This window comes from Paenibacillus sp. Y859 (assembly GCF_056786405.1).
Map to the genome: position 1 here is coordinate 115,344 of NZ_JBXCIZ010000004.1, position 57,671 is coordinate 173,014.

Consider the following 57,671-nt stretch of genomic DNA (forward strand, 5'->3'; position numbering starts at 1 on the left):
ATTCTGTACGCAGTGATGTTAATCCGCCGGAAGGAATGCCAACGATCGATACGCTAAAGCTTGTTAATTACGACCGCGAGAAGGCAACTGAAATCAAAGAAGCAGCACTCGCGAAATTTAGCGAGGTTAGTGGCGGAAAATAAATCTTGGTATAAAACGATTTGGAAAATAGTTTCTATCTGAAACGGATATGCCAAACATATTGTTTCAGATAGAAACGTTCTTATGGAAAGGTGTGAACATCATTGCTTTCAGTAGGCTTAAAGGATGTCTGGTTAGGAGTTAGAAAGCTTAAGAATGAGCCGATTCTGGCTTTCGTTATTGCAGCAGTTGCCATCTTTACAGGGTTCTTCGTACTATGGCCTATTATCAAAGTAATCAGTGCACCAACCTTTGCGGATTATGCGCAGCTGTTCACGAATTCACGTTGGACGAGGGCGGCAATTAACAGCTTGACGATGACATTTTTATCGACTATTTCATGTACAGTCGTTGCTTTTATTTTTGCTTATTCAATTTCACGATTGAACATGCCGTTCAAGGGATTGTTCAAATTCATCACGATTTTACCTATCGTTTCTCCACCATTTATCGTTGCATTATCATATATTCTATTATTCGGAAGACAAGGTATTATCTCTAAGCATGTACTGGGTATCAGCATTGATGTATATGGCTGGCACGGATTGTGGCTGGTGCAGACCATTAACTTCTTCCCATTCGCTTATGCTGTTATCTACGGGGTGATGAGGTCCAATTCAACGAACTTGGAATATGCCGCCTACAATCTAGGAGCCACTAGATGGCAGGTATTTAAGGATGTATTTCTTCCTCTATGCCGTCCAGGCTTAGCTGGAGGAGCTTTAATCGCAGCTATGAATATACTAGCTGACTTCGGTAATCCTCTGATCATTGGTGGTAGCTATTCTTTGCTACCAACAGAAGCTTACATGCAGATGTCCGGCTGGTTCAATCTCCCTGCTGCCGCCATGCTGTCAACGACGTTGCTCGTTCCTGCGCTGGCCTTATTCTTAATTAATCGTAAATGGGTAGGCAAACGTTCATATGTCACGGTTACAGGGAAAGAGACATCGCTTGAGCCCTATCCGGTGAGAGGCTATGTGAAGTGGGGGCTGTTCAGCTTCTGTATGTTTGTTACCATCGTTATTCTAGCCATTTATGGTGTGTTGTTCTACGGGGCTTTTACCAAGACATGGGGCTATGATTGGACGCTGACTTTGGAAAATATGAGCTATGTATGGTTTAAAAAGAAAGAAGTCATCAATAGCATTACGTTTGCTTTCTTAGCCGCTATTGGAGCAGCAACGCTGTCTATTATTTTGGCCTATATTGTTCAGCGCAAACAGATTGGTATTAATCGCTTGCTTGATTTTCTAGCGATATTGCCGGGGGCAGTACCTGGCGTGTTCCTTAGTTTAGGATTTGCGATGGGGTTTAGTGAATCTCCATTTATTTTGTCAGGTACGTCCATTATTATGGTTCTGGCTCTGATGTTCTGGAATTTACCGAACTGTTATAGCGCGAACCTAGCATCACTGCAGCAGATTGGCAGCTCATTGGAGGAGGCATCAACGAATTTAGGTGCAAGCAGCTTTAAGAGCTTTCGTCATGTGCTACTGCCACTTCTGAAGGGGCCTTTCATATCCTCTATCGTCCTGTCTTTCTTACGATCTATTACCTGCTTAAGCGTTATTATATTCATTTATTCATCCCACACCGCGGTTGGCACTGTGTCTATTCTAGGACTGGTGAGTAACGGAGAGTGGGGCAGTGCCTCAGCATTTACAGTCGTGTTAATCACAATTGCCTTTAGTGTCCTAGGAATTGCCAAGCTGTTGTTCAAACGACAGGGCAAGTCGCTAGAGATCTAGTCGGGGGGGACTTATGACTACAGCAGAAACGATTATAACTATACAGAATGTAACCAAAACCTTTGGAGCCTATAAAGCGATTGATGATATATCACTTGAGGTTCCTAAAGGGAGTTTTACAACGCTTCTCGGTCCGAGCGGATGTGGGAAAACGACGTTAATGCGTATGATTGCGGGCTTCCATGAGCCTGATTCAGGACATATTTTTATAGATGGCACAAGAGTTAACAATACGCCAGCTTATAAAAGAAAGACACCGCTTGTCTTTCAGGAATATGCACTATTTCCTCATATGACGGTTTACGAGAACATTTCCTATGGGTTAAAAATCAAGAAAATGCCAAAGCAAGAAATCAAGCAAAAGGTAGACGAAATGCTAGAGATGTTCGGTCTTAAAGGGTTGGAGCAACGTTTTCCCAAAGAAATGAGCGGTGGACAGCAGCAGCGTGTTGCTTTTGCAAGAGCGCTTATTACGGGACAAAATATTCTACTGATGGATGAGCCGTTAAGTAATCTGGATGCCAAAATGAGGGTCGAGGTTAGAGATGAGCTTCGTGATTTACAGCAGCGAACAGGCGTTACAGCCATATTTGTTACTCATGATCAGGATGAAGCTTTATCCATATCGGATCGGATCGCTGTCTTTAATAAAGGTGTCATTTGTCAGGTGGGTACACCTTGGGATATTTATTTTAAGCCTGAGAGCAGGTTTGTTGCTGATTTTGTAGGCGTAACTAACTTTTTTGACGGAGAGGTAGTCGGCTTAGAGGGTGAAGATTTGGTTATGAAGTGCAGTGATCATTTACTTAAGATTAATAGATCGAATTATAGCTTCAAGAGTGGAGATAAGGTAATGATGATGATTCGTCCAGAATGCATCACTATTGATTCGAACAGCAATGAACCAGACGAGGATAGTTATACGTGGACTGGGACGGTTAGAAAGAGTAGCTTTCTCGGTAGAATGGTTCGTTACTGGGTCGATTGCGGTTCACTGGAATGGATCGTCGATGATTCGAGCCCAGTGGATCTACTGGAAGGCAATGTGCGTATTACATTGGATAAAACAAGAATTCATTTGCTGAAGACGGAGTGATGATTGCGATGGAGCCCATATGGTATGCGCTAAATGTGGGAAGAGGAGACAGCTTTATTATTGAAGTACCACGCCTAGACCAGCATCCCTATATTATCCTCATCGATGGTGGGGATCGTACCGTGGATAAGTGTCGCACGCCTCTCCAATTCATCCTTGACAAGGGCTGGGAGCGGATCGATCTACTGGTGTTGACCCACCTTCATCCGGATCATCTATATGGCCTGCTCGATGTAGCTTCGCAGCTTCCGATTATAGAAGCGCTGCTGCCTTATCCAGAGCTTCATGTTCAGCTTGGGGAGTTGGCACATCCGAAAGCGCTCCAAAGTGCAGAGCTTCTGGAGGGGTATCGGACGTTGCAGCAGCTGCTGATGAAGCAGCAGTCAGTGATAACGTTACGCTATCCATTTGGAGAAAGAACAAAGTGGACATTCGGTGAGTATGAACTGCAGCAGATCGCTCCCGTCGCCATTAGTGAAATGACCGCCTATCAAACCTTGCACAGCCTAGCTCATATTTCACCCCAAGGACATGATGCGCTTCTAGCGACCTTCGATGGTCAGTCTAATGAGGATAGCACAGTCATGATGCTGTCGCATCGGGATGGAGTGCAATTGTTGCTGTTAGCGGGAGATGCAATTTTGACCAATTGGGAGTCGATTCTGAAGCGTGTGAAGCTTAATCCGCAGGTGTTCAAGGTCGGGCACCACGGCCTGTTAGACGCTTGGAACACTAGTCTACTCAATGAGCTTAAGCCTGATTGGGTTCTGATTACGAATAATGATCATGAATATGAGATATACCGCGATGAATGGGAGCAGCTTGCACAGTCAGCGGGAAGCGGGCTGTCTGTTACAGGAGCTAAGAAAGAGACACGTTATCTAGCATCTCGTTTACCACAGCGGCCGGAGAGGATGGAGTAAATATGACACCGATAGTACGGCCTTTTCGAATGGTAGTGACCGATATTGACGGAACCTTAGTCGATGCTCGGCAGGAAATCAGTGAACAGAATAGGGAGACAATACGTGCTTTTCAGCAGCAGGGAGGCATTGTAACGCTGGCAACTGGACGGATGGAGGAAGCAGCCTATCGCTTTGTTGAGGAGCTGGATATCCGTTATCCAGTGATTCTTTATAATGGTGGGAAGATTGTTGATTTCTGTACAAAAGAGACCCATTATGAAGCACTCCTCACACCGGATGTCATAAGAACAGCGTTAGAGCTTCAGGAGAAGCATACGCTTAATATGATTTTCTACTCCGAGCAACAGCTATTTGTTCGGGAAATCAATCCTGCTATCACCGAATATATGAAGAAGGATCGTGTTGGTTGTCAAGTATGGGAAAGTTCTGAATTTCTGCTACGAAATCCCGTCAATAAAATATTGATCATTAAAGAGGATCGGAATTTCTCGGCTGTACGAGAGTCCTTTGAGCTGATAGTCGGCGAAGGATGCGAGCTGGTCACCTCCGAAGCGACCTATTTGGAAATATTGCCACATGCTGTATCGAAGGGAAAAGCTTTGAAGCTGCTGGCTACTCATATAGGTGTTGACATGGAAGAGGTTATTGCGATTGGCGACCATTTGAATGATCTGGATATGCTGAAGGAGGCTGGCCTCGGAGTAGCTGTCAGCAATGCACACCCGGATTTGCTGAAGCATGCTCAATATATTGCCCCTTCGAATTTGGAGCATGCCGTTGCCTATGTGATTGATAAATATTGCTTAATATAGATTAGTGTAAATGGGCAGGAGCACATCAACAATAATCATTGGAAAGATAATCAAATGCCGAAAGACACAACTAAAAACGTATACTGGGGTTATGAGCAAGCTGAATTCGGCAATCAGTACTCTGAGCAGTTCAGTACCATTTATATCGCTGAGCCCCCGAATACTTTAGTTACTATAGAGGTACTTGATAAGGACGGCACATCTGGAGATGATACCATGGGAGTGCTGCAAACAACACCTGCACCTGGAGATACTATAACATGGACAAATGCACTTACATCGACAGGTGAAGCCGATGTAACAGCGACAATTGTGGCGAATTAACTATAATGCTATAGCGAGAGAATCAGAGGAATTTCGCTAGCTCTATGAACCATATCCGCGAATGCCTCCTCAATAAATCGAGGGGGCATTTCTGCTTAGCAAGCTTATTTCCTGGATGAAATCCTCTTAAGTGACCGCGGCTCTCGTCCAGTGACACGCAGCACAGTGGATCATCTGATCCTTCCACACGGATACAGTGACGATCAGTAACGTAGTTAGCTCCTGAAGTAAGCATGTCCATTTACTTAGAATTGTTCTGGGATTTCTCATTCGTTCTCTTTAGAGAAGGATGATGATACATGACATAATAAATAACACTACAAGCTAAGGCTGCAATCCCTGCAATGAAATACATATCTTGATAGCTTGTCATACTTGCAATCCATCCTAGTACAAATGACCCTACACCAAAGCCTAAATCAAAAAATAAAAAAAAGGTTGAAGTAGCAACGCTACGGCGTTCTTGAGTAACAGATTGAATAGCTAATAACTGAAAACATGGAAATAGTGCCCCATAACCTAATCCAATAATGGCTGCTGAAAATAATAACATAAATCCTGTATCTGATTGACTGAGTAATATCACTCCGATTACGAAAATGATAATTCCCGGATACACAATATAATGTTCTCGCAAATGATCTAACATCAACCCGACAAATGGTCTTGAAACGATAATGATAAGTGCAAAAACAACAAAAAATAACCCTGAGAAAAAGCTTGAATTCATCTCTTTTGTGTAAGTGAAGATAAAAGAGGTTAACGAGCTGTAGGAAAAGGATAGAACAAATCCTACGAGTGAAATGGGAATCCCCTTTTTTTTATAGCTAGACCTCCGTAAACGACCTTAGCATCTGTCGTGTAGTAAATGGTCGCCCCTAGAGTGACTTAATTAAAGAATATAACAGCATTTTATAGTAAAATATAAGCTATGTTCTTATCTGATTCCCAAATTAATCGCGAATTATTTAGTGCATATGCACAACAATATTCATTAGAATATCAATTGTTATAAGTTCATAATGCAAATATAATGAAAACGTATTCAAGTTAGTGGAGCAGGACGACCTTAAAGGAGTAATAGAAAGATTCACCACAATACATGTAGATATATGCAAATCAAAAAAAAGCTACTATGTGAATAAATTTACAAGATCTGTGGTGATTACTCATATTGGCTCAATGGGGTCTACAAAATTCAAAAAGTCAAAATCACCCTGAGGAGGATTTAAGATGACAGCAGCAATGGATATTACTTGGATTGGCGCTTTAGCAGGCCTAGCACTGGCCATTATATTGATTTTGTTTAAATTGGCACCCACTTATGCATTGATTCTGGGAGCCATTATTGGAGGTTTTATTGGTGGGGCGAATTTCTCAGAAGTAATCAGCATCCTGATTTCTGGAACACAAAGTGTTCAAGGTACAGTTATTCGTATTATCGCTGCAGGTGTTTTTGCTGGCGTGATGATGGAGTCTGGATCAGCGGGAACCATTGCGAAAGTGATTGTTGATAAACTCGGTGGAACGAAAGCCATGTTGTCGCTTGCATTGGCTACCATGGTTATTACTGCAGTAGGAGTATTCATTCCTGTTGCCGTATTGATTGTTGCACCAATCGCGTTGTCTGTTGGCCACAAAATGGGATATTCCAAGATTGCTTTGCTAGTGGCTCTATCTGGCGGAGGTAAAGCGGGTAACATTATTTCACCTAACCCGAATACCATTGCAGCAGCAGGGGGATTCAATCTCGATGTTAACCAGGTCATGCTTGGAGGATTAGTACCTGCTCTGTTCGGGTTAGCAGTTGCGGTTATAATCGCATCCTTAATTAAGTATAAAGGCACTAAAGTAACGGATTTGGAAGCCACTGAATTGGAAAAGACCAGCTCCATGAATCTACCACCTTTATCTAAAGCTCTAGTAGCTCCAATCATCGCTATTGTTCTTTTGATGATTAGCCCGATTGGTTCGATCTTAGGTGTTGATTTCCTTGAAGCACTTAAAATTGACTCCTTATTTATCCTACCATTTGCCGGTGTAGTTGGCTCCTTGGCATTAGGTAAAGCAAAAGAAATAGTGAATTATTGTACGGCTGGTTTAAATCGAATGACACCAACGATTTTGATCATTATTGGCGCAGGTGCCATTGGCGGATTGATTACAGCATCAACCCTGCCTGCAGAAGTTGTTGCTCTTGTACAATCATCGGGTATTTCTGGAATTTTCCTTGCACCAATAGCAGGCATATTAATGGCAGGAGCAACAGCATCCACTTCAACAGGTGCCATTTTGGCCACGGGTTCATTCTCAAGTGCGATATTAAATACAGGTGTGGCTCCTCTATCAGCTGCAGTTATGACCCATGCCGGTGCTACGGTAATCGACCACTTGCCACACGGAACCTACTTCCACGTTTCTCGTAATGCCATGGGCATGAACATGAAGGATAGAATGAAGGTTGTCTTGTTTGAAAGTATGGTCGGCATAACGATGACTATAGTAGCAGTAGTTCTATTCGGATTTATCTTATAAAAGGAATGGGGAATCATTTATGGGTAAAATATTTATGTTAGCACCTGATTCGTTCAAAGAAAGCATGACGGCAAAAGAAGTATGCGAAGCCATGGAAATTGGTATAAAAAGGGCTATTCCAGATGCAGAATGCATTCATGTACCTATGGCTGATGGCGGTGAAGGCACGGTTCAGTCATTGGTAGATGCAACAGGCGGCACCTTGATACAAAAAGAAGTGACCGGGCCTCTTGGTACACCGGTTCTCGCTCATTATGGAATACTTGGAGACGGCAAAACAGGCGTGATTGAAATGGCATCTGCCAGTGGAATTCATCATGTTACGAAGGAAACCAAAAACCCTTTAATTACGACGACCATAGGAACAGGTGAATTAATTAAGGAGTGTATTGAAAAGGGCATTACGGATATCATTCTAGGCATTGGCGGAAGTGCTACGAATGATGGTGGGGCCGGAATGGCAACAGCATTGGGGTTTAAATTCCTCGATAAACAAGGGAATGAGTTGCAGCTTGGCGGCGGATACCTGGGTGAGTTGGATAAGATCGATGTTACTGATGTGCTTCCGCAATTAAAAAATATTAACATCTTGGTAGCATCGGATGTAACCAATCCATTGTGCGGGGAACGAGGCGCATCTGTTGTGTTTGGTCCGCAAAAGGGTGCTACACCTGAGATGGTTACATTCTTAGATGAGAATCTAAGGCACTACAGCAATGTTATTAAACAACAACTTGGACTCGATATTGTAGATGTACCCGGTGCAGGTGGTGCAGGTGGCCTTGGTGGCGGACTGATCGCTTTCACCAACTCTACAATGAAAAAGGGAATTGAAATTGTTATCGAGTATACAGGTTTGAAAGAAAAACTGCAACATGTGGATTACTGCTTTACAGGAGAAGGGGGTATCGACTTTCAGACGAAGTTCGGTAAAGCACCTTTCGGAGTTGCTCAGGCAGCTAAGAGTATTAACAGCAGTATGAAAGTGATTGCTATTGCGGGATATGTGGGCGTGGATGTGGAAACATTGTATGATGAAGGGTTTGATGCTATCTTCGGGATTGTTCCGGGAGCAGCAGATATTGATACCCTCCTTACGCAAGGCAAAGAGAATGTTGCCCGTACATCTGAAAGCATTGCCAGATTGTTAAAATAACATCAAAGAGGGTGGCCTACAGTTGTGGACACCCTCGTTATTTTATCCGATGAATCAGCATAAAGGTGAGTTCCATGAGCTCCAAAATATTTTTGGGATCTTTGCCTGTAAGGGTATAAATCTTGTTTATCCTATAGTTTAATGTATTCCTGTGGATCATAAGTCTGCTGGCAGTTTCATTGGCGTTAAGGTTACAGTTCAGGTAAATCTGGAGTGTTTTTATCAATTCATCATTTTTTTCAAGTGAATGCGCTAGTAGTTCCAATCTGGTATCATTTTTTAGTAGTTTCGACATATCGACGATGAACTCACATTTCCCATAGGAGATGGATTTTTCATTGGGATAGACCCCCTTCAAAACATGCATAGCCGCTTTGGCCTGCGAAAGTCCGTCAGAAATAGTGTCGTTCATATTACTGGTGGAAATGAAAGCATCCGGATACTGACTTCCAATGGCTTGGTGCAAAGCTTCAATCTTATCCGCTTCCTGAATGACTAAGCACAGCGAATATTTGGATATTTTAAAGAAGGATAAGCTTTCAGTTATATTCTCAGCAATCTCATTCGAAGATTCCACATAAATGATTTGCGAGGGCTTAGTTAACTGAATGCCATAGGTCAATGCCTGATGCATTAATTCTTTCGTATAGGTGGTGTCCGGGTTGATAATTAAGCCGAAAAATTCTTGCTTTAGGTTATTTTTCAGATTCTCCTTTTCCATTGGATACTATGATCGATTAACAAAATAACAGCAGACTTTACAAGGTTTCCGAAGGGCCTCGTTTCCTTTACTTCACCGCTGATTCCTACCACTCCAACAATACTACCATTCCATTCGATCGGTAAGTTGATACCCTTCTTTACGAATTCCTCATCTTTGTTAATTTCCACGACTCTTCTTTGTTTTATGGCTTTCACTGCACCATGATGCAGCGTACCAATCCTTCCTTTATTTCCACTCCCGATGATCAATCCTGTGTGATCCATAATATTAATATTATAGGGGATATCCTTCATCATTCTATCAACAATGTTTTGGGCTTGATTATGCGTCAACTCATACATAGTTGGTTCTCCTTCATAATCGATTCTCTAAAGTGTAAGCATCAATCGACACAGCGGTTCTGGTTTAATAATTTTGTGCAAAGGAACAAAGAATTATTCGCTTGTAGCACTTACAAGCTTTATTATAAATGGATAACACAATAGAATAGCTCCTTGTAAAATTATATCAATAACTATTTTTGGGGTCTATATAATAGTAAATTGATATTTTAATCTTTAAATAATAGTGATAGACTATGATCAGGTTATAATTGATCCAGAAAAGATATATGACTATGCCGCGTGTTGGCTTAATGAGGCGCTTACATTCTTTCTGCAAAGGACGGTAAACATGAGTAACAGACAAATGAAAACAGACGTTATCTTAATTGGTGCCGGAATTATGAGTGCTACTTTGGGGTCATTGCTGAAAGAATTAGCACCGGACTGGGACATTACAGTACTAGAGAGACGTGGAAGCGCAGGCGAGGAAAGCTCTAACGAATGGAATAATGCGGGAACGGGGCATTCTTCACTGTGCGAGCTTAACTACACCGTCGAACAACCAGATGGATCCATCAATATTAGCAAAGCTATAAAAGTGAATGAAGAGTATCAGGTTTCAAAGCAGTTTTGGTCTTATCTTGTAAGCAGTAATCTGATCCGTAATCCGCGAGACTTTATCGTGCCAGTGCCTCATATGAGTTTTGTGCAAGGGGAACGAGATGTAACATTTCTACAAAGTCGTTTTGAAGCACTGTCTGATAATCCACTGTTTCAAGGGATGGAATTTTCCGATGATCCGGGTAAATTGATGGAATGGATTCCGCTTATGATGAAAGACCGGACATTGAATAAACCTATAGCAGCAACTAGAATCGAATCTGGTACGGATGTCAACTTTGGTGCCTTAACGCGTATAATGTTTGATCACTTAAAGAGTAATAACGTCGATATCAAATTCAAACAGAATGTTGACGATATTAAACGTGCTAGCGATGGCTCGTGGGAATTGAAAGTGCGGAATGTTGATAGCGGTACCATTGAGCGCCATACGGCAAAATTTGTCTTTATCGGCGGCGGGGGAGGAAGCCTACATTTGCTGCAGAAATCCGGTATCCCTGAAGGCAAAGGGGTTGGAGGCTTTCCGGTTAGCGGATTATTTATGGTATGTAAGAACCCGGATATTGTAGCGAAGCATCGTGCCAAAGTATATGGTCAGGCTGCCATTGGTGCACCTCCGATGTCTGTTCCGCATCTTGATACAAGAGTTATCGACAACAAAGAGTTGTTGTTCTTTGGACCGTTTGCCGGTTTTTCACCCAAGTTTCTAAAATACGGTTCAATGCTTGATTTGTTAACTTCCGTGAAATCGCATAATCTCGTAACGATGCTGGCGGCAGGTGTGAAGAACATTCCATTGACAACATACCTGATCAAGGAAGTGATGTTATCGAAGGAAAAGCGCATGGAAGCTTTACGGGAATTCGTCCCGAACGCGAAAAGCGAGGATTGGGAGCTAGTGCTAGCAGGTCAGCGTGTGCAAATTATTAAAGATACTGCTGCCGGCAAAGGAACGCTTCAATTTGGTACAGAAGTGATTAGTGCGGCTGATGGCTCGATCGCTGCATTACTTGGCGCTTCTCCGGGTGCTTCTACCGCCGTTTCTGTCATGCTTGAGATTATAAAAAAATGCTTTCCGCAACATATCAAAGCGTGGGAGCCAAAAATAAAAGAAATGATTCCATCTTATGGTGAGTCACTATTGGACAACCCAGAGCTTATCCGCGAAATTCATACTTCAACAGCGCAGATGCTTGGCTTAGCGGGTAAAGAAACAAGCACATCTGAATAGCCTGTATATTATAAGGAAGCATAAATTGCCGTTGTGGCAAATGTATGCTTCCTTTCGTTTCTTCAAGTACCTTTATTGGCTGACTGAAGCTATTCATTTCCTAATGTGCGCTGATGTCCAATTACTTTACTCTAAATGTACGCTGACCGAACTTCTGAACGAGAATCAGTGCAGTCGGTAAGTACACAAGGGTTAGAATCAATACGATTAACGTAAAAGTAAGAGCAGGTGCCTGTACGATAATACATAATCCGGTGGCGGCCGACACCACCATAGTAACAATGAAGAAGAAAGGATTTTTCATATTCAATTCGGTTGAATAAGGCTGAAATATATAGTACATCAACAGGTGATGGACTGAGAAAAAGACGGCTAGTGTCAGTACGCATACCCAAATCAGAAGTAACTCAAGGACAGGTGCTCCGCCTCCCACTAGCACAATGAGCGTCAACGCTGTTCCAAGCGCAGCGGAGATTGTTAGGTTAAGCCCTGTGATGCGGTATAGCCGGATGCGAAAGTGACTATTCACTGCGTTTCGATAAAAGCTATAACGTAACAGGCTGAGATCGCAATTGAAGAAGATGACGCGGCACATTGCCTCTCCTACAGAAATTAAGCTTAGAGTAAATACTAAGAAGGGTAGAACTCTGTCTAGGTTCGAAGTCATAATAGCAATCAACGGATTGCCCGTAAGTGCAAGAAGTATGCCAATAACACCCAGAGCACCGATGATCATCAATCTTTTGTACACCGGTTGTACAATTAGACTGCGATGTCTTGCGAAAAAAAGTGCATTCAGATAGACATAACCTTCCTTGTTCTTGAATTTATCAGATTGTTGAGCTACGGATGTAAAGTCGCTGTCTTTGGATCGCGCAGCGGTCTGCTGGGCTTCTGAAATCATGCGTCCAAGATCAAGTAGTGGATCATCCCGTTTCGTTGCGGCGTCAACCACCGTTCGGTAATCCTGATATCGGTACAGCTGTATGGCTGCGTAAATACCCAATGCTGCTATGACGAGCATAACCGGTACAGAAAGTAACAGCGTTCCGCTCACGGGAATCCAATCCAGAAAAAGTGGAGCATAGGCGACCGAGTAACCAATTCCAATCGTTAACCAAACAATCAAATTATTCTTGATCAGCACCTTACCGGTCTTCTCAAACCATTTTAGATGTAAATATTCGCTGAGTACTCGCCACATTGTGATAGACACGGCAAGCGACAGCGCTTGAAGGATGGTTGCTCCCAGCAATGAAGTGAAGATCAGCAACGCAGGTATGTAATAGATCAAATAAGTGCAGTATTTGTAGCTAAGAGAAACGCGCATATAGGTAGTCGGCTGCATTCGCATTAATTTTACGGCAATATACTTTTCCCTTTTCGGTTCCAATATGGAGGCACTGGATACACTCGCCACGATAAAGATTACTATCATAAATAGATGCAAAAAAAGCTGGAGTTGTTCTTCCTGATTCGTTACACCACTTAGAGCTACAGCTGGAAGATAAACGAGAAGCCCAATGTAAGCTAGTTTGGAAATAAGTCCCCATAATACACCTAGTAATATTGCTATGATGTTAACGATCTTTTTGCCGCCTAGGTTAGCATAGGCACTGTCCTTTATATGCTTGCCGATCAGCGGTAACCTCTGAGCGAAATAGATGAAGCGATTGGCAGTGGAGAACGTCCGGAGCGCCAGAAGCGTATTAAGTGTTCTCATATTGATCTTCATCCTTTAGCAAATGGATTATGCTTTGTTCAAATTCCGGACTGTGTAGCAGGTCAGAAGGTACAGAGGACAAACGTCCGTTGTTCAGCACGACAAGCTCATCGCATAAATCGGAAGCAAGCTGCAATATATGGGTTGAAAAAATAAGGATGTGATCATGCTTCATTTCACGTAGCAAGTTTTTCATTTCCAGCGCCACGATGACGTCGAAGGACGTGAGCGGCTCATCAAGCAAAATGATCGGCGGTTTCGTGATTAGAAATAGCAGCATCTGAGTTTTGTTCTTCATCCCATGGGAATAGTTTTTGATTAATCGATGTCGATCTTCTTCTGAAATGCTCATCATATCAAAGTAGTTATCTATGCTTTGACCAGGGTGCAGTTTGTCGCGATTGATATCCATGAAGAATTTAACAAATTCATAACCGGTCAGAAATTCAGGCAGTATCGGTAGCGAGTAGACAAACCCGACATCTTCTTCACGCAGTTTTCTAAAGACCCCATTATCCTCAATCATGGCGTGTCCGTCGTCGATCTTTGTTTCCCCACTCAAACAATGAAACAGCGTCGTTTTCCCCGCGCCATTTCGACCAAGCAATCCATAAATCTTACCTTTTTGAAAGGTGTATTCGATGCCCTGAAGCACCTTTTTGTCATCAAATTGTTTATTGATGTTGTTTAGACTCAGCTGCAAGTGTGTTCCCCCCCCTAATTAGATTCATAACGATGTAACACTATTTTTTAATACGTTAGGAATGGTCGAATGGTCGCAGTTTACTAATGTAAGAGCATTATAGAAGCAAAGGCTACCGATCATCGGCAGCCTTTGCTTCTAAGTGAAGTCTTTAATCTTAAAGTATTTAACAACGGTAGTGATGAGTTGGATGCCCAGAACTATTCCTATAATAGAGAGCATTCCTTTTGTAGCATGTGGCCAAACCGTTTGGACTGTTTGCAATGCATCGCTATTATTCAGTGTCAGATCGGTTTGTGCTATTTGTTGCAGGAAATGAGGATTCCATATGGATATATCCGAAAACATGAACACTGCCAGTACGAAATGGAGTAAGATCACCACAATATCAAATGCAATGAGTTTGATAGTCCATTTTCCCCAAATGATCTTCATGATATCACTGAGTATGCTTATAGCAAATACGATCCAAATGAACGGAAGAAACTCTAGGAATACTTGTTCATCAAAAATGGGTATAATCGTTCGAATACTAGCATCTCGAGAAAACCATACACCAAAAAGATTGATCGAGAAGGTCAACAGAACTAGAAAAATAATGGTAAAGGCGATACTTACAATGGGATCGGACAATTTAATTCTGACCCGCTGATCGGGTAGGGGAGGTAAATCGGATGGTGTCCATGTATTTCTACTGAGTTTTATTTTGTTAGCGCCCTTATATTCTACTAAGAAGAAGATGATCGTCACCCAGGCAAATCCTTGGAAGCAACCCGATATGATTGAACTTAGATAGCTTGTGAACTGATCTGGTATCTGAGCGGGATTTAGAACAGTCTCAATCACAAAGGCAACTGTTATAGCAATTGCGATCGCTGCGAGCGTTATCTTGAGAACGAATAGATAAGTCGGGAAGAGTTCCGGACTGACCAGATACCTCTTACTTTCCCTATATTTATCCGCCAAGTCGCTTGGGTCTCCAAGCTCCAGAAGCACTTCTTCGACGTCTACCTGGGTAGCTTCTCCACCTTGAATCCGCTCTTCAACCATATCCTCAATTAATCCTTGTAGTTCTTTCTCTATGTCTGCTCTCTGCTGTTCAGGTAATTTTTGCGTTACGGCATGAATATACCTTTTAACTACTTCCATCGTCGCTTCCTCCTCGAATTAAGCTTTCAAGGCTGACCGTCATGACTTCCCATTCCTGGCATAACTGACGGTAAACCTCCTTACCAGTAGGACTTAACAAGTAGTACTTTCGAGGTCTAGATTCATTGGTATCCCACTTGCTTTCAAGCAATTCTTGCTTCTCCAACCTGCGTAATAGAGGGTACATGGTGCCTGGATCGATGGTAATCCCCTTTTCCTCTAAAATAGAGACGAGAGAGTAACCGTATTGCGGTTCGGATAATTGACTGAGCACGCCGATAATGATCGTTCCGCGCCGCATCTCCTGTGTCAATCCATTGATTGTCTCTTTAATATCCATGAAACATCAGCTCCTGTTATTAGTATACTGTATGCCACACACTATTGTAAATAATACATTAAGAATAAATTTGGACTATATATGTAGTCTTGAAATAGGCGGTGTATGAATCGCCATAAGTGAAAAGTATGAATGTCATCATGTTGGCCCCATCCAGCAAATCCCTAGTTTCTTTCATTATTCTTTCATTGCACTCTGTTACCATTCATAACAAGAGAATATCAATATTGAAATGATGGGGGAATGAAATGAGACGATTTATGAAGTTTTTTCTTGTTACAGCGCTAGTGCTGTCAACTTTAGGAGGGAATTTGGCGGCTTCGCCTGTTGCGAATGCAGCAGCAGCAGATACGTCAGTGAAGTTCGAGGAGATTGATATGGGGTGGGCCGAGGATGCGTTCACCTTTCCTAATCGGGGAGGCATGGAGAAAGTTCAGCAGATGGAGTCGAGCTCGACGGATGATCTATTCGTCATTGCCCAGCTACCTATGGGGAACAAAAGAGACATCTTCCATTTCGGAACGGATGGCACGTATCATGGCTTACTAGTCGATCGAGATCAACTTGCTAGGGAGGTGGCTGGGGCTTCTTGGCTGGCCGGTGGCGCATTGGACTTCTATCCTGAGCAGATTGTATTCTCAGAGGAAGCAGACGGAAATTATTTATATATCATTCACAAACAAAGCGATACGGTCCGTCCGATGTTGAAGTATGATTTGGACGCAAAGACGATCGTGGATGATGAAGTCGTTATATTCTCTGAAGAGATCACATCCATTCAGAAAGTATACGATGGATTGATGTACGCAGCAGCAAATCAAATGGATAAGTATTATACCATTGACCCTACAGACGCGAATCCTAGCATCACGACAAATACGACGACCTGGGGTAAATCTATTAACAGCATTGTGAAGGAGCCCGCGGGAAGCTTTGTGGTTAAGCAAAATGCTTATGTAATGGGCAATTACAATCCAGCATTTTCTTGCGATGTAGGCTGCATCCAGCTCGACGGATGGGACTTTTCATCATTGTCCGTTTCAGCGGACGGCTCGCATGTGATGGGGGTAGCCGTACATAATAATCAGGCTAATGTGTATTTGAATGGGACGCAGCAATATGGTATCGACTTGCATGAGTATTCCGCTGAAAGTGCTATTATTGAAGTCGATAATCAAGGTACCCTATATGTTAATACGACATATGGTAGTGATATCTTAGTCTATGAGTATGATTCGTCCAGCAATACGTATAAACTAACCGGATCCATTGGGAGTGAGCGAGAGACTAGCTATACAGATGCTGATTTGAAAATCGCCCTAGCTGAGAACGGTCATGTTTTTATTTTGGATTATTATGAAGGAAGGCTGGATGAATACGATGCATCAGGTTTATATGTTCGGAGTATGCCTCGCAACTTGGGTCATCAGCTATACAATTTAGCCTATTATAATGGGCATTTGTATGCCGTTGATTTGAATCAGAATGGGGCTGTTGTCGTTATCTCTACGAATGATTTAAGCATCATTGATACGATGTGGGAAGAGGTTTATGATATTATATTTACCCCTGATGGGCAGTTATTAGTCGCACTGGAGAATGAGATTCAGCAATATTCGGTCAATCCTTCTAATAATGAGCTGACTCTGATACATACCTATCCATTCATAGGCTACAGTCTTTCTATGCATACGGACGGTGAGCATGTGACGATTGCTGATGCACACAGCGGCTGGATTCATATTATTAATTATAAAACGTATCAATCGAGCCAGTTGAAGAAGGATTATACCTATTCAATGATTTGGCTGGACTCCTCAGGGCTGATGGCTCAGAAAGACTATAATGGTGGTTGGCAAATTACCCATCCAGACTCTGGGGTACTTTATAAGGCTTCAGAAGTTAGTTACGGGGATAGTCCACTATATATTGGCGATCGGCAAATGATGTTTCCGAAAACCTATTATGATGAAGTCAAACAGGAAATACGGACAGAGCTAGTTGGTCTGCGGATCGTTGCTCCTAATCTGGAAGATGTCCCTGTGTTCTCCAATGTGCAGGATGAGCGTCAGGTCATAACAGGAACATCAGTTGTAGGGAATACGCTGGACTTGGGCATCGACTTTCCAATGAATGGAGAAATAGTGCGAAGGTTAAAAATAGATCGATCCTCCAAAACAGATATATACTTCGAGGAATACCCGCTTATTGGAATCAATTTCGCAAAGTCTCCCGGTCAGATCTATCATGCTGTGGTCGGTGGGCAAGTGGGTAAACGCCAAGCTATTCTCCAATTTAACAATATAAATAATGATTGGAAAGAAGGTACTGTTCAATTTATCTTCTTCGAAGAAACAGGCGAGATTCAAGCTCAGTTTGAGAAGCATCAGCCAAGTGATGGGGAAGAAATCAATTTAAGAGAAACGATTGATTGGAGTGAAACCAGGACTTGGCCAATACATCTAAGATCAGGAGAGACGATGCGCTTCATACCGAAGCGAGCGGAGTTTATTATACTCACTGGAGGAGAATACGTACCTGTTGTCCTAGAATCCACTCTGGGAAGACCTTTGGCACCGGATTTACAGACACCAGCCTTCGGTACGGTATTTCCTGAGGACACGCCAGAGGTTACCTTCACCTGGGATAACCCAAATGCGGATGCGGATTATGACCGAACGATCGTATTAGTGGCAACGGATCCGAAATTTAAAAATGTAGTGGAAACAAAGGAATTAACAAATGAAACGTCATTTACGATGGATACGAGTCATTTATATGCTGGGATTCCTTATTACTGGAAGGTAGTAGCTGCGAAGACGGGCGATGTAGTCTTTGACTATTCAGCGAATGGAGCCTTCAGTATAGAGAACTGGTCCGTCTCTCTAGCCATAGATGATGAGGAAGCGACATCAGCATATGGAACGTATGAAGTGTTATCCAGTGATTTGGATCAATTTATTGAAAGCGGAATTGCGGTCAGTACGTCACCGAATCCATCGGTTACAGATGCAGTCTATTCCACCGCATTGCAGAGTCCGGGGCAGCAGCGTATCGAACTAACGGGGCTGCAACCAGATACAACATACTATGCTCGCTCGTATGCAGTAACCGAATGGGACACGCGCTACAGCGGCAACATAAGCTTCACAACACTTCCTTTCGTTCATCCTGTTTCATTAGCAGGGATTTCTTTCTCTCTGACTGTTGTAGAGAATGTATATCATGCGACTATACCGTATGAGATATCGAGTACCCAAGCAACATACGACCAAACGTTAAATATCACGGATGCGAGATTGTATATGAATCAGACCGAGCTTATGTGGGAAGATAATATACCGCTTCAAGTAGGCTTGAATACATTCCGGGCTGAAATGTTGCTGGATGGAACACCTCAGATTTATACGATCAACGTCACTAGAGAGCCAGCGCGACCTAATGTGGTCCCACCGATTGGACCGTCAGGCGGGCCAACAAATACTTCAGTCAATGCACAGCAATCGGTAAAGCAGGAATATGACATTCGAGTGAATGGTGTCGGTCATAAAGCCACATTAGTCAGTGACGAATGGATCATCGCTTCAACAGCTACTGAGGAAAGCATTGTCGTTGAGATTGAGAAGCGAGCATGGGATCAATTGTTTGTTCCCCAAGGATTCGTCCAGGTGGAGCATCAAGAGGTTGTCTATCGCTTTCCGATTACAGAAATCACTACTGATTCGGTATTGAAGCAGCTTCAGGCAACGGAGCAATCGAATCTATTGTTTGTACTCTCGATGAAATGGGAGAAGGATAAGCTTGGGGAAATCGTACCTTTGGATGGGATGGAAGTGGTGAATACCCCGATATCCTTAGCTCTCCAAGTGAAGTATGAGAATCGGTCTGCTTCGATTGAACGACTCGCTAAGTTCGCGAAGCTTCGGCTTCCGGTGAAGGATGCTAACTTTACGACCGCTGTGGAATGGAGACCCAATGGCTTAGCACATATTCCAACGAGAAAAGTGCAACAAGGAAATCAATGGTTTGCTGAGATTAGCAACACAACCAATGGTATATTCACACTTGTACAGTACAAGGACTCTTTTCATGATGTAGGAGGAAATTGGTCGCAACGGATTTTGGAAGATATGGCTTCTCGTGTCATTGCCAGCGGCTTTGAGGACGGTAGCTATCAGCCGAACACTTGGGTGACCAGAGCCCAGTTTGCCGCGTTTGCTGTACGGACGTTTGGCTTTGGAGTGATGTCTTATGATCGTCGATTCGATGATGTTGCATCAACGGATTGGTATGCAGATGCTGTTGAAACAGCTGTACAATACGGAATCATCCAAGGCTATGGGGATCGTACATTCCGAGGTGAGGATTTGATCACACGGGAGCAGGCGATTGCTATGCTGACTCGGATCACGAAGATGATGGAGTTGCGAACAGAAGCATCGATAGATCACCTTCAAGAGTACGAGGATGCAGATGTGGTATCTGAATGGGCGAAGGCGGATATTAATATGGCACTTGCGCTTGGTATCATAGAGGGGCGCGGTAAAGCTAAGTTATCTCCTGATGCCTGGATGACCCGTGCGGAAATGGCTGCGATCTTCTACAGATGGTTGACTGATATCGATCGGTAGTAGAGCTATCCGCTGTAAAAGAGATCGAACTAAATAAAGCCGAAATGAGCGCTGTGATGGTGCTTGTTTCGGTTTTATTTTATTTGAAATTTGAAGGGTCTTACATTGCACGTGATAGTTTCGTATACTATATTGAGAGAATCGCGGATGAATTTATTCGTCTTCTTATGTCAAAATTAAGGGGAACTACCCCATGGATCCTACTATAGAGCTTGTTTTGATGATTGCTTCGTTGATCATGATGGGCATCATTTTATTCTTTATGTATAGGTTTAGAAGAGAACGCGGAGTAACTTACCTCATGGGCTTGATCGTATGCCGAATTATATACTCCATTGGTATCATTATGGAGAAAAGCAGCTATGAATTAATGGAAAAGCTTCTTTTTCGCAATATTCAGAATACAGCACTTAATTTTATCGTACCTTTCTTTATCCTATTCGTGTATCACTTGATTGGTCGCGACAAAATATTAAAGCCTCGATGGAAGATCATACTGTTCTCGGTATTCGCACTCTGGTCGTTACTGTCGTGGTTTGATCCCGCGCTTCATGTGATCTATCGTACGATTGAAATGTATAACGGTCATTTAGCCACGACGAGGACGATCTATTCAGTCGCTTTCTCAGTCACTTGTTACTGTGTTCTGGCTATATGTCTTTATATTCTATTACAGTATGTACGGAATATCCGTAGCGACTTTCGTAGACCAGGGATGTTGATTCTGTTTCTAAGTTCATTTCCACTTGTGCTTGAGATACTCAAATTCACGAATCCTGCGTGGTCATCCTGGTTACTTTCGCTGTCGGTTTACTGTGGAATTATCGGAACGATTATGCTGGTCATTACATTGCGGATTAAGTTCTTCTCTACCGTTCCGATTGCTAGAAATATTGTGCTTGATACGCTGCAGGAAAGTATTGTGATAGCGAATGCTTCGGGTAAGATTATCGATAGTAATAAACAGGCTTCCCAATGGTTCTCAGAGATGGGGTGTGATACTATTTACGGTCGGAATATGGTGGAGCTATTGGCGCCTTGGCCGGAATGGTATAAGCTATGCAAGTCCATGCAACAGGGGCGTGTAGAGATCGCTACCTGGGTGGATGGAGAAAGAAAGGTTTACAGCGTGAACGTATATCCGCTACGTATATTAGGTAAGCAGGGGCAGGGTAGTATTTCCCTTATGGTTGATATTACGGAGAAAGAGCGGCATCTAGAGCAGGTTGCACAGCTCAACCAGTTGAAGGATCAGTTGTTTACGATTGTGTCACATGATATTCGCAGTCCATTGGCTTTGCAATTTCAACTCGTGGAGTTGTTGGAAGAAGATAGAGAGCGTTTCGATTCTGAACATCGGGAAATCATTGAGACGTTAGGTGACCAGATTCGCAATACACTTGGAATGGCTAATAATTTGTTAGAATGGTTCCGCAGTCAGAGAGAAGACATGGCACTTCGTCCACAGTTATTGGAGTTGTCTGAGGTTGTGGAGGATTGTTGTCATATGCTACATATTAAAAGTGAGGCTAAACAGATAAGCGTGAATCACACGATTGCCTCAGGCACTCGAGTATATGCTGACCGTGAAGCACTTGGCTTAATTATCCGTAATTTATTATCCAATGCCATCAAATTTACCGGATTGGGTGGTTCAGTTCATGTGTATACCCGGGTATCAGGGGATATGATTACTATTTCCATCAGCGATAACGGAGTGGGAATGGAAGAGGAGCAGGTTCGCCAGCTATTTGCTGAGAAGCAGCTCAACTCACTGGCCGGCACTATGGGAGAAAAAGGAGCGGGACTTGGACTGATCGTCACTCGGCAGTTCGTGCAGCTAAGCGGTGGAAGTCTATGGGCGGAGAGCAGACCAGGGCAAGGAAGCGTATTTCACTTCACTATGAGAGGCGGGACAGAGTGATGAAAGTTCTCATCGTTGATGATGAGCCTGCCATGTTGTTGGCTATGAAACGATTGTTGTCGAATATCGAAGACGTGGAACTTGTCGGAAGCTTCCAAAATGCGGCAGATGTTCTAGCCTTCGTACGAGACAGCGATGTGGATCTCGCATTCTTGGACATTCAGATTGCTGCGGACGATGGATTGGAGTTGGCACGTAGCTTGCGTTCGCTTCGAAGTGATCTCGACATTGTGTTTACAACCTCCCATACGGATTTTGCTATTGAAGCCTACGATGTGTATCCATTGGACTATATGGTTAAGCCGATTTCGAGAAGGCGTCTGACGGAGACGATAACTAGAGCAGCTAATAGACGGAGTGTCTCATCATCCGATACGGCTACCAACCTTACACTTAATAGGCTGATTGTTCGGGGAATGGGTTGCTTCGAGGCTAGTAGTAAGCAAGCGGGTGCAGTGAAATGGATGTCTAAGAAAAGCATGGAGCTATTCGGCTATCTGCTCGTTTACCGAGGCCGAAGTGTGGCCAAAATGCGAATTGTGGAAGATATCTTTCCGGGGATGCCCCTTAAGAATGCGGAAGCGTATCTCAATACCGTCGTCTATCAGCTTAGGAAAGTGTTATCGATGCATGGATTTAAGGAAATGGTCATTTCATCGCAAGAACAGTACCGTGTAGACTTGGATCAAACGGATGTCGACTTTATTCAATTCGAGCAAATGGTGAAGGGGTTATCCGAAATCAATGCAGCCAATGAAACGAAGGCCATAGAGTTGGAGAGACAGTTTTTTGGCGAGTTGTTCGAGGATAAACTTTATGTGTGGGCCATTGTAGAACATGAGCGGTTAGTGATGGTTTATCAAGCTTTTGCTAAACGTCTTGCAAATTGGCTATTAGTTCAGAAGCGGTTTAGAGAAGCGGAGCAAATTGCGAGAAGAATAGTAGCCCGTAATGAATATGAAGAAGAGTCAAATTTACTGCTGCTGAATATATTCGGAGCGATGGGAGATCGGCAGTCCTTACATAACTATTATGAGCACTATACGCAATTGATGTTTCAAGAACTTGGCCTGCGGCCTTCATCGAATTTCCACCAACTGTATGAACAATATCAGTGATCACCTCCTCATATATTGAGGGGTGTTTTTTGAAATTATCATTTGCGGAGCAACCTTTTTTATTTGGTTAATGACACTAGTATTGCATTAAAGGCCATACTTATCTAGCAAAGCTATCATAGTCAAACAGGAACTGCCATATTCTCGCCATAGCCTTTAACTGGGCCCAGCAGATCATGGAGGATACAACAAATACTAGAGCAAAGAATAAAAGCACAACGGCTTTCATGATTTGCGTCCGTTTGCTGTCTGGTTTCTTGCGAACTTTGCTGGGTAAGCCGTCCGGTCGCTTAAATAGGATCCATGTTCCTACTACGGAGCCGGTGCCCAGGATACCAAAAAGTAGAAAGGTAGCAACCCGTTCAGCTGCGTAAGCGATTAACTCTGTGCCTTCTAGACCGGGGACGAGATCCATGAACCAAGGGTAGATAGCAGCGACGAAAAGGGAGACAATAAACAACACCTGTACCGGCTTCAATATCCGGTCGAACAGTTTGGATAGTAGCCCAGGTGGGTTCTTTTTCTGTTCCCGGCGTACGCGGCGCTCGGTGTTTCTTCGTTCAATCATTGCTCGTTTGGATTTCATGGCCGCCTTGTCTCCTCTGGTCTTGGTACTTGTTTGTAATACTAAGAATAGCAGAGGGGGGCGGGCTGGACAATCAAAGAACAGGAGTAACCGCGAAGGGGTCCCTGTTCTTTACTATCTCCCTGTATTAAGGGAATTTTACATTGCGCTACGGATAATTTCCATTACTTCTTCTAATGTTGGTTTGCGCGGATTCGTTGCTGCAGTAACGTCTTTCATTGCATTTGTAGCTAATGTTTCGATGTCTTCTTCTTTTGCACCTAATTGCGTAAATCCTGTTGGAATACCAAGATCATGAGCAAGTTGTTCAATTGCCGTAATTGCTAATTCAGCTGCATCACGTGTACTTAAACCTTCTATGTTCTCACCTAGATACTTAGCAATCTCAGCGAAGCGTTCTATGCGGGCAATTAAGTTAAAGCGGCAGACATGCGGGAGTAGAATGGCATTACACACACCGTGTGGAAGGTTGTAGAAACCACCGAACTGGTGGGCAATTGCGTGCACATAACCGAGTGATGCGTTATTGAAGGCCATACCTGCTAGAAATTGCGCATAGATCATTTGTTCACGAGCTTCCATATCTTGTCCATTAGCAACGGCACGTGGCAAATATTTAGGGATGAGTTCCATTGTTTTCACTGCACAAGCATCAGTGATCGGTGTCGCATTTGTAGAAACATAAGCTTCGATCGCATGTGTTAATGCATCTAAACCAGTAGCTGCTGTTAAACTAGGTGGCATACCGACCATTAATTCAGGGTCATTAATAGAAACAAGTGGTGTAACATGTGTGTCGATTATAGCCATTTTTACTTTTCTGCTCGTATCCGTAATAATGGTGAACTTAGTCATCTCACTAGCCGTACCTGCAGTTGTGTTAATTGAAATTAAGGGAACTAATGGCTTTTTAGATTTATTTACACCTTCATAGTCATGTATTCTCCCGCCGTTAGAAGCGACAAGACCAATCCCCTTTGCAGCGTCATGTGCGCTTCCACCACCTAAAGAAATAATGGAATCGCAGTTTTCAGTTTGATATGCTTCTAAGCCGTGTTCTACGTTTATGTCTGTCGGGTTTGGTTCTGCTTTAGGATAAATTGCGACCTCTAAGCCAGCCTTACGAATGATTCCCGCTATTTGTTCTGAAAGCCCTAATTTATGCAGACCATCATCTGTAACGATCAAAGGCTTTTTATAACCTAAATTTTTTAATTGTTCACCAACTTCATTGATGGCTCCTTGTCCAAATAAATTGACAGTAGGCATATTGAATTCGCTTTTTATATTTAACACATGCTTCCTCCTAAAATTAAAGTGATTATTATTATCCCATCACTCCGTTTTTATTATTCAGGACTCGAAGGGTAAAGGTGTGTCGAAACCATGCTATTTGATCTATAAAATGACATATTCAACTAAGGAACTTAATCCGCCTGTCTATAGGTCGGTAGAGGATGGAACTGGGTCTAGTAACGACTCAGCATCAATTGGGTTTTTAGCCCGTCTGCCGGAATGAGCCAGCCCTTATCATTTAAGCTGTTAATGAGTGCTGTACGGTTAATGCTGGTAATTAATAGATGGGAGATAAGAATTTTTAAAACCTAGATGGAGTTCATCAATAAACTTCTCGGTTAATCGGGATTCATAGCGATCCTTGTTATAGCAGCAATAGATGGAACGCTGGAAATGAGCATTAGGTATTTGTCGCATGAGCAAGTGTCCTCGCTTAAGCTCGTCTTGTACAGCTAGACCTGAAATAAAGGCAATATGTCCGCCCCGTTGCACGGTCTGCTTGATGGCTTCGATCGAATCTAGCTCGATCGGACCAATGAGGCCAACCCGGTGATCGTTCAGCCACCTCGTTGTCATTTCCCTCGTACTTGAGTCTTTACCGTGAAGAACAAAGTTAGCCGTCGCTATCAAGCCTGGATTGAGCACTTCATAGGAAGCCAAATGATGATCAGGTGAAAAAATGACAACTAGCTCATCCTCGCAGAGGCTCTGAGTAGATAAGAAAGACATCTCAAAAGGCTCAGAGGAGATGATCCCCAAATCGATCTCATGATTCCAAAGCTTCTCTTTAATAATAGGTGCTGGCTTAACCAGTACCGATAATTCAATGCCGGGATTCGCCTTGGAGAAATTGCTCAATATCTCCGGTAACACGTAGGTGGCCGGAACATAGCTAGCACCAATGGTGAGATTTCCTCTTACGAGACTGCCATATTCCATCACGACACGCTCTGCTTCACGCGTCAACTTATTGATGCGGGAAGCATAATGGAGTAGAGCTCTTCCAGGTGCAGTGAGTAGGGTCTTGTCCGAACGCGACTCAAACAGTTTGACACCCATATGCTGCTCCAATTTTTTCATATGATAGGTGATGGTCGGCTGCTTTAGCTCTAGTGCGTTGGCAACTGTTGTGATTTTCTTATGCTTTTCCAGAAGCTCAACAATTTGATATTTCAGCAAGTTCATATGCTAACGCCTCCAATTCCGCTTTATCCCCTCACTGTAGCATAGAAAAATTCGATGAATGTTAAAACAAATCCACTAAAAAGTTAATCTTTCCTTTACATAGCTAAGACAAAGGGAGAATAATCCAACATTATACTGATAACAAGACTGATATAAGTTAAAAGAATAGGCAGGTTAACAAAAATGGGAGATATCACTATCCGGCTTTTAGAGAAGTCCTTTGGTTCAGTTCAGGCGCTACGGCCTTCAAACCTGACTATTGCCAAAGGCAGCTTCACTACGCTACTTGGTCCTTCAGGCTGCGGCAAGACAACGTTGCTACGGATGCTGGCTGGACTTGAAACTCCCGATGCAGGTGAGATTGATGTGGATGGAGAGTGCTATTATTCGAGGAATCAACGAATTAATAAGCCAGCTCACCAGCGTAATTTCGGGATGGTATTTCAAGATTTTGCACTTTGGCCGCATATGACTGTTTTTGAAAATGTCGCCTTTGGTCTACGTGCAGCCAAAAGGAAAAAAGGCTTAAAGGAGTCCGTACTACATGCGCTGAAAACCGTACGACTGGAAGGTAAAGAGATGCGCTTCCCACATCAACTCTCTGGTGGTCAGCAACAGCGGGTCGCATTTGCTAGGGCGATCATCATGAAGCCACAGCTCGTGCTGTTCGATGAGCCGCTCAGCGCCCTTGATGCTATGCTGCGCGATGAGATGCGGGCTGAGTTATTGCATTTAGTCAAGGAGACTGGTGTTACAGCACTCTATGTCACACATGACCAGACAGAAGCGATGAGTATGTCGGATGAGGTTGTGGTGATGAAAGAGGGAGAAATATTACAACGAGGGACGCCTGAGCGTATTTATAGCACCCCAGCACATCCCTTCGTCGCCCAGTTTATAGGCAAGTCAAATTGGCTGATGAAGGATAAACAAATGGTTCGACCGGAGCATATCCGCTGGAGGGAGGAGAACGCTGCTGATTATCGCTTTGAGGGTACATTACGTCATGCGAGCTACATGGGAGACCGCTACGAAGTTGAGCTGGATATGCATCAGGATCTAGGAAGATGGACAGCGTACTCTCCTTCTCGGTTATCAATCGGTGAGACGATGCAAGTGTATGTATCTCCAGAACATGTACATGATGTCGCACAATAAGAGGTAGTTCAAAAAGTCACCTTTTGATCACGCATTATAGGTTTTTCCATTATGAATAGGAGGCAATACAAATGAAAATAGCCAAACAGGGTATGATGCTTGCTTTAACAGTATGTATGGGAATAAGTCTAGTGGGCTGTGGAGCAGCGGACAACAATGCAAAACCTGCGGAAACAGCTCCGGTAAAATCAGTATCAGCACCGGTTGAGCAGCAAGATGTAGAAAAGAAGCTGAGCGGCACTCTAACTGTCTACAGCGCAGGTCCGGAAGGCTTGGCTAACAAGATCAAGGAAGGTTTTGAAGCTCAAACAGGTGTCAAGGTAGAGATGTTTCAAGGGACAACGGGGAAAATACTCGCTCGTATGGAGGCTGAGAAATCAAATCCAGCCGTAGATGTCGTTGTACTTGCTTCACTACCGGCGATGCAAGGGCTTAATCAGGATGACATGCTCTTGGGATACCCAGAGGCTGCCAACGCAGACAAGCTAATTGCGGATTGGTCTGATAAAGATGGACATTATTTCAGCTATAGCGCATCAGCACTTGGCATCGTCTATAATACGAAGCTTGTTCAGACACCTCCTGTTTCATGGGCGGATTTGGGCCAACCAGAATGGAAGGGAAAAGTGAACATCCCCGATCCATCCTTATCTGGCTCTGCGTTGGATTTCATCTCAGGTTATTTGAGTGATGCAGGGGAGAACGGCTGGACACTCTTTGACAGCTATAAGCAGAACGGTGTAGCGATGGCGGGAGCGAATCAGGAAGCGCTTGACCCGGTGATTACAGGTGCTAAATCTGTTGTTGCAGCTGGTGTTGACTATATGGCTTATAAAGCGAAAGCTGCAGGAGAGCCTATTGATATTGTTTATCCTAAGGAGGGAAGTGTCATCAGTCCGCGCCCAGCAGCTATTATGAAGACGAGCACAAACACCGACAATGCCAAAGCATTTATTGATTATCTGATTTCAGATGAGGCACAAAAGATGGTAGCCAACGCATACTTACTACCAGGTCGCTCGGATGTTGAGGCGAAAGATCGCACGAATGCTAGTGAGATATCCACTTTCAATGTGAACTGGCAATGGATGAATGACAACAGTGATAGTGTTGCAACGAGATTCACACAATTGTTTAAGTAGGATGAGCAGCTCGGTGGTTCGGGCTTAGATGGGTGGTACGACAATGCAAACCAATACTTTCAAATCATATAGATGGATCGGGATAGTGCTGGCACTGCTGTTACTTGGCATGTTGGTGCTAGCACCGCTGATGATGATCTTTTGGACGAGTCTGTATCCTAACCAGACTTTTGATTTACAGGCACCGCTACGTAATATCATGCAGAGCGATCTAAGCGAGGTACTGTTCAATTCCATCTGGTTGGGGTTATGTGTCATTGCCTTAACAACGGTGCTAGCATTTCCGCTGGCGTGGATTATGGCGAAGACGGAACTGCGTCGTCATAAATGGCTTGATATTGTACTACTCATTCCGTTCATGACGCCTCCCTACATTGGTTCGATGGGCTGGATGTTATTTATGCAGACCAACGGTTATATGGAACAATTCATCCCAGCGGCTTCAGCTCTGACCCCTGCGTTCTTTAGCTTCGGGGGGATGGTTACCATTATGGGCTTGCATCTGTTTCCGTTCTTGTATTTGTTGCTTCGCAATTCGCTTCTCCAAATCAGTGGGAATATGGAGGAAGCAGCAGCTGTGCATGGGGGCGGACTCTTCTACCGTATTAGACGGATCATTCTTCCCTTGCTCCTATCGAGTTATGTCATGGGTGCCTTGTTAATCTTCGTCAAAACTATAGCGGAATTTGGCACGCCCGCGACCTTTGGCCGTAAGATTGGCTTCTATGTCATGACATCGGAAATTCATAAATATATTTCGAGTTGGCCGATTGACTTCGGGAAGGCAACGTCACTTGCTTCTGTCCTTCTGGCTTCTTGTTTGGTCATGTGGTACATCCAAAGTGTTATTAGTAGCCGTTATTCTTATCGATTGGTTGGTGGCAAGGGGACTGTTAACAAATATGCTTCCGTTAAGAGTTGGAGAGGTTTTTTGTGCTGGCTCTATATAGGTCTACTATTATTGGCTTCGATTGGGGTTCCATACTTTTCAATTATTACAGCATCGCTACTCAAGCTGCGTGGCGAAAGACTTTCTTGGGGCAATCTAACATGGCAACATTACGCTGATTTATTAACTCCTGGGTCGGAAAGTCTGAATGCGCTGTTGAACAGTTTTGGATTGTCGATCGTTGCATCGACGATTGCGGTCGTGCTAGGCACTTGGTTCGCGTTAACTGTAAAGCGCTCCCGCACACCGGGACAGAAGCTGGTTGACCTGTTCAGCTTACTACCTAATACAGTGCCGGGCATCGTCATTGTTGTAGGATTGATTCTGTTGTGGAATGCCAAATGGATGCCGATTCCGCTGTATAATACGTACGGCATGGTGGTGCTAACCTATGTCATTCTATTCCTTCCCTACACCGTTCAATACGTGAAGTCCAGTTATGGACAGATCGATCCTATGCTAATGCAGGCAGGCCATGTATTTGGCGGACGCAAGTTGTATGTCCTGCGAAGAATTCTGATTCCACTTCTGTTGCCTGGAATGTTAGCCGGGTGGATGATGACCTTTACGATATCCAATCGTGAGTTGGTTGCGTCCTTGCTGATATTGCCGCCCGGAATGAAGACTTCAGCGACATATATCTTCGCCCAGTTCGAGCAGGGGGCGGTATCGATGGGAATGGCGATGGCGGTTATTTCGGTGGGCATAACGACTGCGCTATTGCTTGTCATAACTTATTTTAGTTCAAAACAGAAAGTGGAATAGCCTATGACTCATTTAACCGTTTGGGGAGGGGCCGGAGAACACGGCCGCTCCTGTTATTTATTACAGCATGAAGATCAAGTCATACTACTGGATTGCGGCGGAAAAAAGGAACGTGGCGGACAGTATCCACTCATAGGTGAAGAAGTTCTACCTCGCCTTAAGGCAGTGTTTCTATCCCATGCTCATGAGGATCATTCGATGGCTATCCCGTTATTATATAAGCATGGATTTAAGGGGCAGGTATGGACAACGCGTACGACTGCACAACAGCTCCCAGTGTATTTTGAAGCATGGGGGCGTTACGCCCGATCTCAGTCTATCGATCTGCCTTATAATGATCGACATATTGCAGCTATTGATTATGTGTTCCTAGAGGATCAATGTGTTTCGGGTCATTGGGTCAAGGTATTCCCTGGATTACGGATGAAATGGGGCCGTAGCGGGCATCTTCCTGGATCGGTGTGGTTTGTACTGGATTGGGCTGGCAAGCTGGTTTACTTTTCGGGGGATTACACGGAAGAGTCCGGCCTACTTGCTGCTGATCGACCTGTGCTTTTGCCAGGACAGCAAGCCCATGCAGATTTGGCAATTATAGATGCAGCTTATGGTGCTGACCCAGATTCTCAGGCGATCGGGCTAGAGGAGCTTGAAAGAGTAACCCAAGAGAAATTGCAGCAGAACGGCACTGTGCTCTATCCTGTGCCGACCTATGGTAGGGGTCAGGAATTACTCGTGTGGGCGAGCGAGACCTTTCCTGAAGCGGATCTTATTGTGGAGCGAGTGCTTATGGAGAAGCTTTTCCAACTTGCTGAGATGCCAGATTGGCTACATGACAATGCGCTTGCACGTATTGAGACGCTGCTTGCCTGCGACAGACTGAACATTGTAGGTGATAAAGAGGCACGCAAGCAGGCGCTTTCCCGAACGAAAGGGGCGATTATCTTTACCGATGACGGTATGATGCAATCTGAAACCGCGCAATGGTACTATAAGCGGCTATCCTGCTCGACGAATAATGCTGTTATTCTGACAGGTCATCTGGCTGCTGGCTCGCATGGTGAGTTGCTATTGAGGACTATTAGCACCGGCGCGCAGGTACATCATGTCCGGTATAAGGTCCATCAAGGCTTGCCGGATGTCCGCAACATGCTGGAGTGGGTTCCGAGCAAAGCCACAGTTCTTGCACATGCCTCCAAGACGCGCACGGATCGTTTGCTCCATGTGCTACGGCATGAAGGTCATGATACGCTTCATTCGCTCTGTCCTGGGGAGATGCTGACTTTTTAAAAATAGAATAAGGCTATAGCGAGTGCGTGTCGATTCTCAATCGGTGCGCACTGTTTTAGTTCATCTTTTGTATAGTAGGGTATAATAAATGGGAAGAAGTAGACCCTAAAAGGGCTTCTTTCTATATGTAAATATGAGATTAGATAAATACATAGCATTCAAAAAAGCGAAAAGAAGGTGATGGCAATGACAAAGTGGAATGAAAGATCAGAAGCGGGTTGGAACTTTGAACATAGTTATGCTCGTCTGCCACAATTATTCAGTAGCCGTATTAACCTAACGCCTGTAAGTTTGCCACAGCTTGTTATTCTCAATGAGAAGTTGGCAACATCTTTAGGGTTAAGCATTGAGGCACTACAAAGTGAAGAAGGCGTAGCAGTACTTGCTGGCAACAGAATCCCTGAAGATGCTGATCCCCTTGCTCAAGCTTATGCAGGTCACCAATTTGGGAATTTCACGATGTTAGGGGATGGCCGGGCTGTGTTACTTGGTGAGCATATGACTTCCCAAGGTGAACGGTTGGATATACAACTAAAGGGTTCAGGTCGAACACCATACTCCCGCGGTGGGGATGGTCGAGCCTCACTTGGGCCGATGCTGCGCGAATATATCATTAGTGAAGCGATGCATGGTCTTGGAATTCCTACTACTCGTAGCTTAGCTGTGGTAACGACGGGTGAAGCGGTCATCCGCGAGAATGATTTGCCAGGCGCCATTATGACTCGCGTAGCTGCCAGTCATTTGCGCGTAGGTACGTTTGAATATGCTTCACAGTGGGGAAATGTTGAAGATCTTCGGGTTCTTGCGGAGTATACATTACAACGGCATTTTCCAGATGTCGGCAGGATTGAAGAGGCTGAGAGCCGTTATCTTCGTTTATTTCAGGAGATCATCAAGCGTCAGGCGATGCTGATTGCGAAGTGGCAATTGGTTGGCTTTATTCATGGGGTAATGAATACCGATAATATGGCTCTTAGTGGAGAAACGATTGATTATGGCCCGTGTGCATTTATGGATACGTACGATCCTGCCACGGTGTTTAGTTCCATTGATAGGCAAGGACGCTATGCTTATGGGAATCAGCCGAATATAGGTAGTTGGAATCTTGCACGCTTTGCCGAAGCTATATTGCCATTACTTCATGACAATCAATCTGAAGCAGTCGAACTGGCTCAGGGTGCGCTATCAGAATATACTACGCTATATTATGATACTTGGATTGCAGGAATGAGAGCGAAGCTAGGCATATTTAATGAAGAGTTAGAGGATGAAGCGCTCATCAAAGATCTCCTCAGTATGATGGATACGTATCATGCGGACTATACGAATACATTTGTTGCTCTGACCTTTAATAAGGTAGAGGATATAGATCTGTCTAGTGCGCCAGAATTTACGGGGTGGCATGTGTTGTGGCAGGAGAGACTGGACAGACAGCCGGAATCGAAAGACGCAGCACATGAGTTGATGCGAAACAGCAACCCTGCCATCATTCCTCGAAATCATCGGGTAGAAGAAGCGTTAGAAGCGGCAGTGGAAGATGGAGATTACAGTGTCATGGGGAAACTACTAGAGGCTCTTTCTAATCCCTATGCACATTCGCCAGAACAGGCGGTTTACGCTACTTTACCTGCGGAGTCAACTCGTCCTTACCGAACCTATTGTGGGACATGATAGTGAAATAGGTAATAGCCACTAACTGAAATTAAGTTAAATAATTATCAAAAAGTATGATGAAGAAGCGACCATTACTCGGTGTTCTAACGGAGTGAGGTCGCTTTGTCTTTTTAAATGATGGATATGGTAAGTGAACGATCTGCGTAGGATATACGTATTATAGATAGCGTTATTTAAGAGTTATACATAGACGAATGGAGAGGTGGAGGAGAATGCTTACAATTAGACATTTTTCCAAGAGTTATAAGGGTGGTAAAAAGGCAGTAAACGATTTGAATCTAGTAGTCGAGCGCGGTGATATTTATGGATTTATCGGACATAATGGTGCAGGGAAGACAACGACTATCCGAGCAGTGGTTGGTGTCCTTGATTTCGAAGAGGGGGATATTGAAATTGACGGCATCTCAATTAAGAAGGACCCTGTAGCTTGCAAAGCGAATATCGCTTACATTCCTGATAACCCAGATCTGTATGATCATCTTACGGGCATACAGTACTTGAACTTTATTGGCGATCTTTTCAAAGTATCCTTAGCAGATCGGGAGTCACTTATTCAACAGTACGGTGATGCCTTTCAGATTACAGCGAATTTGGGTGATATGATCTCATCTTATTCTCATGGTATGAAGCAGAAGCTTGCCATCATCTCTGCACTTATTCATAAACCGAAGCTGTTAGTACTAGATGAGCCCTTTGTTGGACTTGATCCGAAGGCTGCCCACACATTAAAGACAATCATGGCCGATCTGTGCAACAGTGGGAGTGCCATTTTCTTCTCAACGCATGTGTTGGATGTGGCGGAGAAGATCTGCAATAAGATTGCGATTATCAAAGCGGGTCAGTTGGTTACCCATGGCAAGACGGGGGACGTTAAAGGTGATCATAGTCTTGAAGATGTATTCTTGGAGCTGATAGCCAATGATTAATATATGGAGATTAACGAAGATACAGTTGCTATCTTCATTCGGTGTGAATAAAGCGTTGCATACGAGTGATGTTAAGGAAAAACGCAAATTGATTGTATTGACCATCGGCATTTTGATAGGTATTGTGATGGTGGGAGTAGTTTCGTTTGGATATAGCTATGCAATGGCATTAACCTTCGAACAATTGGGTAGGATGGATCTGTTGCTTGCTATTATGATGGCTGTCACGTCTGTGATTGGATTCTTCACAACGATCTATAAGGCTAGCAGTGTATTGTTTAGCTATAAGGACTACGACCTACTTATGTCACTGCCCATCCGGACAAGTGATGTTATAGCCAGCCGTGTTCTTCAGCTTTATGTACTGAATCTATTTTTTGTTCTGATAGTGATGTTACCAGCAGGAGCAGTTTATGCTATAAAGGTAAATCCCGGGGCATTATACTATCTATTTTTTCTCATGACACTTTTCTTTATTCCGTTACTACCCATCATTGCTGCAACGGTTATTGGCTCACTCATTAGCTGGATTGCATCCCGTTTCAGAGCTAGTCGAATGATTAGTCTCGTATTGACCTTCGCAGTAATTATTGTATTTATACTTGGTTCATTTCGGATGAATGGTGACGAGCAAATACTTGCTGATATGGGCCGGGAGCTGGCAGATATGATATTTATGCTCTATCCTCTTGCGGGCATGTATGTAGATGCCGTGTGTTCGTATCAACTTGGTTCACTTTTTCAATTTATTGTAATATCACTACTTGCCTTTATGTTATTCTCTACTGTGCTCAGTACAAGATATAAAGCTATTCATACTGGCTTAACGACCTCGCATGCAAGTAGTAAATATACGATGCAGCCTTTGGGGGTATCCTCGCCATTTCGTGCATTGTATAAGAAGGAGCTGCGCCGCTATATTAGTTCTTCCGTATATGTGTTGAATACAGCGATGGGCATGATTCTATTACTTGTAATGTCAATTTCATTATTATTTACTAGTCCGGAAAAGTTGGGAGAACTTATAGATATCCCACAATTGTCTAATTATTTGAGTACATTGGCTCCACTGGTCGTTTCTTTGTTTGTCGTTCTGAGTTGTACAACGTCGAGTTCCATTTCTCTTGAAGGTAATCATCTGTGGATTGTAACAAGCTCACCTGTACCCAAACATACTATCCTGCTTAGCAAAGTTGCTGTGAATCTTACCGTTACCATACCCGCCCTAGTTATTAGTTCTGTGATGTTAATGGTATCGCTTGGCACGGGATGGATGGAAAGTTTACTGCTACTTATAATTCCACTGATATATGCCTTGTATTCCGCATTGATGGGCGTGATTGTTAACTTGAAGCTTCCAAAGCTAGAGTGGACAAGTGAAGTTACGGTCATTAAGCAGAGTGCGGCAGTCCTTGTATCTATGCTTCTTGGGTTCATTAGTCTAGTGATTCCACTAGGTATATTCCTTTTTCTATCTCCTGTAAATGGAAATCTTATTTTGTTAGGTATAGGGATAGCGATGCTAGTGCTATGTGGTGTTATGTATAGATATCTTCGGATCCATGGGGAGCAGTTGTTTCAGATGCTCTAAGAGCTAGTAAAAGCATTCTAAATATGATGCTGCCACACTCCAATCGGGATCAAACCATATGCCTCTGGGTATGTTAGAGGAAACGAGATCGAAGGAGTGCATCATGATGGCCAGAGGAAAAAGAAGATATGTGGTACCAGGGGTTGAACAGGGGATGCAGACTTTCAAAGCAAATGTAATGAAGCAAGAGGGATATGCTGTTGATCCGAATCGACCGGACGACGTGAAATACGAAGTGGCTAAGGAGCTTGGTGTACCCTTGCAGCCAGGTGACAATGGCGGTCTGACTTCAGAATCGGTAGGCCATGTTGGAGGCAAAATTGGTGGTGCCATGGTTCGGGAAATGGTTCGTCTTGCTCAAGAGCAACTAGCGAAGAGTAGTGAATAGTAGAATCATAGACTAGCATACAAGCGTTATGACTCTCCCAACAATATATATAGTCAGTAAATATATTGTAGGAGGCCAGCAATATGAGAAAAAGAATTTCATCGAGCAGGGGTTATGAGAGGTTGGATGAATAGTCCAGGCCATCGAGCCAATATTTTGAATCCCAATTTTACAGACATTGGTGTTGGTTATGTGGCAGGAACAGCAACGAGTCGATATCAACATTATTGTACACAACTGTTTATTCAAAGACCTTAACAAACAAGGACACCTAAATTAGGTGTCCTTTCGCTACATAAAATCGAAATAATAACGAATCAAGTGGAAAAAGACCGGCGAGGTGTAGGCTAAGCTATCGATCCGGCTTAAGTAGCTTTTCTTCAGAGCATCAAACTTATCGTCATCGGCGATTAACAAATCCCGTTTTAGCACGGAAACGGTTAAGCTACCGAAGAATCCGCTCAAGCTGATCAGCATGCCGGATACGAGCCCAAAGGTGGGGGTAAGCGGAGTCAGATAGGGGTATATCAGGTACGACACGACTGTCGTTACGACAAAAGCGCATGCGAACCCTTCCCAGGTTAAGTGTGGATTGGCCGTCGGGACGACTTTTCGCTTGCCGAAATAAACTGATGCTAGATGATGTATTACATCATTAAGCTGCGTCAATACGACTAGAAACAGCACGAGCCCTGCTCCATACTGCGGTGTCGCAAATTGGAAATAGGCCAAGTGGCTAAGTCCGAAAACCATTAGCATAAGTCCCCATTGGGTCGAACTGACGCTGCGGAGGAAGCCGACCGTTCCTTTATTTATTATTCGTGGGAGCGGCAGGAACAAGAATACATAGAGCGGAATAAAGACGATAAACATGCCGTACCACTTGATATAAATCCAATAGAACTGTACGGGAATCGCTAGGTACGCCCACAGAAAGAGTCGGCGGTCGGCTTTTCTCGTTTTGATCATAGAGAAGTATTCTTTCAGTGCGAAGAAGGTAAGTGCCATAAGGGAGAGCAGTGAAACGATCGGATTAAACAGGGTGGCTAGGCAAAAGATGAAGAACATACCCCACCAGGTTTTGAAGCGGACGCCAATGGCCGCATAATCTTTGTCAGGCTGCATTCTCTTTATTACCACATAAATCAAATGGAAGACAAGTAAAGCTGTAAAAATAAGAGCTAACGTAAATAGCGAACTGTCCACTGCCAATCACCAACTTATCACGAGATATGAACCCTTAAAAGGGATCATATGTTATTATGAAGGAAACGTATACAAATGATAAGGGGAAATTTTGTAAATGGAAGCTGATCGATCAGTCTTTATTTTGCTTACGAATACCGGCACTCTTTTTACAAGAGTCATTCAAACCTACACGAAGGCTCCATATAATCACGCTTCGATCTCCTTTAATCGTGAACTTTCGGAGTTGTACAGCTTTGGAAGGAAGCACCCGAATAATCCCCTGAATGGAGGATTCGTGAAGGAAGATATTCAGACGGGCACGTACAGCAGGTATCCGAATACGACGTGCGTGATCTATGAGCTTCAAGTTACCGAGCGTGAGATTGAGAAGATGAAACGGGTATTGCAAGTCTTTATCCAAAAGCACCAAAAGTATCTCTATAACATTCTAGGTGTCATTGGCATCGCATTGAAGGAACCCGTCGAGTTCAGTAACTCCTATTTTTGTTCGCAATTCGTCGCGGAAATTCTGGAGCGGTCTGGCATTAAAATATGGAATAAGCTACCCGCGCTCGTGACTCCAGATGACTTTCGGAAAAGTGACCGGCTGCATTTGATCTATGAAGGGAAATTAAGCGAGTATGAGCAACTGAAACTAAACTAGTTCATCCTGTTTCAAGAGACAGTCTATTGGGTAAAGGTAAATATTACCTTACAATAACTAATGTTCAACAGGAAGAGGAGAAAATGATTATGATTAACAAACGATTGAAGTGGATGGTACTCACGGCCATCTTAGTAACTGGAGTTCTAGCGGGGTGCGCCGAAAAAGAAGAGGAAGCATCTACTACACCAGTCAGTCCAGAGTCCCAACAAACTGTCGACACAACGAAAGATAGCCCAACACCAGAATTTAAAGGGACGGCCATTAAAAGTGCAAATGAAGATATCCAACTAACCTTTCCGGAGGGTTGGAAGGAAGATAAGGAATTGAACGATTCTGTTATCATCTTGGCCTCTAATGAGTCGAAGGAGAAATATATTATGGTTATTGCGAACCAGAAAACGGATTTCTCTGAAGATATGAGTTTGGATGATTTTGTGAATACATTCAAAGAAAATACTAAAATTAGCGTGAACGATATGGAAATAGTGAGTACAGAAGATACAGAAATCGCAGGTGCCTCAGCAAAATTAATTGAATTTACGGGTGAGGTTCAAACGTTTAAGGTTCATTACTTGGCGGCAATGATAGAAAAAGGAAATCGCTTTTACCAAATCATTAGCTGGTCATCAGAGAGCAAGTATTCAAGCGACAAGGACGAATTTTTAAAGATTATACAGTCATTTCAGGTTCTGAAGGAAGATGACAGCATAAGCCTGTCCCCCATAATTCAATCGGACCAAGGCGAAACTTCAGAATTCAATAGCGAGGATGGTATGTTGACTATCGCCCTTCCTGCTAGTTGGGTTGAACAATCGAATCTGATGCCAGATGCGAATATACAGGCTGCCAAAATAGATACGGAAGATTATGTGGGCGTCATATCGGAGGAAAAGGAACTATTCGGTGATGGAGCAGTATTGGAAGATTATCATAAACTGATAGTGGATCAAATGAACGGTTCAATGGAAGACCTGAAGATTACTGATCCGGTCAAGACGCAAGTAGGCGGAAGGGATGCTCTGCAATTCGAGATTTCCGGCGAAGTCAATAAGGTCAAGATCGCATATTTGATTACGGTTGTTGATCATCCAACTCACTTTACGCAGGTCATCTTATGGACGCTTAAACAGTACTTTGGCGATAAAAAACCAGTGTATCAAGATATAACTAATACACTCATTTTTAATGAAAAGTAACTAGTCACTTGGGGAGGCGGACGTCCCGTTGCTAGTGCATATCGGTTTCGATATAACATAATACAAACTAGCCCCTTCTCTATGAGAAGGGGCTAGTTTGCGTGAGAACAAATGAATGTTAGTTCGTATAGTTATCGAAATAACCTTGGATGAAGACAATAGGTGTACCTTTATCTCCGCTACCTGAAGTTAGATCGGATAGGGAACCGATGAGGTCAGTAAGTTTTCTAGGTGTCGTACCTTGTGTTTCCATCGATCCGACAAGATCAGCATCTTTATTGTTAATGAATTGCGAGATCGCCTGTTTAAGCTCTTCGCCTCGTAAATCAGCGAAGTTATTATCCGCAAGATATTTCAACTTTACTTCATTAGGAGTACCATCGAGCCCAGCTGTGTAAGCTGGTGATACAACGGGATCAGCGAGCTCCCATATTTTACCTACTGGGTCTTTGAAAGCTCCGTCTCCATAGATCATCACTTCAACATCTTTGCCCGTTTTTTCTTTGAGCATTTGTTGTATTGTATCAACAACAGGTTGGCAATGACGTGGGAATAATTTAACTTCGTCTTCTGTTGATTTATTGGAACCTAGCAGACCATAATTCTCATTATATCCACTGCCGTCAATAGATTCTGACAATATGTTATCGAGGCTGTACACTTTCTCAGCGCCATTAGCTAGCAATATTTTCTTCGTTCTGAATCTCGTGTGTATATCACAAGTAAGAACATTCTTAGTGTAATCTAGAATGGTTCTTGGATTATTGGAGAATATCACTTCACATTCAACACCATATTCTTCAACTAAAGATTTATAATAATCAATATAATCAACACCTGTAAACGTATGTTTACCGTATCCGAAATAATCGCGGAATTGCTTCTCTGTTAGAACATCTGTCCAAGGATTAACTCCTTTTTCATCGAGCATATCTAAATCGACTAGGTGATTGCCCACTTCATCGGATGGATAGCTGAGCATCAAGACAATTTTCTTAGCCCCTTTGGCAATACCACGCAGACAGATGGCGAAACGATTACGACTTAGAATTGGGAAAATGACTCCAATCGTATCTTCACCAAACTTTGAACTAACATCTTTCGCAATATGATCAATCGTAGCATAGTTACCTTGAGCACGAGCAACGATGGATTCTGTTATAGTCACGATATCTTTATCTTGAATGGTAAATCCTTCAACTTCCGAAGCGTGTAACACACTAGCTACAACGATTTCTTCGATATTGTCTCCTCGATTTATGATGGGGCAACGGAGACCTCTAACAACTGTTCCAACGACTCTTTCCAATATAATCGCTCCTTATATTTCCGCTGAAACGGATGCGTCTTTGAAAAAGGACGATTTAACCGTTTCTACTTGAGTATGTACCTTACTTGTAATATACATGAATTCAATGGTATAAGTAAAATGAATATATTGAATGATAGGTATAAGGGGTGCTTATGTGGTTAGCAAATTAGATTTGTATAAAGTATTCTGCAAGGTAGGAAAAAGCGAAAGTTTCTCTCAGGCAGCAAGAGATCTTTACATGACACAACCTGCCGTTAGTCAAGCGATTATGCAATTAGAAAGAGAATTAGATACACGTCTTTTTAATAGAACACCTAAAGGGGTATCTTTAACAAATGAAGGCAGTCTTTTATTCGAATATGCTAACTCGGCTATTAATTTAATTGATGTTGGAGAAGAAAAGATTTTGGAGTTTAAAAATTTAACGACAGGTGAATTAAAGATCGGTGTGGGTGATACGATTTCAAGGTATTATTTACTCCCCTACTTAGAAGCCTTTCATAATAGATATCCCAACATCAAGTTTAAGATCGTTAATGGCACAACATTAGAGATCTGTTCTATATTGAAATCGGGTGAAGTTGATATTGGGATTTGTAATTTTCCGCTGGATGATCCTACATTAGAATTACGATCATGTATTGATATTCACGATATATTTGTGTGTGGGGAGAAATATAAGTCGATATTATCTAAAGCATTAAGCTTGGATGAAATAGTGAAACTGCCGTTAATATTACTTGAACCGAAATCCAATTCAAGAAAATATGTCGAGGATTATATGAGCTCTAAGGGTGTAAGGATTTCACCAGAATTTGAATTAGGTTCACATGATTTGTTGCTAGAGTTCGCCAAAATCAATTTAGGAATTGCCTGTGTGACAAAGGAGTTCTCCCAAGAGTATCTAAATAAAGGATTATTATATGAAGTGCAACTTAATGAAGAAATACCGAAGAGAAGTATAGGTGTATGTTTCTTGAAAAGTGTACCGTTATCACCTGCATCCACCAAGTTTGTTGAGATTATAGGGAATAAATAGGTATATGTCGAACAGTTTTTGCAGAGTATCCTCTATAATCCGTATAGGAGTTAGGTAATACAATGGATCAATCATTTTACAAAAGCAAATATCTAATGACCTATTTGATGAATAGTACCATATGACCATGTAAATAAATGTATAGTCATGTTATTCTTTGGAAGTATTTAAAACTTCATAGGCAAACCTATAGAAATGGCGTCTACATTTGTATACGAACTTTATACGCAATCAGACTACTCTTATGGGTTAGTTTTTTTTGCGTCATTTTCAGTCATTGGTCATCATTATCATTCATCAGGAGGTAGAAAGCATGAAAAAAATGATTGCAATTGCGACATCGGCAGCGATGTTAGTTAGTTTTGCAGGTGAGACAGGCTACGTTCTAGCAAGTGAATTACAACAGACAAATACAGTTAAGACGGTATTGGAAAGCCGCATGAGTACAATTAGTAAAGCATCAGTTGCTCCGTTTGATTTATACGGGAAGGATATTTTGAATGCTTATAATGAAGTTTTCAAAATGAATACTGCAAATATTAAATCAATAAGTAATAATGGTGGGAACTATTCAGGTTCTTCTATAGATAAAGCTATAGACGGAAACATGGGTACACATTGGGAAACAGGTAAACCCAATACTTCAGCATTCACGAATGAGATCGTAGTTTCATTAAATGAGTCCATTGAATTAAATAGAATCGTGTACGCAGCTAGACAATCCGGTGCTAAAGGAAAAGGATTTGCCCAAGAGTTTGACATCTATAGCTCAACTACCGATGAGGGAGATAACTTTATGTTAGTCTCTTCTGGAGAATATACAGGCTCAACAGGGGATGTCGTTGAAATTCAATTTCCATCAATAGTATTTAAGCGAATTAAATTTGTATACAAAAAAGCGAATCAAGATTGGGCAAGTGCAGCAGAATTTTCATTTTATAAAGAAGATGCTGTGTCACTTAAGATGAAACGTTTATTTACGGATGATACATATAGTCAAGTTAGTGCAGAATTTGCTGCCGCAAATCAATTAACAGCTTTAGAGAATGAAGTGAAGTCACACCCACTATACGCTCAATTCAAAGCAGATATTGAGAATGCACAAATACTGCTAGAAAACCATCAAATAGAAGCAACAACTGCAAAGGTCTCTAAATTAAAAGGTTATGGTACAGAATATGAAGCTGCTTATAGCGAAGCATATAGAATGCCAAATTCGAATGTGTTAAAAGTAACGACAAATGGGGGAAGCTACCCAGGTACGAAACCGGAATATATGCTGGATGATCAACCTAATACGCATTGGGAAACGAATAGAAACAATGATGCTAATTTTACGAATGAAGTCGTATTTGAATTAGATACAGCAGAGGTGCTTGATCGAGTGGCTTTTCTGGCTAGAGATAATAGAAAGGGATTCCCGGAAGCTTTCGAAATCTATGCATCTGAAACAAGTAAGGGAGATACATTCCAACTCGTTTCTAGTGGAACTGCAAGTAGTACGAACGACTTTCTAGAATTCAAATTCAAACCAACGACGTTTAAAAGAGTGAAGTTCAAGTTCACCCAAGCGAATATCAACAGACCTTTTGTTGCAGAATTTAGATTCTATAAAGAAGATCCAGTCAGTGATAAAGTGAATGGCATATTTACGGATGGAACGATGAGTGCAGTAGTACCAGAGTACAATAGTGTAGCTGCAATCCATTCTTTAGAGGAATTAGCGAGAGTACATCCGCTATATCCGATCCTCAAAGATCAATTGGACTTAGCTAAGAGAATTGTGAATGGCAAAGTGCAAATTGAAGGTACGATCATCACAGCAGAGCAACGTGGAGATATGAGAAAGCATGCTCAGCAAAACTTAAGAATTAACTTCGGCACGAATAACCAACCTACCGGACTCGTTGCAATGCCTGGTGATACCATCAACGTGTATGTGGATGTAGAGTCGGGCGATAAATTACCGTCAATAGTATTGTCTCAGCAAGAGGCTGCTTGGAACGTTTGGGGTAGAAGCGTGCAACTGCGTCCAGGTAAAAACACAATAACCGTGCCTGAATTTGCAACCAATAGCTACTACGCACGTGAAGTAACTAAAGGTGGCACGGTATATATTGTCAATCCATATACTTCTGAAGAGCAAGGCAAAGCTCCTACTATCCGTTTTGAAGGGTTAGAGAAAATTCCTTTTATGACGAAGACAACAGATCCGGAGCAATTTAAGGCTTTCCTAACCACATATAAACAAAGATTAGATGAAGATAAAGCGCTACATCCTAATGTGTTAGATCGACAATTAATCGACGTCGTAGAAATGGCTAGCGATCACGTTATTTTTACAGGAACGGCTACTGAAGCATACAACAAATTTATTACTCAAGGAAACAACCCAATGGATACCGTAACGGGTTATGATTCTTGGATGAAGACAATCTTTGATTTCTATGGTTTGGATGGCAGCAGTGAGCTCCATGACCCTCAACTAATCCGTGAAAATATTAGATTGATGCAGCCCTATGGTGCGATGTACGCAGCAGGTGACCATACAGGAATTCAAGGTGGAACCGTTGGTTTGATGTTAAGTGATTTCAATGTGGCTTATCCAGGCTGGGGATTGAATCACGAAATCGGACATCGCTTGGCCATGGGGGAACGGGAATATGGCGAAGTAACCAATAACATGGTGTCTATGTTGATGTCTGTCGCTTCTAATTCGATGGATACTCGCATCCCCTACGAAGAAATTTATAAATATACCTTAGAAGAAAATAAAGTCGTTATGAACCAACAGGGACTATTTGCACAACTGGGAGCCTATTGGCAGTTGGAGTTGGCTCATCCGGGGTACTGGACAGAATTGACTAGGATGTATCGAGAGCGGAAGGTAATCCTAGCCAATGGAGATAATTCGAAGCAGCAGTATCTGGTTGAGTTCTCTTCTGAAGTGCTAGGTCTGGATTTAAGTAGCTTCTTTGCTAGACACGGCTTCACAGTTAATCCTGAGACAAGAGAGAAATTGGCGAAATATCCGGCTTCCGACAAACTGTGGTATCTGAACAATACGTTAGTTAACTATGAGGAAAATGGAATTGAAGACAAGACGACTGCGATCAACGTGGGTATTATTTCGAATACGACTGCTAAATCGAATACGTTAAACATCAATATGGATAAAGCCTATAAGAAGGATCTCTTAGGTTATGAAATTTATCGGAACGATATGCTGATAGGGTTTACAGCAACAGATCGGTTTGTGGATTTAGCTGTAGACACAACTCAGAATTATACGTATAAGATCGTGGGTTACGATAAGAAATTGAATACATTGAAGCCAGTTGAGGTTCAGGCATTCAAGCCGACGTTATCGGTTGAAGACCATGTCACATTAAAGCTCAATCAAACGTTCGATCCTATGAATTATGTAACAGCGACGGACTATCAAGGGATTGATATAACAAGTGAAGTCGTTATTACATCGAATAACGTGGATATCACGCAAAAAGGAAATTATGAGATTAGCTATGAGATAAAGAATGCAGGAGTAACAGAGTCCAAAACGACAAGTGTAACGGTAACAAGTGATTACGCGTATGTGTCGGATATGGAGGCTATATTAGTCAATGTTGGCTGGGCGGGACTAAAGAAAGATAAAGCACCTGCGGGTGGAACGATAACACTCGTAAGACAAGGTCTTGCTGCAACCTATGCGAAAGGGATCGGCGTACATGCCAATTCTGAGGTTGTATATCATATTGAAGGTAAAGGGTATGACTTCTTTGAAAGTTATATCGGGATCGATCAAGCTGTCAAAGGACAGGCATCCTCAGCTACCTTTGAAGTGTATGTAGACGGGGAGAAGTTGTTGGATAGCGATGTGTTCGGATCGGGTACGGAACATGAATTTGTAAAGATACCTGTTACAGGTGCACGGGAAATTAAGCTTGTTACAACCGATGCTATCAGTAATGGGAATACGGCAGATCATACCGTATGGGCAGATGCGAAGTTTACGAACAATTCAAGCAACCCAACCATCATTGTTCCTGAACAAACGGCATTCGTTATGCTAAACAGTGAGTTTGATGTTTTAAAAGACGTTACTGTATTTGATACAGAAGATGGAAACTTAATCGACCAAGTTCAAGTGAATACGAACGGTTTCACTACAAACAAGACCGGTACGTACCAAGTAGAACTTACGGTGAGCGACCGTGATGGCAATACAACGACGAAGACGAGAGAAATCGTTGTATATAGTGCTAGTATATATTTGAGTGATGTGAACTGGGAATCGGCAAGAACAGATTATAGTGTCGTTAGAAAGGACAAATCCAGTTCCAACAATACGATTAAGCTACTCGTAAACGGTGAAACAAAAGAGTTCGCCAAAGGGTTAGGAACGCACGCAAACTCGGAAATCGTGTATAACCTTGCTAATACGAACTACGAATATTTCGAAACGTTTGTTGGGGTTGACCGCAATATAGCAGAGCAGAACAGCTCAAGCATAATATTTAAAATACTAGCTGATGGTAATGAAGTGTATAACAGCGGACTTATGAAATTTGGTACTGAAGCCAAATATGTTCGAATACCTGTTAAAGGTGTAAATGAATTACAACTGGTTGTAGATAATGCAAGTAACGGAAATGCTTCAGATCATGGTGATTTCGGAGATGCGAAGTTCATCATCCTTAACAATACGCCTGAGCTTACGATACCTAAATCCGTATCCACCAAAGTCGGTCAGGAAATATTGTTGAGAGAAGACTATTCAGCGATGGATTCGGAAGATGGGGACTTAACTTCTCAAGTAACCGTTACTGGGGAAGATCGAGTAAACTTCAACAGAGCTGGAGAATATCCAATGACGTACACTGTAACCGATAGTGATGGGAATACGACCACGAAGACTAGAACGATAGCCGTTGTGAACATGGAAGATTTCAAGTATTTGACGGATTATGACTGGAATTCTACACAGAATAGTTATACGGCTCCGGTGAAAGATATCTCGATAAGTGCTAAAGCGTTGAGATTAACGGATGCTAACAATCAAGAAGTGGTCTATGAAAGAGGAATCGGAGCGCATTCTAACTCCACGATTGTATATGATCTGAGCGACAAGAACTATGATTACTTCACATCATTTGTTGGTGTAGATCGTCAAATGTACGGTACAATTGGTTCAGTGAGCTTCGAGGTTATTGTTGATGGAGAGAAGAGATTTGATAGTGGAGTCATGATTTCAAGAGACCCACAGAAGTTCATTGAAGTCGATATCAACGGAGCGAAAGAATTGAGATTAGTAGTGATTGATGGTGGAAATGGTAATGGATCTGATCATGCCACATGGGGAGATACTAAATTACATTTTGCCAATGCGGATCAACTATTTACGGGTGAACTGGAACAAGCGATTGCTGATGTTAATGCAATGAACCTAGAGGGATACACTTCAGAGAGCATTGCAGCATTAACAGCTAGCATAGCAAGGGCAGAAGAAGTTCTAGCTAATCAGGACGCTACTCAAGGTGAAGTGGATGAGGCGTTAGCAGCATTGCAAGTAGCAACTGACGGTTTAGTAGAAATAGATTTCACTCAAGTGATTACTGTAGAAGATCAGTATTTAAGTGCCTCGATTAAGCAAACCTTAGGAGTAACGGGGGATCTCACGCTTGGGGATATGTATCAACTTACGACGTTAACAAGTGAAACAAGAAGAGCTAGATCCCTTGATGGGTTACAATATGCGAAGAACTTAGTGACGCTAGATATCACGGGGAACGAAATCACCGATTTCTCTCCATTACAAGGTTTAACGAAACTGGACAACTTGTTGGCTGATCCTCAGGTGGTTGAAGTAGGAACTCTACAAGGACCTATCGTGGAATTGGAAAACCTGGTTACAGGATTAGATGGATATAAAGTGATGCCTAATTTAGCGGGTGTTAGAAACAATAAAACGATGAACGAGATCGTGTTTGATGTAAATGCGTGGGCGGAGAACGCTGATACGTTTACAATAGACCTTTCGAATGAAGAAAAGGGGCTCTACTTCTTGGTAATGACTTATCAAGTTGAAGGTAACCTTGTGCAACTCATTTATCTGATTGATAATAACTAATTTGTAGAATGATGATGAGCATGAGTTGAGGGTGTTCTTAAAAGGGGACAATACTAGACCAGAGAAGTCTTCGACTTCATCTGGTCTAGTGTCGTTGCAGCGGAAATATTAGAAAGGATAAGTTTCACTTGATTGAGCCCATGTTATGCACATGTGGATAACAATTTGGCACACCGCATCTCGCAAAGATCAATCCTATTAACAGTCGGGTTTGTCAATATGAGAGGACTATGGCAATATAGAAGCATTAACTATAACGAATGGAGGGCATTACATCATGTCTAATTTACCAAATTGTCCAAAGTGTCATTCAGAATACACTTATGAGGATGGAAGTCTGTTAGTTTGTCCAGAATGTGCCCATGAGTGGACTTTAGAATCAGAGACCGAGAATAATGAAGACAAAAAGGTTGTCAAAGATGCGAATGGTAACGTCTTAAACGATGGGGATTCTATCACGGTAATTAAAGATCTCAAAGTCAAAGGAAGTTCATCTGTTGTAAAAATAGGTACAAAAGTAAAAAATATACGCTTGGTTGATGGAGATCATGATATTGATTGTAAAATTGATGGATTTGGAGCTATGAAGTTGAAATCCGAATTTGTTAAAAAGATCTAAGAGGAAGTTCAAAAAGTCATCTTTTGATCACGAAGGTAAGCAAGGAGCGTATTCGACATCGAAGATTGAATTCAGCCGGTCTTTCCGGTGCTCACGTAGGTACTGCCTACGCTCCGCTCCTCACTCCCTATCTTCATTCAATCTTCTCGGTGCTGAAAATCTAACTTTTTGAACACGCATGATAAGAGTGTTGTAGATTTATCTTGCGACACTAACAATTCGGTTGCGTCCTTCATTTTTGGCTTGATATAAGGCTTTGTCCACGGACTCAAATAAATCATTCAAATTCATTATGGGGTTGTTGGTATGTGGATTCATTGAATTATTAATGGATAGCAACCCCATACTTATCGTGATGGATACAGATGAAGCACCATTATCGATAGCCACTTTATTCATCTCAATGGTTGATTGGACACGTTCAGCCAGAATAGTAGCTTGGAATTGATTCGTATTTGGTAAATAGATAATGAACTCCTCTCCGCCATAGCGGGCCAATATGTCAGCTTTCCGTAGTGTTTTTTTGATGACTTCGACAGTCTTACACAGCACGATATCGCCGACCAAATGGCCATAATCATCATTGATTGATTTGAAAAGGTCAATATCTAATAAAAGGATCGCAAACGGTGATTGATATTTCATATTTTTCGCTACTTCTTGCTCTAACTGTTGCGTCAAGTAGTGACGGTTATAACAGCCTGTTAAACTGTCGGTTAGGGCCATCTGTTTGAGTTTACGGTTCGTTTGAAACAATTCATTCTGTATTCTAATTAGTGCTAGATTACGCTCCTGTAGGATCTCGTTCTGAAGATGGGCCTCATCAATGAGTTGGTGAATTTCGGTCATATCTTGAAATGTGACAATTCTTCCAATGATGATATCATCAACTAGAATAGGCGCAACATGAATCTTGGTATACATATTGAATTGTGGATAGAAAGCTTCAATCTCTGCCCGTTCCAAAGGTTGTTCATGATAAGTAAGAAGGAACGAATCAAATTCGCTAGTAGATTGTTCTCGTGGCAGGATCGTCTCGATATTGAAGCGATCTCCTATATGTATGAAGTTAACGTAGGGAAGCAACGACTGGTTTACTTCTACAACATGCTGATTATCATCAAGCACCAGAATGCCATGATCTATGGTGTCAATAATATCTTGATGAGCAATAGTTACAAGATCTAATACTTTATCACGATGAATGGCAATAACGAAAAAGATAGCAGATAGTAATATTCCGAGAGATGTTATTCCCGGAATGACCGGAGATAGCGCTAAGACAACATTAAGGAACACGTCGAATAATACACATACAGTTAGCACTACAACCCCTCTGAGGACATGTGCAACCTGCATTTTGATACGGGGCGAATGATTTGAGGCTAGACCTAAATAGATGATATATAGTGAAATAATGACACAGATAATTATGAATGTAATCATAATCCAAAAGATCGGACCATAGATCCTTTGAACGTAGCCGCCATATGCAGGCTGGACAAACATACCGTTCGGGTTGGCGATGACACCAAGTGTGATGAACAGCGTTGAAATTAATAGGATCCAAGACGTCTTTTTATGTATAAAATGGGATTGTCCAGTGAGGAAAATCGTGAAAAAAAGCCAACCCGTTGTGAGTAGCATGGAGTTAACAAATGCGAGCTTCACATATAACAATTGAAACTCGGAATTCTCTGTTGTTTTCATAGCAAACTGGCAGAAAGGCCACAACATCATAGTAATGTGGAATACTAAATATACTTTATGTAGTGTGGTTATTGTAACAGTAACAAATACATATACGAACAGAACAAATAAAACTAGAAACAATATGAAATCAAGCCACATTACGAGCCCCAAATAGGTTACACCCTCTTATTATATAGTAGTTATTCAGCAGACTGACTTAGGTCGAAAGTCTTATATTATAACTCTAATATATAAGCATAGGGAAAATAATACAATACAAATAGGTAGATTTAATATGTTATAAGATAATAAGTCAGTTGAGACGATAGCTTCAACAGGCTTATTATGAATTTATAATTTAAGAGCTATAATGGACATCGCCTGGTATATCGATTCCAGTATTCTCCCATCTGGTGAGCAATTGTTTCACGTCTTGCGCTGATTTCGGCTTGCTAAACAAATAGCCCTGAATTTTATCACAGTTCTGTTCTTGTAAGTACTTCAGCTGGTTATTCTGCTCTACTCCCTCCGCAACGACGCACATATTCATTTTTTTGCCAATGATTATGATTTGCTCGATCAGAGCAGTTTGATGTGTCCCTGCATGGATCGAGTCAATAAAGGACTTGTCTATTTTTAAAGTGGAGATCGGCAAATGGGTAAGGTAACTTAAAGAAGAATAGCCAGTCCCGAAATCGTCCAAGGCAATTCTGATATTGTGTTCTCGTAGTTCATTTAGCCTACCACTCACATGATCGTAAGATTCAACCAGAATGGACTCCGTGATTTCGAGCTCCAGATACTCCGGTTCCAGCCCACAACTTCGCAGTGTATCTAGAACAAGCTCATTAAAATCGGTCTGTAGTAGCTGCAGCATTGAAATATTGACGGATATCGTTAAATGCTGTAATCCCTGCTCATGAAGACTTTTCAAGAAAGAGCAGGCTGTGCGTAAAACCCATGCTCCCAATGGAATAATGAGATGTGAGTCCTCTGCTATTTTGATAAATTTAAGAGGAGAGACAATGCCCAAATCTGGGCTATTCCAGCGTAAAAGGGCCTCCAGTCCGGTTACCTTGTTCAGCGTTAAATCTACCTGAGGCTGATAAAAGAGTTCAAACTCATTTCGTGCCATGGCCGAATATAACTGTTTCTCAATGTTCATTCTTTCGGCGAAGGTATCATTCATTGGATGATCAAAGGTAACAAACTGGCCTTTCCCTGCCTCCTTAGCCCTGTGCATGGCAATGTCTGCACGTTTAATTAATTCCATAATATCATTGCCATGCTCTGGATAGATACTTATTCCAATACTGATGCTGATGTGCAGAAGACTATTGTCCATCTCGATGGGCTCCTTGAAACTGGTGAGGATGCTACCGGCAATCTTAGATGAGCCATCTGTATTCTCGATGGGATGAAGAATGATAAATTCATCACCACCAAACCGATAAACGTCTCCTTTATTCGCTACAATGGAGAGTAGCCTTTCGCTTACCTTAGCAATCAGACGGTCCCCGAATCCATGACCCATCGTATCGTTAATATATTTAAAGTTATCAATGTCCACAAACATCAGTACCGCATTCTTATCGGAATCCGCAAGGATGCTTTGAGTTCCATTCTCGTATAAGGCCATCTTGTTGGGCAATCCAGTCAATACATCATGATAGGCAAGATAATACATTTTCTCTTCACTTTCCGTAAGCTTGCGCTGATTCTCAATAAGTTTATCGTATTGTTGTCTAAGTTCATCTTCAGTTGCTATGATCTCCTCGTATGCAGATTCGAGACTTTCATGGGCGTAGACCTTGTCAATGTATGCGACTCCGAGCTTATTCTCTATCCTTTTGATGCGATTGACCGTTCCCAGAATGAGAAAAAAGATAAATGCTGCCGTCATACTCATGAATAGCCAACCTTTAATCATATGAATCAGTGTGACCCATTCACTATTCGATACGAAAGTGGAAATTGCCTTATCCGTTAATAGAATCCATAGGCAACCTACGACGAAATATATTCCGGAAATTCTAGTAGAACTTCGTAGGGGACTGAAGGTTTGTTTAGTTGTCGACTTCAATGTTGTCTTCTTATGTAAAGGTTTTCCCGCATAGGGGGTTCTTTTGTCTTTATCTTTTTGTAGCATAGTGCCCCTCCATTTCAAACCTGATCAATCATCTCGCTTTTAGAAAATTCAACATATTTATTCGGATTCCTCTATTTGATAACATTATTTCACAAATATCTACAATATATGCCCATAAATAAAGGCTGATGCTGATGAAATGATGAATAAATTGAACAATCCATTCATGTTTAGAAGTCTATGAGGGGTAAATCATGATGCGTATAGCAGCAAATTTGGGTAGTAGTGGTTTAAGGTTTGTTCTGATACCTATTTCGATAAACGGCAGGGGTTAGCGTTGCGAACTTTTTAAATGTTTTGATGAAATATCCAGCATCGCAAAATCCCAATTCATCACTTATTTGATGAATGGGTTGATCCGTTGTCTCTAGAAGCTGCTTGGCCCACTCTATTTTTAAGCGTGGAATAAAGACTGAGAAATTTTCGCCGGTTTCTTTTATAAATATGCGGCTGAAATAACTCGAGCTAATGTGACATCGTTTCGCCATGTCACTCAATGAAATACTATCGTTCTTATGGTGGTAGATGTAATCAAAAGCCGGTTGAAGCAATGGGTTAGATGAACGGATTTCATTGGATGTAAACTTTTTTATTTTATTATCAAGAAGAGTACTGGAAAGCTCCGTTTGTATAGCTTGTATATTTCGATAATTACGATCAGAAGTGCTAATTGAATCTAAAGATGGGTTGACTTCATCCGTGGACAGAGCCTTTTTATACATATCTATCGTTGAATTTTTATGAATAGCTTCTTCCACAATGTAGTTGCATAGGTGAAATAACATATCCGCGATGGTAGAGACTTCTTCGTATGATAAGGCGGGTAAAGAAAGATAGTCTTTTTCTAAAGCTTTGAACTTATCATTTGTTTCTAGGCTAGCAGGACGAGTTACAATCTGTTCAAGTGGCGTATCTGTATCGCGTAGCTTAATTTGTCCAGCCATGATAGCCCCAATATATTGATCATCAATAATAATAGGAATGGCAATATCAATAATATTGAAATGGCACATATAGATATAGGGTTTATTCAGCCGTACGGCTTCCAATCCGCCTCTGGCATCACATGTCTGACAATACGGTGATAGTGTGGAATCTTGTCTTACACCCTGGCAAAAGGGTTGGCAGTAACTATGCTCTGTAACAGGAGTACCTTTGTAATCAACTGTAATGATCGCCATTTTGGTGACCAGCGCAAGAGAGTCTTGTAACTTATGCCATTTCTCTAAATCGATAATCTTGTCTAACCTAAACAAAGAATGGTTCATTAGTGTACACTCCCTATAGTTGAATAGAAATATGGAAATGGGAATAGAATATAAAGATGAAAGTATGAGTATTACACTTTGATTATACTGTATTAACCTGATAAGTGGACAAGATTATACTATTTGGGAGCTAGATAACATAAAAACACCATCTGGAAGCGCTTAAAATTGCAGGTATAGTTCGATGATTACTAACCATAGTCGGACTATAATAGAATCATAGTAATCAAAGGAGGAATTTAAGATGAGAAAAGCCTTTATTAGCCCATCTAAGTATGTTCAGGGAGAAGATGAATTACTAAATTTGGGGTACTTTGTAAAAACATTCGGAGATTCAGCACTACTCATTGCGCATGCAGATGATGTAAAGCGAGTGAAAGACAAACTAGAATCTACTATAAATAAATTTAATATCACACTGATCGAAAGTAACTTCCAAGGGGAGTGCTCACGCGAAGAAGTTCAGAGATTGCAACAATTGGCTAAAGAACATTCCTGCTCTTGTACGATTGGATTAGGTGGAGGCAAGGCAATTGATACAGCGAAGTGCGTAGCAGAAGGTGAAGCTTTAATTATTGTGCCAACGATCGCAGCAACCGATGCACCAACGAGTCATTCAGCTGTACTGTATACCCCAGAAGGGGAGTTTGATGATTATGCGTATTTTAAACAAAGCCCTAGTGTAGTTATGATTGATACGACGGTCATTGCCAACGCACCTACAAGATTTCTTGTGTCAGGGATGGGAGATGCGCTCTCTACTTATTTCGAAGCTAGGGCAACCTCAAGATCTTACTCTAACGTCAATGCGGGAATGCCATGTGGTGTTCGTGAAGGGGTCTGTGGTCCGGCGATAGGAACCAATACAGCCTTGGTACTAGCTAAGTATTGTTACGAAACGATATTGAGAGATGGCGTTCAAGCGAAGGTAGCTTCTGATTGTAATAGGGTAACTCCTGCACTTGAGAATATTATTGAAGCGAATATCCTTTTGTCAGGGCTTGGTTTTGAAAGTGGTGGTTTAGCCGCTGCTCATGCTATTCATAATGGCTTAACTTCACTTGAAGGAACTCATCATTATTATCATGGGGAAAAGGTAGCTTTCAGTACAATCGCCCAATTAGTTCTGGAAAATGCGGATAAAGATGAGTTGAATGAAGTATTCGCATTTTGCGTATCGGTTGGTCTTCCAGTATGTCTAGCAGACATTGGCGTAGATAGTGTTTCATACGAGGAAGCGTTGGCTGTAGCTCGAATCGCTTGTATTCCGGCAGAGTCTATTCATTCAATGCCATTTCCAATTACGGAGGATGCTGTGGCAGCGGCCATTATGGTAGCTGATCAACTCGGTCGACAATACAAATTAAGTAAGGGTGAATAGTATGAAAAAAATAATGAATAAGCCAGAGACACTAGTTAGAGAGATGTGTAATGGTCTAGTTCTAGCACATCCTAACTTAGCGTTTAATAGTAAATATAAGATCATTCAGAAAAAAGAAATAAACAAAGATAAAGTAACGCTGATCAGTGGTGGCGGCAGTGGGCATGAACCCGCACATGCTGGATTTGTTGGAAAAGGGATGCTGGACGTTGCTGTCTGTGGCGATGTGTTTGCTTCCCCTTCTCAAATCCAAGTATACCAAGGGATTCGCTCGTCTGCGTCCAATAAAGGAACGCTATTAATTATTAAAAATTACAGCGGCGATATTATGAATTTCAAGAATGCGGCCCATCTTGCAAGTGAAGACGGAATACAGGTCGATTATGTTAAAGTGGATGATGATATTGCCGTTGAAGATAGTCTCTATACCGTTGGAAAAAGAGGCGTTGCAGGAACTGTTTTTGTTCACAAAATAGCAGGTGCAGCTGCTGAGCAAGGAATGTCTTTGAGCCAAGTGAAGGAAGTGGCTCAGAAGGCGATCGACCATACGAAAAGTATAGGATTCGCGTATACCTCATGTACTGTTCCTGCTAAGGGAACACCGACCTTTACCCTTGCGGACAATGAAATGGAGTATGGTGTGGGCATTCACGGCGAACCAGGAATTAGAAGAGAAGCTATGGTGTCAGCGGATGAATTGGCAGACAGAATGGTGACTGCGTTATTGGAGAGTCTGGAGATTGATCAGGATGCTGATCAGGAAGTTACTGTATTGATCAATGGATTCGGTGGAACGCCGCTCCAAGAATTATATCTGTTGAATAACTCCGTTATCCGTGAATTAGTATCCCGCAACAAGAAGGTCTACAAAGTGTTTGTTGGAAATTACATGACGAGTATAGATATGGTTGGGGCGTCAGTTTCAATTATGAAACTGGACGACCAGTTGAAGGAGCTATTGAGTGAAGCGTGTGATACGCCAGCGCTATTCATTCATGAACCTTTCGAACAAGTGAACTATACCGAGGTCGTATTGGAGGAAGATGAGAATACATCTGTATCCTACACATGTGAGACGAATGAAGACTTTGCGAAGGTTGAGAATGATACTTTTTCTTTAAATAATATGATTTATCTTCTTGATACAATGAGTGAAATCATCATTGAGAATGAGATTCCATTCTGTGAGCTAGATGCCCATGCGGGTGATGGTGATTTTGGCATGAGTGTTGCGAAGGGGTTCAAGCAATTAAAGACAGAGTGGAATGATCTCGTAACGAACCACACCATGGATATTGGAAGTTTCCTAGATGCGTGCTCTCTCATTATTATGGAGCATTGTGGAGGGGCCTCGGGTCCAATCTGGGGTTCTGCATTTCGAGCAGCTAGTAAACATGTTGGAAACAAACAAGAGCTATCCATTGATGAGTTCGCTCAAATGATGGCCGCCGTTGTGAAAGGCATTCAGGATACAGGTGAGAGAGCCTTTGGCCGTGGCGCTGTCGTTGGGGACAAAACATTGATTGACGCGCTTGTTCCTTATGCTGAATCTTGGGGAAATAGTGCACTTGATGGCGATGACATTAAAGTTGCCTCAACGAAAGCGGCTGATGCGGCTGTCGAAGGAGCGAAACAAACGGAGGCGATCGTTGCTCGTATGGGAAGAGCGGGTACCGTTGGTGAGAGAAGTATCGGTTATCCCGACGCAGGAGCACATGCATTAGGGGTTATTTTTACAGAACTTTCAAAAGTAATAAAGTGAACATAAAGGCACCCGAGGGGGTGCCTTTTGATTTGTCTATTGATGGCGAATAGTAATATATTAATGATTGACAATTTTCGATACGTGGAATATATTGGACTACAATAGTTCCTTTATACTATTTACGGAGCAAAAAATATGATGTAAGTCACGAAAGTACATCTGCGCTAACGACAATTGTATATTTTGGCACACTAATCGAAAGATTAGCTCGCAAAGCCTCGGAATCTACCAGTCTATGTTAATAGACTTATGATCGTCCAGCTGCAATTAACCTCGTTAATGCAGCTGGACCTTTTTGTGTTCCGGGGAACTAAATCCATAAATATCAAGGAGGAAACAATGAAACGGAGCTTAAGACGTATAGCGATGTGGGTGCTCGTATTTTCGGTGTTCATAGGACTTATACCAGGGACCTTGCTAACAAGCTCTGCTGATGCAACGAATCAGCCAGAATGGCCCAATCCGGGTGCAGTCAATCTAACAAAGGTGGCTGTGCCTACAGGGACATCGGGTCAATGGAAGGTAACGTTGACCGTTGAGGGTAAGAATATCCAGAGTAATAGTACCACAGACGTTGTAATGGTCATCGACCGGTCAGGCAGTATGGATGATTCGAATCGAATGAAGAACGCCAGAGCAGCCGCAAATAAATTCGTCGATAATTTACTAATTAAAGATTCGACAACAAGAATTGCGGTGGTGTCCTTTTCTGAGGGTATAACAGATGTAGCTGGATTTACAGGGGTTAGTGGTAAAGCAGCTCTGAAGACTGCTATTGGCAAGATTTCTGCTAGTGGTGGTACCAACATTCAGGCAGGGATTCATCGTGCTGATGAGTTATTGGCGGGAAGCCAAGCACAGAACAAGGTCATTATTCTCTTAAGTGATGGCGAACCGACTTACAGCTATAAGGCAGATAAGGCGACAGCTTATACCTGGCCAGGAGATACAAAGGCAGGGTTTGCACTTTCAGAGTTTAAGTATGGGAGCACCCTTGGTTCAGGTTCGGACTATGGATTAAAGTATGGGTCATGGCCCTTTTCTAAAGATGAAACTTATAAGGTGAATAAATTTGATGTAAAAGATAATG

Annotated in this window: 44 protein-coding genes, 1 pseudogene and 1 riboswitch (2 of these 46 cut by a window edge); of the genes and pseudogenes, 29 read left to right on the plus strand and 16 right to left on the minus strand. The window is 42.4% G+C overall.

The features are described 5' to 3' along the window. The 6 genes from AC1TO8_RS11660 to AC1TO8_RS11685 form a co-directional block, all read left to right on the plus strand. Nucleotides 1-143 carry the 3' end of an ABC transporter substrate-binding protein gene (locus AC1TO8_RS11660; protein ID WP_482055784.1) on the plus strand. The gene continues 898 nt to the left of window position 1, outside the view, so the window shows 143 of its 1,041 coding nt (coding positions 899-1,041); its start codon lies beyond the left edge, outside the window; its stop codon occupies nt 141-143. Between the two features lie 102 nt (nt 144-245). Further along, the gene (locus AC1TO8_RS11665) at nt 246-1,892 is read left to right on the plus strand and encodes an ABC transporter permease (protein WP_482055785.1); all 1,647 of its coding nucleotides are present in this window, start codon (nt 246-248) and stop codon (nt 1,890-1,892) included. A 13-nt stretch (nt 1,893-1,905) separates the two neighbouring features. After that, nucleotides 1,906-2,988 (plus strand): ABC transporter ATP-binding protein, encoded by a 1,083-nt coding sequence (locus tag AC1TO8_RS11670; RefSeq protein WP_482055786.1) that lies wholly within the window; start codon nt 1,906-1,908, stop codon nt 2,986-2,988. An 8-nt stretch (nt 2,989-2,996) separates the two neighbouring features. Further along, nucleotides 2,997-3,911, plus strand: a complete 915-nt coding sequence (locus tag AC1TO8_RS11675; RefSeq protein ID WP_482055787.1) for a ComEC/Rec2 family competence protein — start codon at nt 2,997-2,999, stop codon at nt 3,909-3,911. Between the two features lie 2 nt (nt 3,912-3,913). Continuing rightward, nucleotides 3,914-4,726, plus strand: a complete 813-nt coding sequence (locus AC1TO8_RS11680) for a Cof-type HAD-IIB family hydrolase (RefSeq protein WP_482055788.1) — start codon at nt 3,914-3,916, stop codon at nt 4,724-4,726. A gap of 54 nt (nt 4,727-4,780) precedes the next feature. Further along, nucleotides 4,781-5,050 carry a C2 domain-containing protein gene (locus tag AC1TO8_RS11685; RefSeq protein ID WP_482055789.1) on the plus strand — a complete coding sequence of 90 codons (270 nt, stop codon included), beginning with the start codon at nt 4,781-4,783 and terminating at the stop codon, nt 5,048-5,050. A 22-nt stretch (nt 5,051-5,072) separates the two neighbouring features. On the opposite strand, the gene AC1TO8_RS11690 is transcribed toward AC1TO8_RS11685, so the two are convergent. Continuing rightward, entirely contained in the window at nt 5,073-5,291 is a 219-nt protein-coding gene (locus AC1TO8_RS11690; RefSeq protein WP_482055790.1) for a hypothetical protein, read from the minus strand. Further along, a complete protein-coding gene (locus tag AC1TO8_RS11695) occupies nt 5,292-5,861 on the minus strand; it encodes an MFS transporter (RefSeq protein WP_482055959.1) in 570 nt (189 codons plus the stop codon). 422 nt (nt 5,862-6,283) lie between these two features. Between AC1TO8_RS11695 and AC1TO8_RS11700 the strand changes: the two genes are divergently transcribed. Together AC1TO8_RS11700 and AC1TO8_RS11705 are read left to right on the plus strand one after the other, a co-directional pair. Further along, a complete protein-coding gene (locus AC1TO8_RS11700; RefSeq protein WP_482055791.1) occupies nt 6,284-7,585 on the plus strand; it encodes a GntP family permease in 1,302 nt (433 codons plus the stop codon). A gap of 19 nt (nt 7,586-7,604) precedes the next feature. Next, entirely contained in the window at nt 7,605-8,741 is a 1,137-nt protein-coding gene (locus AC1TO8_RS11705; RefSeq protein WP_482055792.1) for a glycerate kinase family protein, read from the plus strand. A 37-nt stretch (nt 8,742-8,778) separates the two neighbouring features. Here the strand turns inward: AC1TO8_RS11705 and AC1TO8_RS11710 are convergent, their stop codons facing one another. Next, the gene (locus tag AC1TO8_RS11710) at nt 8,779-9,462 is read right to left on the minus strand and encodes a PucR family transcriptional regulator (RefSeq protein WP_482055793.1); all 684 of its coding nucleotides are present in this window, start codon (nt 9,460-9,462) and stop codon (nt 8,779-8,781) included. Further along, nucleotides 9,444-9,806 (minus strand): sugar diacid recognition domain-containing protein, encoded by a 363-nt coding sequence (locus AC1TO8_RS11715; RefSeq protein ID WP_482055794.1) that lies wholly within the window; start codon nt 9,804-9,806, stop codon nt 9,444-9,446. Before AC1TO8_RS11715 ends, AC1TO8_RS11710 begins: the two co-directional genes overlap by 19 nt. 313 nt (nt 9,807-10,119) lie before the next feature. Between AC1TO8_RS11715 and AC1TO8_RS11720 the strand changes: the two genes are divergently transcribed. Beyond that, the gene (locus tag AC1TO8_RS11720; RefSeq protein ID WP_482055960.1) at nt 10,120-11,640 is read left to right on the plus strand and encodes a malate:quinone oxidoreductase; all 1,521 of its coding nucleotides are present in this window, start codon (nt 10,120-10,122) and stop codon (nt 11,638-11,640) included. Between the two features lie 121 nt (nt 11,641-11,761). Here the strand turns inward: AC1TO8_RS11720 and AC1TO8_RS11725 are convergent, their stop codons facing one another. From AC1TO8_RS11725 to AC1TO8_RS11740, 4 genes are all read right to left on the minus strand, one after another. After that, a complete protein-coding gene (locus tag AC1TO8_RS11725; protein WP_482055795.1) occupies nt 11,762-13,363 on the minus strand; it encodes a hypothetical protein in 1,602 nt (533 codons plus the stop codon). Next, nucleotides 13,350-14,066 carry an ABC transporter ATP-binding protein gene (locus AC1TO8_RS11730; protein ID WP_482055796.1) on the minus strand — a complete coding sequence of 239 codons (717 nt, stop codon included), beginning with the start codon at nt 14,064-14,066 and terminating at the stop codon, nt 13,350-13,352. Before AC1TO8_RS11730 ends, AC1TO8_RS11725 begins: the two co-directional genes overlap by 14 nt. Nucleotides 14,067-14,204: 138 nt before the next feature. Further along, nucleotides 14,205-15,215 carry an HAAS signaling domain-containing protein gene (locus AC1TO8_RS11735; protein WP_482055797.1) on the minus strand — a complete coding sequence of 337 codons (1,011 nt, stop codon included), beginning with the start codon at nt 15,213-15,215 and terminating at the stop codon, nt 14,205-14,207. After that, on the minus strand, nt 15,202-15,555 hold the full coding sequence (locus AC1TO8_RS11740) for a PadR family transcriptional regulator (protein ID WP_482055798.1): 354 nt from the start codon (nt 15,553-15,555) through the stop codon (nt 15,202-15,204). The genes AC1TO8_RS11735 and AC1TO8_RS11740 overlap by 14 nt, the downstream gene beginning before the upstream one ends. A gap of 248 nt (nt 15,556-15,803) precedes the next feature. On the opposite strand from AC1TO8_RS11740, the gene AC1TO8_RS11745 reads away from it, so the two are divergent. The 3 genes from AC1TO8_RS11745 to AC1TO8_RS11755 all read left to right on the plus strand — a co-directional run bounded on the left by AC1TO8_RS11745 (nt 15,804) and on the right by AC1TO8_RS11755 (nt 23,228). Further along, on the plus strand, nt 15,804-20,186 hold the full coding sequence (locus tag AC1TO8_RS11745) for an S-layer homology domain-containing protein (protein ID WP_482055799.1): 4,383 nt from the start codon (nt 15,804-15,806) through the stop codon (nt 20,184-20,186). A gap of 193 nt (nt 20,187-20,379) precedes the next feature. After that, nucleotides 20,380-22,110 carry a sensor histidine kinase gene (locus AC1TO8_RS11750; RefSeq protein WP_482055800.1) on the plus strand — a complete coding sequence of 577 codons (1,731 nt, stop codon included), beginning with the start codon at nt 20,380-20,382 and terminating at the stop codon, nt 22,108-22,110. Further along, entirely contained in the window at nt 22,110-23,228 is a 1,119-nt protein-coding gene (locus tag AC1TO8_RS11755; protein ID WP_482055961.1) for a response regulator, read from the plus strand. The genes AC1TO8_RS11750 and AC1TO8_RS11755 overlap by 1 nt, the downstream gene beginning before the upstream one ends. Nucleotides 23,229-23,328: 100 nt before the next feature. Here AC1TO8_RS11755 and AC1TO8_RS11760 read toward each other — a convergent pair whose 3' ends face one another. The 3 genes from AC1TO8_RS11760 to AC1TO8_RS11770 all read right to left on the minus strand — a co-directional run bounded on the left by AC1TO8_RS11760 (nt 23,329) and on the right by AC1TO8_RS11770 (nt 26,295). Then, nucleotides 23,329-23,814, minus strand: coding sequence for a hypothetical protein (locus AC1TO8_RS11760; RefSeq protein WP_482055801.1), 486 nt, complete (start codon nt 23,812-23,814; stop codon nt 23,329-23,331). A gap of 138 nt (nt 23,815-23,952) precedes the next feature. Next, a complete protein-coding gene (locus tag AC1TO8_RS11765) occupies nt 23,953-25,083 on the minus strand; it encodes an iron-containing alcohol dehydrogenase (RefSeq protein ID WP_482055802.1) in 1,131 nt (376 codons plus the stop codon). Between the two features lie 291 nt (nt 25,084-25,374). Further along, nucleotides 25,375-26,295 (minus strand): LysR substrate-binding domain-containing protein, encoded by a 921-nt coding sequence (locus tag AC1TO8_RS11770; protein WP_482055803.1) that lies wholly within the window; start codon nt 26,293-26,295, stop codon nt 25,375-25,377. A gap of 183 nt (nt 26,296-26,478) precedes the next feature. Between AC1TO8_RS11770 and AC1TO8_RS11775 the strand changes: the two genes are divergently transcribed. The 9 genes and pseudogenes from AC1TO8_RS11775 to AC1TO8_RS11815 form a co-directional block, all read left to right on the plus strand. Further along, the gene (locus AC1TO8_RS11775; RefSeq protein WP_482055804.1) at nt 26,479-27,453 is read left to right on the plus strand and encodes an ABC transporter ATP-binding protein; all 975 of its coding nucleotides are present in this window, start codon (nt 26,479-26,481) and stop codon (nt 27,451-27,453) included. Between the two features lie 71 nt (nt 27,454-27,524). Continuing rightward, the gene (locus AC1TO8_RS11780; RefSeq protein ID WP_482055805.1) at nt 27,525-28,595 is read left to right on the plus strand and encodes an ABC transporter substrate-binding protein; all 1,071 of its coding nucleotides are present in this window, start codon (nt 27,525-27,527) and stop codon (nt 28,593-28,595) included. A gap of 43 nt (nt 28,596-28,638) precedes the next feature. Further along, complete coding sequence (locus AC1TO8_RS11785) at nt 28,639-30,309, plus strand: ABC transporter permease (RefSeq protein ID WP_482055806.1); 1,671 nt, start codon at nt 28,639-28,641, stop codon at nt 30,307-30,309. Nucleotides 30,310-30,312: 3 nt separating this feature from the next. Further along, on the plus strand, nt 30,313-31,596 hold the full coding sequence (locus AC1TO8_RS11790; RefSeq protein ID WP_482055807.1) for an MBL fold metallo-hydrolase: 1,284 nt from the start codon (nt 30,313-30,315) through the stop codon (nt 31,594-31,596). A 186-nt stretch (nt 31,597-31,782) separates the two neighbouring features. Next, complete coding sequence (locus AC1TO8_RS11795; protein WP_482055808.1) at nt 31,783-33,267, plus strand: protein adenylyltransferase SelO; 1,485 nt, start codon at nt 31,783-31,785, stop codon at nt 33,265-33,267. 215 nt (nt 33,268-33,482) lie between these two features. Then, nucleotides 33,483-34,196: an ABC transporter ATP-binding protein gene (locus AC1TO8_RS11800; protein WP_482055809.1), complete on the plus strand. Its 714-nt coding sequence runs from the start codon at nt 33,483-33,485 to the stop codon at nt 34,194-34,196. Further along, entirely contained in the window at nt 34,189-35,787 is a 1,599-nt protein-coding gene (locus tag AC1TO8_RS11805; RefSeq protein ID WP_482055810.1) for an ABC transporter permease, read from the plus strand. Before AC1TO8_RS11800 ends, AC1TO8_RS11805 begins: the two co-directional genes overlap by 8 nt. A 103-nt stretch (nt 35,788-35,890) precedes the next feature. Then, nucleotides 35,891-36,175 carry an alpha/beta-type small acid-soluble spore protein gene (locus tag AC1TO8_RS11810; RefSeq protein ID WP_482055811.1) on the plus strand — a complete coding sequence of 95 codons (285 nt, stop codon included), beginning with the start codon at nt 35,891-35,893 and terminating at the stop codon, nt 36,173-36,175. A 111-nt stretch (nt 36,176-36,286) separates the two neighbouring features. Next, nucleotides 36,287-36,433 (plus strand): annotated as a pseudogene (locus AC1TO8_RS11815) (CAP domain-containing protein); the annotation flags it as partial. Between the two features lie 33 nt (nt 36,434-36,466). Here the strand turns inward: AC1TO8_RS11815 and AC1TO8_RS11820 are convergent. Further along, nucleotides 36,467-37,381 carry a phosphatidate cytidylyltransferase gene (locus AC1TO8_RS11820; protein ID WP_482055812.1) on the minus strand — a complete coding sequence of 305 codons (915 nt, stop codon included), beginning with the start codon at nt 37,379-37,381 and terminating at the stop codon, nt 36,467-36,469. Nucleotides 37,382-37,478: 97 nt separating this feature from the next. Here AC1TO8_RS11820 and AC1TO8_RS11825 point away from each other — a divergent pair, with 97 nt between their 5' ends. Then, nucleotides 37,479-38,027, plus strand: coding sequence for a hypothetical protein (locus AC1TO8_RS11825; RefSeq protein ID WP_482055813.1), 549 nt, complete (start codon nt 37,479-37,481; stop codon nt 38,025-38,027). An 89-nt stretch (nt 38,028-38,116) separates the two neighbouring features. Next, nucleotides 38,117-39,226, plus strand: a complete 1,110-nt coding sequence (locus AC1TO8_RS11830) for a PsbP-related protein (protein WP_482055814.1) — start codon at nt 38,117-38,119, stop codon at nt 39,224-39,226. A 118-nt stretch (nt 39,227-39,344) separates the two neighbouring features. Here the strand turns inward: AC1TO8_RS11830 and AC1TO8_RS11835 are convergent, their stop codons facing one another. Then, the gene (locus AC1TO8_RS11835) at nt 39,345-40,535 is read right to left on the minus strand and encodes a coenzyme F420-0:L-glutamate ligase (RefSeq protein WP_482055815.1); all 1,191 of its coding nucleotides are present in this window, start codon (nt 40,533-40,535) and stop codon (nt 39,345-39,347) included. Between the two features lie 157 nt (nt 40,536-40,692). Between AC1TO8_RS11835 and AC1TO8_RS11840 the strand changes: the two genes are divergently transcribed. The 3 genes from AC1TO8_RS11840 to AC1TO8_RS11850 all read left to right on the plus strand — a co-directional run bounded on the left by AC1TO8_RS11840 (nt 40,693) and on the right by AC1TO8_RS11850 (nt 48,326). Next, a complete protein-coding gene (locus tag AC1TO8_RS11840; RefSeq protein ID WP_482055816.1) occupies nt 40,693-41,577 on the plus strand; it encodes a LysR family transcriptional regulator in 885 nt (294 codons plus the stop codon). Nucleotides 41,578-41,890: 313 nt separating this feature from the next. Further along, entirely contained in the window at nt 41,891-47,707 is a 5,817-nt protein-coding gene (locus AC1TO8_RS11845; RefSeq protein ID WP_482055817.1) for an NPCBM/NEW2 domain-containing protein, read from the plus strand. 277 nt (nt 47,708-47,984) lie between these two features. Beyond that, nucleotides 47,985-48,326 (plus strand): zinc ribbon domain-containing protein YjdM, encoded by a 342-nt coding sequence (locus AC1TO8_RS11850; protein WP_482055818.1) that lies wholly within the window; start codon nt 47,985-47,987, stop codon nt 48,324-48,326. A gap of 198 nt (nt 48,327-48,524) precedes the next feature. Here AC1TO8_RS11850 and AC1TO8_RS11855 read toward each other — a convergent pair whose 3' ends face one another. The 3 genes from AC1TO8_RS11855 to AC1TO8_RS11865 form a co-directional block, all read right to left on the minus strand. After that, nucleotides 48,525-50,189, minus strand: coding sequence for a histidine kinase N-terminal 7TM domain-containing diguanylate cyclase (locus AC1TO8_RS11855; protein ID WP_482055819.1), 1,665 nt, complete (start codon nt 50,187-50,189; stop codon nt 48,525-48,527). Between the two features lie 187 nt (nt 50,190-50,376). After that, nucleotides 50,377-52,167, minus strand: a complete 1,791-nt coding sequence (locus tag AC1TO8_RS11860) for a putative bifunctional diguanylate cyclase/phosphodiesterase (RefSeq protein WP_482055820.1) — start codon at nt 52,165-52,167, stop codon at nt 50,377-50,379. Nucleotides 52,168-52,397: 230 nt separating this feature from the next. Further along, on the minus strand, nt 52,398-53,435 hold the full coding sequence (locus AC1TO8_RS11865; protein ID WP_482055821.1) for a PocR ligand-binding domain-containing protein: 1,038 nt from the start codon (nt 53,433-53,435) through the stop codon (nt 52,398-52,400). A 244-nt stretch (nt 53,436-53,679) separates the two neighbouring features. Here AC1TO8_RS11865 and AC1TO8_RS11870 point away from each other — a divergent pair, with 244 nt between their 5' ends. The 3 genes from AC1TO8_RS11870 to AC1TO8_RS11880 all read left to right on the plus strand — a co-directional run. Next, on the plus strand, nt 53,680-54,816 hold the full coding sequence (locus AC1TO8_RS11870; RefSeq protein ID WP_482055822.1) for a glycerol dehydrogenase: 1,137 nt from the start codon (nt 53,680-53,682) through the stop codon (nt 54,814-54,816). Nucleotide 54,817: 1 nt separating this feature from the next. Continuing rightward, nucleotides 54,818-56,578 carry a dihydroxyacetone kinase subunit DhaK gene (dhaK, locus tag AC1TO8_RS11875; RefSeq protein ID WP_482055823.1) on the plus strand — a complete coding sequence of 587 codons (1,761 nt, stop codon included), beginning with the start codon at nt 54,818-54,820 and terminating at the stop codon, nt 56,576-56,578. Nucleotides 56,579-56,756: 178 nt separating this feature from the next. Beyond that, nucleotides 56,757-56,850: riboswitch (cyclic di-GMP riboswitch) on the plus strand. A 70-nt stretch (nt 56,851-56,920) separates the two neighbouring features. Further along, nucleotides 56,921-57,671: the beginning of a MucBP domain-containing protein gene (locus tag AC1TO8_RS11880; RefSeq protein WP_482055824.1), read on the plus strand. 4,289 nt of this gene lie beyond the right edge of the window; only the first 751 of its 5,040 coding nucleotides appear in the window; the start codon lies at nt 56,921-56,923; the stop codon falls past the right edge of the window.

What these genes read in the sequence shown, in the direction of transcription:
- AC1TO8_RS11670 (WP_482055786.1), top strand. Translation starts at nt 1,906, where the DNA reads ATGACTACAGCAGAAACGATTATAACTATACAGAATGTAACCAAAACC.
- AC1TO8_RS11675 (WP_482055787.1), top strand. Translation starts at nt 2,997, where the DNA reads ATGGAGCCCATATGGTATGCGCTAAATGTGGGAAGAGGAGACAGCTTT.
- AC1TO8_RS11680 (WP_482055788.1), top strand. Translation starts at nt 3,914, where the DNA reads ATGACACCGATAGTACGGCCTTTTCGAATGGTAGTGACCGATATTGAC.
- AC1TO8_RS11685 (WP_482055789.1), top strand. Translation starts at nt 4,781, where the DNA reads ATGCCGAAAGACACAACTAAAAACGTATACTGGGGTTATGAGCAAGCT.
- AC1TO8_RS11690 (WP_482055790.1), bottom strand. Translation starts at nt 5,291, where the DNA reads ATGGACATGCTTACTTCAGGAGCTAACTACGTTACTGATCGTCACTGT.
- AC1TO8_RS11700 (WP_482055791.1), top strand. Translation starts at nt 6,284, where the DNA reads ATGACAGCAGCAATGGATATTACTTGGATTGGCGCTTTAGCAGGCCTA.
- AC1TO8_RS11705 (WP_482055792.1), top strand. Translation starts at nt 7,605, where the DNA reads ATGGGTAAAATATTTATGTTAGCACCTGATTCGTTCAAAGAAAGCATG.
- AC1TO8_RS11710 (WP_482055793.1), bottom strand. Translation starts at nt 9,462, where the DNA reads ATGGAAAAGGAGAATCTGAAAAATAACCTAAAGCAAGAATTTTTCGGC.
- AC1TO8_RS11715 (WP_482055794.1), bottom strand. Translation starts at nt 9,806, where the DNA reads ATGTATGAGTTGACGCATAATCAAGCCCAAAACATTGTTGATAGAATG.
- AC1TO8_RS11725 (WP_482055795.1), bottom strand. Translation starts at nt 13,363, where the DNA reads ATGAGAACACTTAATACGCTTCTGGCGCTCCGGACGTTCTCCACTGCC.
- AC1TO8_RS11735 (WP_482055797.1), bottom strand. Translation starts at nt 15,215, where the DNA reads ATGGAAGTAGTTAAAAGGTATATTCATGCCGTAACGCAAAAATTACCT.
- AC1TO8_RS11740 (WP_482055798.1), bottom strand. Translation starts at nt 15,555, where the DNA reads ATGGATATTAAAGAGACAATCAATGGATTGACACAGGAGATGCGGCGC.
- AC1TO8_RS11745 (WP_482055799.1), top strand. Translation starts at nt 15,804, where the DNA reads ATGAGACGATTTATGAAGTTTTTTCTTGTTACAGCGCTAGTGCTGTCA.
- AC1TO8_RS11750 (WP_482055800.1), top strand. Translation starts at nt 20,380, where the DNA reads ATGGATCCTACTATAGAGCTTGTTTTGATGATTGCTTCGTTGATCATG.
- AC1TO8_RS11755 (WP_482055961.1), top strand. Translation starts at nt 22,110, where the DNA reads ATGAAAGTTCTCATCGTTGATGATGAGCCTGCCATGTTGTTGGCTATG.
- AC1TO8_RS11760 (WP_482055801.1), bottom strand. Translation starts at nt 23,814, where the DNA reads ATGAAATCCAAACGAGCAATGATTGAACGAAGAAACACCGAGCGCCGC.
- AC1TO8_RS11765 (WP_482055802.1), bottom strand. Translation starts at nt 25,083, where the DNA reads ATGCCTACTGTCAATTTATTTGGACAAGGAGCCATCAATGAAGTTGGT.
- AC1TO8_RS11770 (WP_482055803.1), bottom strand. Translation starts at nt 26,295, where the DNA reads ATGAACTTGCTGAAATATCAAATTGTTGAGCTTCTGGAAAAGCATAAG.
- AC1TO8_RS11775 (WP_482055804.1), top strand. Translation starts at nt 26,479, where the DNA reads ATGGGAGATATCACTATCCGGCTTTTAGAGAAGTCCTTTGGTTCAGTT.
- AC1TO8_RS11780 (WP_482055805.1), top strand. Translation starts at nt 27,525, where the DNA reads ATGAAAATAGCCAAACAGGGTATGATGCTTGCTTTAACAGTATGTATG.
- AC1TO8_RS11785 (WP_482055806.1), top strand. Translation starts at nt 28,639, where the DNA reads ATGCAAACCAATACTTTCAAATCATATAGATGGATCGGGATAGTGCTG.
- AC1TO8_RS11790 (WP_482055807.1), top strand. Translation starts at nt 30,313, where the DNA reads ATGACTCATTTAACCGTTTGGGGAGGGGCCGGAGAACACGGCCGCTCC.
- AC1TO8_RS11795 (WP_482055808.1), top strand. Translation starts at nt 31,783, where the DNA reads ATGACAAAGTGGAATGAAAGATCAGAAGCGGGTTGGAACTTTGAACAT.
- AC1TO8_RS11800 (WP_482055809.1), top strand. Translation starts at nt 33,483, where the DNA reads ATGCTTACAATTAGACATTTTTCCAAGAGTTATAAGGGTGGTAAAAAG.
- AC1TO8_RS11805 (WP_482055810.1), top strand. Translation starts at nt 34,189, where the DNA reads ATGATTAATATATGGAGATTAACGAAGATACAGTTGCTATCTTCATTC.
- AC1TO8_RS11810 (WP_482055811.1), top strand. Translation starts at nt 35,891, where the DNA reads ATGATGGCCAGAGGAAAAAGAAGATATGTGGTACCAGGGGTTGAACAG.
- AC1TO8_RS11825 (WP_482055813.1), top strand. Translation starts at nt 37,479, where the DNA reads ATGGAAGCTGATCGATCAGTCTTTATTTTGCTTACGAATACCGGCACT.
- AC1TO8_RS11830 (WP_482055814.1), top strand. Translation starts at nt 38,117, where the DNA reads ATGATTAACAAACGATTGAAGTGGATGGTACTCACGGCCATCTTAGTA.
- AC1TO8_RS11845 (WP_482055817.1), top strand. Translation starts at nt 41,891, where the DNA reads ATGAAAAAAATGATTGCAATTGCGACATCGGCAGCGATGTTAGTTAGT.
- AC1TO8_RS11850 (WP_482055818.1), top strand. Translation starts at nt 47,985, where the DNA reads ATGTCTAATTTACCAAATTGTCCAAAGTGTCATTCAGAATACACTTAT.
- AC1TO8_RS11860 (WP_482055820.1), bottom strand. Translation starts at nt 52,167, where the DNA reads ATGCTACAAAAAGATAAAGACAAAAGAACCCCCTATGCGGGAAAACCT.
- AC1TO8_RS11865 (WP_482055821.1), bottom strand. Translation starts at nt 53,435, where the DNA reads ATGAACCATTCTTTGTTTAGGTTAGACAAGATTATCGATTTAGAGAAA.
- AC1TO8_RS11870 (WP_482055822.1), top strand. Translation starts at nt 53,680, where the DNA reads ATGAGAAAAGCCTTTATTAGCCCATCTAAGTATGTTCAGGGAGAAGAT.
- dhaK (WP_482055823.1), top strand. Translation starts at nt 54,818, where the DNA reads ATGAAAAAAATAATGAATAAGCCAGAGACACTAGTTAGAGAGATGTGT.